Source organism: Algoriphagus persicinus, assembly GCF_035156415.1.
Taxonomy (GTDB): domain Bacteria; phylum Bacteroidota; class Bacteroidia; order Cytophagales; family Cyclobacteriaceae; genus Algoriphagus; species Algoriphagus persicinus.
In genome coordinates, this window is the sequence record NZ_JAYEEY010000002.1 from 1 (window position 1) to 57,671 (window position 57,671).

The following is a 57,671-nucleotide window of genomic DNA, read 5'->3' on the forward strand; positions in this document are numbered from 1 at the left end:
CGGGTTACAGCGGCACATACGATGCATTAGCTCATGGAGCGACAGGCACAGCCCTAGGCATTGAAGGGGAGACGTTGGCAGGACTTTCTCTTGGCGCAAGCTTCACCAACGTACCTGGAGGTATAGCAAACTGGACCTTCATAGATGAAACAGGCAACTACAATGACGATGCGGGATCTGTACCTATCGTGATCGGTAAGGCAGCCACCACCATCACAGTCCAAAACTCTCTTGCTGACTGCGAGGGAGATAATGTTACTTTGACTGCGACTGTAAGCTCAAGTACTCAACTTGAAGTAAATGGAACTGGCGGTACAGTCACCTTCAAAAACGGTGGTACTACAATCGGAACTGTCAGTGCTTTATCTGTTACTGATGGGATATTCTCTAATTCCTTCTCCATTAGCTTACCGCTTGGTGCAGCCTATTCTATTACAGCTGAGTTTGTTCCGAACTCAGGAAATCTTACCGGTTCTCAAACTACTACAGCAGCTCAATTGACTATCTTACAGGCGTCTATTAGTTCAAGTATTGCTAAAAATGCAAATGGCAATGTGGTCATATTTGATGGAGCATCAAGTTCCTTAGGGTTGCCTTCCAGTACTACATTGACAGCAACTTATCAGCCTTCATCCTATTCTGGTGTATCTTACAAATGGTACTGGAAAAATGAAGGTGGTTCATTCTCTATAATTTCAGGAGCCAACAATTCAACTTACCAGGTTGTTGCAAATGGTGACTTTGTGAAAGAATACAAGGTAGAGTTGATTGTAAATGAACAGTGTGTGGGAAATGAAACCTTCACTAAGGTAATTTCAGTTGAAGCCTCTTGTGGCAAGGCAGGACAAGATAAAGTTCAGGTCTGCCATGTTTTGCCTAATGGTAAGAGAAACAACATATGTGTCAGTGCCAATGCGGTGAATGCCTTGCTTGCAGGAAGTCCAGGATCCTTTATCGGTAACTGTAACGTTGTTTACAGAATGGAAGAGGAGCCAGAATTGATCACCGTTCCTTGGAATACTCCAGTGGAAGTAATCAACGACAAAATTGTATCTCAGAGCGAAAACTGGTTTGAGCGTAAGAAAATCAAATTGACTATCAATGCTGAATCGTACAATCCACTTGCAGCAGGGTTCTATAGAATGAAAGTTGATGTGCAAGCGAACGAGTGGTTTGCTCTTGAAGAGCCAATTAATGTAAATGTACTCGTAGAGGGTAAGCCTCTGGCTTCGGATATTAAATTGAGTAACTCTATCCTACTTAGAAATATCCATAACGGTAGCGTAATAGGTGATCTGAACACTATTGATCCTGTTGATGATCAGCATACCTATTCCATTGCTGAACAAGCTGATTTTGCACTAGTAGGTAAGTCACTGGTATGGATGGGAACTGAAATTCCAGCAACAGCCAGAATAACAGTCTTTAGTACTGATAGAGCAGGGCAGACGATCGAAAGAGCAATTGAGCTGAGTCGTGAACCTAGATTCGGAGATTTCAATATGTTCCCTAATCCAGCAGATTCTGATGTGAATCTTGAAGTGGAATTAGACCAAAGCACCACGGTGGGAATCAGGATTTTTGATGCAGTTGGAAGATTAGTTTATGAGGAAGAAGGAGTTCAAAGTGGAAGCTCTACCTACCAAATAACTATTGATCACTTGAGTCCGGGACTTTATACTGTTCAGGTCCAAACTGGAAAGCTTGTTATGAACAAGAGATTGATTAAAAAGTAAAATATTAGTTCTAATACACCAAAGCCTCTCCTCGAAAACAGGAGAGGCTTTTTTCTGACAGATATTTTTATACAAGGAGGGCATCCTTGGAGATCATTTCGGGATGATATTCTTTTATGTTACCACACTTTATTTTGAGGCAGCAAATGAAGATGCTTATATAGCCGGGTATAGCAAAGATGGGAAGCACAGCAACCCTCAATTAGTATGGGGTTGCTGGTTGCTGAAAACGGCTGTCCATTGGACTATGAAGCTTTTCAAGGGTACAGGTTTCAAGGGCATACCATGTTGCCGGTGATTGGGCGATTTTAGGCAAAGTATCAGTAAGAGGATTTGAGCGTAGTAGCCGATGCCGTCCTCATGTCTAACAGCAAAATCGCTTTACTTCAGGAAAACGGCTATAGTTTTATTTTCGGCGGTCGGATAAAGAATGAGAGTGAAGCCCTGATGAAATCGAGCATGTCGAAGAACGACACACAGCCGGATGATTATTTACCTTGCGAGATTCCATCCCGTTTCCTTCGTCACGGGACAGGTTATGACCAATAAAAATCAATTATCCCGGACTATGCATTAGGATTCGTAACGAGGGTTCAAACTGGAAGAAAATCAGTCACTTTGGAGATCGAGTCGTAGCACCGCTACGGTGAGAGCGAAAAGTGAAGCATAGCGACTGATTTTGAGTCGGTTTGAAGCCGTAGTAGATTTGCTAATGCATAATGCGGGATTATAATATATCCCTCATGACCTACCATATATATTTTGATTTTCAAGGATCTTTACCATCTTGGGATTCTCATGCTAAACTTAACTTACTAATGTTTAAGAAGTTTATTCCGATTGCTGGGCTCATGCTCGTCTTTTTTCATGCTTTTGCCCAATCCCCTGCCCAACCCAACATTGTTTTTATACTGGTGGATGATCTGGGTTATCATGATCTGAGCGCAACGGGAAGTTCATTTTACGAGACACCAAATATCGATGCCATAGCCGCTAGGTCATATCAGTTTTCTCATGGGTATTCTGCTTCGCCTGTTTGCAGTCCTGCAAGAGCCAGTATTATGACAGGAGTCACACCTGCTATTCATTCTATCACAGATTGGATTGGAGCTCCTGAGGGTGAAGCATGGAGGGAATATGGGCGACATACCAAGCTCTTGCCTCCGAAATATGACCATGCGCTTAAAGCCTCTTATGTGACGCTTCCTGAGGCTCTGAGAGATGCTGGTTACGAGACTTTTTTCGCAGGGAAATGGCATTTGGGTGGAGAAGGTTCACATCCCCAAGATCATGGTTTTGATACTAATATTGGCGGTTATTCAGCTGGGAGTCCTAAGGGTGGATATTTTGCACCCTATGACAATCCCCAAATGGAACAAGGCCCAGATGGAGAGAATCTAAGTATGCGCTTGGCAAATGAGACGGCTAGTTTTATTTCCCAAGTTCATCGAAAGCCATTCTTTGCTATGTTGTCTTTTTATGCTGTGCATTCTCCTATACAGACTACGGAGGAAAAGTGGTCAAAATACAGAGCAAAGGCTGAAAAGAGGGGGATAGCAGATCATGGATTCGAAATGGAGAGAAGACTTCCGATCAGGCAGTATCAGGACAATCCAGTATATGCAGGGCTTGTAGAGGCGATGGATGATGCGGTAGGAGTGGTGACGGCAGCTCTGGAAAAGGCCGGCTTGGATGAAAATACCATTATCGTATTTACCTCAGATCATGGGGGAGTGGCCTCTGGGGATGCTTTTTCTACCTCTAATTTACCTCTAAGAGGTGGCAAAGGTTATCAGTGGGAAGGTGGACTTAGGGTTCCATACTTTATCAAAGTCCCAGGACAGAAAAAATCGATTACCCTGGATGTGCTTGCAAGTGGCATAGACTTTTATCCGACACTGTTGGAATTGGCGGGTCTGCAGATGCCTGAAGGTGTAAGTATTGAGGGCGTAAGTTTGGCTTCTGCTATGCACGATATGAAACTGGCTGATCGCTCGCTTTACTGGCATTACCCACACTATGGCAATCAGGGTGGAGATCCCAGTTCCATTGTTCGAGAGGGGGATTGGAAACTGATTTACTATTGGGAGGATAAGCAGGTGGAATTGTATAATCTGAAAAATGATCCAAGCGAACAGACTAATGTTGCTATTAGCAATCCCAAGGAGACTAAAAGGCTAACTTCTAAATTGTTAGAATGGTTAGCGGATACTCATGCTAATCAGCCTGCAGTCGATCCTGAGTACAATGAAAATTTGCATCTGGAAGTATTGGATAGATTTAGAAATGTACGGATGCCAGCTTTGGAAGCGGAACGTAAACAAATGCTTAGTCCAGGATGGACTCCTAATGCGGACTGGTGGGGAAGTAAAGTGACAAAGGATTAGCATCAAAGTGTATAAGTCACAGAAAGAGTTTATAAAGACTTAAATCAGGAGTCAATTTAGAAAAGTAAACTTTCACCAAGGACCGTTTGAATTTTTTTGCGCCTCGGATCGTGTTCCAAAGACCGACAAAGCAAAACAACCGAATTTGTGTGCCACACTGCTCATTGTAGCTGTGTTAAAACTACAAAAGCCATCCTGAGATGGCTTTTGTATTGCTTATGGAAGGTATATATCAGATCACGGATTCGAAGTAGGCAATAGTTTTAACCAAACCTTCTCGAAGTTGTACAGTGGGTTCCCAGTCCAGTTCTTTTTTCGCAAGGTCGATCACTGGCCTTCTCTGCATAGGATCGTCCTGAGGCAATGGCATAAAGATCATTTTACTCTTGCTATTGGTCAATTCAATGATCTGCTGGGCAAGTTCAAGCATAGTGAATTCACCCGGGTTTCCGATGTTTACCGGTCCGGTAAATCCATCACGACTGTTCATCAGTCTGTACATTCCTTCGATATTATCGTCCACATAGCAGAAAGAACGCGTTTGCATTCCATCTCCGTACATGGTGATGTCCTTTCCTTGTAGTGCTTGTACGATGAAATTACTTACTACCCGTCCATCGTTAGGATGCATTCTTGGTCCATAAGTATTGAAAATACGCATGACCTTGATCGCAACCTTGTGCTGACGGTAATAATCGAAAAAGAGCGTTTCAGCACATCTCTTTCCTTCATCGTAGCAAGCTCGTGGTCCAAGTGTGTTTACACTTCCCTTGTAGCTTTCCGGTTGGGGATGTACTTCCGGATCTCCGTAAATCTCTGAAGTACTAGCCTGAAGGATTTTGATTTTCAATCGCTTTGCCAGGCCCAGCATATTCATAGCACCTATCACAGATGTTTTGGTAGTCTGGACCGGATCAAACTGGTAATGCACAGGGGAAGCAGGACATGCCAGATTATAAATTTCATCTACCTCCACATAAAGTGGATGGGTGACATCGTGGCGGAGCAATTCAAAATTCTTATTGTCGAGCAGGTGGTGAATATTTCTCCTATTACCTGTGAAAAAATTATCTACGCAAAGAACCTCATTTCCTTCCTTTAGAAGGCGATCACAAAGGTGGCTACCAAGAAATCCGCCGCCACCACTTACTAATACTCGTTTCATTCAGTTTAAACAAAAGGGTTAAAAACACTGGTGGCCAAAAATAAGCAAATGTTTTTCAATACAAAGGAAAAGAAATCAGGGAATGGGATTTGGATGCTGCTTACACAAGATGCTTAATCACTTGAGCGGGATTTCCGCCGATCACCACATCTGATGGAAAATCTTTCGTCACTACAGCACCAGCGGCAATAACAGTTCGCTCACCAATGCTGACACCAGGGCAGATCACCGCTGAACCGCCGATCCATACATCATCCCCAATAGTGATAGGCTTGCCATATTCCCACATTTCACCCCGTGTTTGGTGATCTAAGGGGTGAGTGGCAGCATAAAACTGCACATTGGGAGCTACCATCACCCGGTTTCCCAAGGTCACTTTGCAGACATCGAGCACTACGCAATTGAAGTTGAAGAATACATCATCCCCAACTTCAATATTTGAGCCGTAATCGCAGTAAAATGGAGGTTCCACCCAGAAATTTGCACCGGCTTTCCCGAAGATTTTTCTCACCAGCGAAACCCTTAACTCACTATCCTCAGGATCTGAATCATTTAGGGTTTTTACCAGTTTTCGGGCTTTCAAGCGCTCTGCTGCCAATTCAGGATCGCTGGCTTGGTAGAATTCGCCAGCAAGCATTTTTTCCTTTTCGGTCATTTATTTTGACTGTAAATCAGGGCTGCTTCCACACCCCGGATTTCCGCAAGGCCTTTCAATCTTCCGATGGCAGAGTAGCCAGGATTCGTCTTTTTCTTCAAATCATCCAACATCAAATGCCCATGATCCGGTCGCATGGGTAGGCTTTTGCCTCGCTTCTGCTGAACTTGTATGAGTTCATCAATCACCGCAACCATTGGTACATTTCCATCCAAATGATTGTCTTCAAAGAAATTGCCTTTTTCATCTCTTCTTGTACTACGCAAATGGATGAAGTGAATGTGATCACCGAACTCCTTGACCATAGCTGGAAGATCATTATCTGCTCTCACTCCAAAAGAACCAGTACAAAACGTTAGTCCATTATAAGGGCTAGGTTGATCCCTAAGGATCCTTCTAGCATCTTCTGCTGTACTCATGATACGAGGAAGCCCGAACAATGAAAACGGAGGATCGTCTGGATGGATAGCTACACTCACGCCATTTTCTTCAGCCACTGGTACGATTGCGTCCAGAAATAGCCTGAGGTGCTCGGCAAGTTTGGCGGCATCGATTCCATCATAGGTGGCCAGCATGGTTTTGAATTCTTCTAAGGTATAGCCTATCTCAGAACCAGGAAGTCCTTTCAGCATATTATCGAAGATCATTTTATACTTGGCAGGACTGAGAGCTTCATAGTAAGCTTTGACTTCAGCATATTCTTCCTTAGAATATTCAGCTTCCGCACCTGCTCTTTTTAGGATAAAAAGGTCGAATGCCTGAACAGCTTTCTTCTCATACAGTAGGGCTTTTGCTCCGTTGGGAAGCTCGTACTCTAGGTCTGTTCGGGTCCAGTCGAGTATAGGCATGAAGTTGTAGCATACCGTATAGATACCTTCTGAGGCAAGATTTCGAATGGTTTCTTTATAGTTTTCGATTACCTCTAGGTAGTTTCCCGAGCGTGTTTTTATTACTTCATGCACGGGAACGGACTCTACTACCGACCAAGTCAAGCCAGCAGCTTCGATGATATTTTTTCGTTCTTTAATTTCTTCCCGTGACCAGGTTTCTCCATTGGGAATATGGTGAAGAGCTGTTACGATTCCTGTTGCTCCTGACTGGAGTATATCTCTTAGACTAACGGGGTCATTTGGGCCATACCAGCGCATGGTTTGCTCCATTTTATAGGTCATAGTATTTTGAGTTTAATATTAACCAATTTGAAATTTGAGATTTCAAATATTAAATTTTTTACACTCCGGAATAGGCTCCAAACCCACCATCTACAGCGACGATAGTTCCTGTCACAAATTCTGAGGCATCAGCGCATAGCCAATGTAGCGCACCATTTAGATCTTCAGGTTTTCCAAATCTATCCATTGGAGTGTGGCTGATTATCTGATTTCCCCTTTGGGTAAGGCTTCCGTCAGCTTCGGTAAGAAGTGCTCTGTTTTGCTCGGTGAGGAAAAATCCTGGCGCTAGGGCATTGACTCTAAAGCCAGGGCCGTGTTTGGAGCAAAGCTCCACAGCTAAGAATTTGGTGAGATTGTCGATTGCAGCTTTGGCTGAGGCGTAGCCCATCACACGGGTCATAGGCCTTGATGCCGCCATTGAGCTGATGTTTATGATATTTCCTTTGCCATTTTTTAGCATAAGCGGAAAAAGAATCTTGGAAGGAATGGCTGTTCCCAAATAGTTCAGATCCATGACTTTCCGTAAGGCATCCAGTTCTAAGTCCTTTAAAGTTTTGTCAGGAGTGATGACCGCCCCAGGCATATTTCCACCTGCGGCATTAATCAGAATATCGATGTAGCCATGCTCTTTTTCTATTTCTGTACAGGCATCTTGGACGCTGTCCTCATCAGTGATATCACAGATATAACCAAACACTTTTCCTCCGGCATCTTTTATTTGCTTTACCAAACCTTCCACCTTCACAGGTGTGCGTCCCAGGATCAAGACTTCTGCACCTTCTTTAGCAAGGTATAAACTCATGGAACTACCCAATACTCCGGTGGCTCCTGAAAAGGCTATTTTTTTCCTTTCAAGGGAGAATAGTGATTTACTCATAATTAAACCTGAATGTTTTTTGGACTAAAGTCGAAATATTGTTTTGCATTGTGGTAGCAGATATCAGAAATGATACCTCCCAGCCACTTTTCATCCCAAGGAAGTTCGCCATTGGCTACATCTTGTCCAAATAGATTGCAAAGAACACGGCGGAAATATTCATGGCGTGGAAAGGAAAGGAAGCTGCGGGAATCTGTCAACATTCCTATAAAACAACTAACCAGACCCATATTAGACAGTGTGTTGATCTGTTTCTCCATCCCATCTTTTTGATCCAAATACCACCAGCCTGAACCAAATTGGATTTTGCCTTTTACAGATCCGTCATTGTAGTTGCCGATCATTGTAGCAAAAACCTCATTGTCCCGAGGATTGAGGTTGTAGATTACAGTTTTAGTAAGTTGATCATCTGAGTTTAACTCATTGAAAAAACCAGCCATAGCCGTCGCCTGATCAAAATCACCTATAGAATCATAACCTGTATCTGGCCCTAGAATTCTGAGAGAGCGTTCATTGGTGTTTCTGAGAGCCCCAAGGTGAAATTGCTGCACCCATCCTTTGGCATGGTACATTTTGCAAAGTGCCAGGACAGTGGTGTACTTAAAGAAATTCACTTCTTGTGTTGAAGGTGTTTTTCCTGCCAGTACTTTTGCGAAAATAGAGTCTATGGAATACTCACCTTTGCCAAAAAAGTACAATTGCTCCAGTCCATGATCAGCTAGTCTGCAGCCACGCTGGTGGAAGTATTCTATTCGTTTGCTCATTGCTTCCAAAAGTGTCTCGTATGAGCTGATTTCAAAGCCTGCACTTTCCCCAAGATTTGAAATATAAGCTTTGTATGTGGAGGGGTTTTCTACGGCGTAGGATTTATCAGGTCGGAATGCAGGATACATGCCGAGCTCTTTGCCCTTTTTATGAAAAGAAACATGCTGATCCAAGGAATCTACGGGATCATCTGTGGAGCATACTACTTCCACTTTCATTTGTGCCAAAAGACCCTGAGTAGAGTAAGATTCTTGCTCCAAGACAGTGTTGCAATGCTTGTAAACTTCAGCGGCATTTGCATCGGAAAGCAACTCGTCGAAACCAAAATATCTTTTCAGCTCCAGATGGGACCAGTGGTATAGGGGGTTTCGAAGTGTATAGGGCAAGGTTTTCGCCCAGCTGGTAAATTTCTCTTCGTCCGAACCATCTCCGGTTATAAATTTCTCATCGATACCAAAGGTTCGCATCGCTCTCCATTTGTAATGGTCACCTGCAAGCCAGATTTTGGAGATGTTTTCAAATTTTTTATTTGCGTTGATTTCAGCAGGGGGAAGATGATTGTGATAATCAATGATGGGTAAGTCCTTAGCATACTGATGATAAAGCGTTTTGGCAAAATCATTTTGCAAAAGAAAATCGTCTGATAGGAATGACGATTTCGTTGTTGAATAGGGCATTGGTTATTTAGGCTAAATTTCTACAACATTTTATTATTCTAAAAATACCCTGAATCAGCTTCATTTGTGGAATAAAATGCGGAAACGATTTCGAAATTATGTAGGTGGTATAGGCTTAATACGCACAATGATTTGTAAATTGTTGGCAACAATTAACCCAGTTTACACTTAAGTATCATGGCTTCAGGAATTAGTTTAAAAGAGTTGGCCGCAGAATTAAAGCTCGCGCCTTCCACCGTATCTAGAGCTTTAAATGATAGTTACGAAATCTCAGATGCGACAAAGAAAAAGGTGATCAGCATGGCTGAGAAGCTGAATTATCATGCTAATCCATTTGCACGGAGTTTGCGCGAAAATAAGAGCAAAACTATCGCTGTAATCATCCCTGAGCGGATAAACAGCTTTTTTGCGCAAGTAATGGATGGGATAGAAGAAGTAGCTCAAGATCAGGGCTACCATCTCTTAATTTACAATACGCATGAGGACATAGAGCGGGAGCGCAAAATCGTGAATTTGCTCCTAAATGGAAGAGCTGATGCCATCGTCATGTCGGTTACCAGCCAAACAAGTGATATTTCGCATTTGCAAAAATTACATGATCGGGGGCTGCCTGTTGTATTTTTTGATAGGATAAGGTCGGAAATCCCAACAACCAAATTCATCACGAATGATTACGAAAGTGCTTATGAAGGCACTAAGCATCTGATCCAGCAAGGATGCAAAAAAATCGCATTGCTTACGCTTGGTAAAGATTTATCGATTAGCGAACACAGGCAACGTGGCTATAATGATGCTATCAAAAGTGAAGGATGGGAATTGGATCCGGCTATGACACTTTATTGCTCTCATGATGAAGAGTGTAATGTGAAATTGGTAGAGGAATTGCTGATGTCACCAAACAGACCCGATGGGGTATTGGCATCCGCCGAGAAATTGGCATTTGCTACGTATCATGCTGTAAAAAGGACCAAATTGAGGATGCCCTCTGACTTGAAATTGATTAGTTTTTCCAATTCATCGATTGCAGGCCTGCTGAACCCATCACTTACGACGATCACTCAGCCGACGTTGGCAATTGGAAATGAATGTGCCAAATTGCTAATCAAGAAATTGACCAAACCGAAGCACAATGAGCTGCTAGATCAGGTGATCACTATTCCTTCTAAGATGACAATCAGAGAATCGACTTTGGGAGAATAGCCTATTCATAGAATAGCCTTTGCATTAGTGGTAAACAAAATAAAAAAGAGCTGTTCCGAATATCGGAACAGCTCTTTTTTATTTTTTAGTTCAGTAATTAACCTAGTATCCTGGGTTTTGTGGGAAGGCACTGGCATTGCCCTCTGCCCGGTCAATCTGATTTTGTGGAATTGGTCGCAGCGTGTGAAAATCTTGAATATTTGGAGCTCCTTGTGGGTTGTAAGCTTTCACCCGCTCAACAAGAATTCCCCATCTTATTAGATCCAACCATCTAGTTTGCTCACCAATAAGTTCTCTCGCTCTTTCTTCAGTAATGAATTCGAAAGTCAATTCAGATTCAGAGATTTCCATATCGGCTTCCTTGCCAGGAAATGCAGCTCTTCTCCTTACCACATTGATATTCTCAGTAGCTAAATCGATTTTTCCTTGTCTAAATTGAGCCTCAGCAAGTAACAAGTAAGTGTCTGCAAGACGCATGGCAATGTAGTCTCTACCACCTGCAAATTGCGTACGATCTGCACGTCCTGGATCCTTTTGCTTCTTCATAGGAGGGAACAATCTTTCGGTGTAGAGCTCTGGAGTCAGGACCTGATAAGGATATTTTGCTCTTTCAGCCTCAGTCATATTATACCCTGGAAGCCATATAGTGGTATCTCCCCTAGCATAAGTCACAGAAGCTTTTGATTTATCGAAAGTGGTATTATAAGTACCAGGTTTGTTAGATAAGAAATGATCTACATAGGTGTTTTTGTACCGTGAGTCATTTACCCGATCAGCAAAGATAGTATTCAGTGTATAATCAGTGGATCTAAAGCGTTTATATGGCCGCCCATTCTCTACATCTCGTTGCATACCTGGCTGCACGTCATATTCCATCAAGAAAAATACGTGCGCGTTGTTACCTCCACCTGTTGTAAGTGGATCATAGGTATACTGAGTTGACCAGATTACTTCATTATTGATTTCATTGCCAAAACCGTGAACATCTCCGAAATCAGGAAGTAGGGAGAATCCGTAATTGTCAATGACGCTTTTTAATAAAGTCTCTGCCTTTCCGTAGTCTGCTGCTTCGCCAGCCTCAGAAGTACCTTTGGTAAGATATACTCTTCCTAATAAATGCTCTGCCGCAGGACGAGTTGCTCTACCGTAATCACTTGATTTAGCCTTTGCCTCCAAATTTGGAATAGCTTCCTGCAAATCTTTAATTATTGCTGCATAAATAGCGGCTACTGGAGTTCTTGTAACTTCTTTTGTAGGACCGGTTGTTTCAGATAGCTGTAAATCAATTGCTCCAAATAATTGCACCATAATAAAGTAATGGTGAGCACGGATAAATTTGGCTTCAGAAATTCTTTGCAAAACCACTGCTTCAGAGACCCCCGTAACATTTGCGGATCTGTCTATTACCGCATTGCAAGTATTTATTCCTTGATAGAATTGATCCCAAAGTTCACGAACATGTCCATTTTGGGAATCGAACTGATTCGTGTACGTATTCATGAATTTCCAAGAACCATCTGCACCATTGGTAAAGAGATCTGTTCCAAAAGTAGTGAAATTATTACCTCGCTCTGTGCCATACCAGGTTCTCATAGTACTGTAAGCGGCATTAACGCCATCATTAAGGCCTTTAGGAGTATTGAGGTAATTATTGCCGATTTGAGAAACTACTTCCTCCTCAAGAAATCCGCTGCAGGATACCATTGCTGATACACCTAGTAGAAGGGCTGTTGATTTAGCCCATAAGTTCATTTTTATTGCTAATTTTTTCATTGCTGATTAGAATTTTGCATTAATACCAAATGTGAAAGAAGTAACTGCAGGTGAAACATTAGAATTGACAATTCCGCCACCTACACCTTGCTCTCCATCTATGAAGACTTCTGGATCTATACCCTTATGTTCTGATCTGTAATTAGCAAAAATAAAGGGCTGCTGAATACTGGTGTAAATTCTCAAGCTCGTAAATCCAATTTTCTTAACTGCTTCTGGTGTGAAATTGTACCCAAAGTTGATGTTTCTAACCTTAAGAAAGGTTCCGTCAAAGTACTGCATAGAACTAGCATATTTAGCGCTCTCTTGGTTTACATTAGGTCTTGGATAAGCATTCGTAGGATTGGTTGTTGTCCAGTAATCTATATCCAAGTTGTTATATCTACCAGCCAAAGAGTTGTTGCTAGTGTGGAACTGAGATCTAAGCATGGATCCAAATCTACCATATAGGAAGAAGGACAAATCGAATCCTTTGTAGCTAAATCTGTTAGTGAATCCCAACGCAAAATCAGCTACAGCAGATCCTAAGAATTGTCTATCTTCAGCATTGATTTTACCATCACCATTGAAATCTTCAATTTTGATTTCACCAGGTACACTCCCAAAAGATTTTGCCTCATCAAGTTCACTTGTTTGCCAAATTCCAATTTTCTTCAAGTCATAGAAAATAGTCAAAGGCTGTCCAATAAATCTTCCTGCTGAGATATCATCACCATTCGGTAGGGAAATAATTTCCTCCGTGTTTTTAGTGAAAATCAAATCAGAAGTCCATGTGAAATCACCTTTCTCCATATTCAATGTAGATAGTGTCAATTCAATACCACGGTTTTGAGTCTCACCAATGTTGGTCGTAAATCCTCCAAATCCAATTGAATTAGGAAGAGGCTGTGGTGCAAGTAGATCTGATGTATTTGTAATGTAGTATTCTACGGAACCGAATACTCTGCTATTCCATAGTGCAAAGTCTAAACCTGCATTGAATGTGGTAGAAGTCTCCCAACGTAAATCAGGGTTACCAATCGTATTTGGTCTGTATCCAAATGCTGCAGAATTATCAAAAGCATAGCTAGTTCTACCCAGTAATGCCTGAGTCTGGTATGGATTAATTGCTTGGTTACCTATGGATCCATAGGAAACTCTAAACTTCAATTGATCTACAGTTGAAGAATTTTGCAAAAAGCTTTCGGAATGAACATTCCATCCCACAGCTACAGAAGGGAAGTAACCAAATCGATTGTTCTCACCAAATCTGGAGCTACCATCAGCTCTCAGGGTAGCAGTTAACAAATACTTATTTTTGAAATCATAATTGATTCTTCCCATGAATGACATTAATGCCCATTCTCTCAAGTTAGTGTTGGCACCTGTTATTTGAGAAGCATCTCCTAATCTATGGTAAAACTGCGACTCGGCAGGAATACCAGATACACTTACTGCCGTTTGCTCGTAGCGATCTTGCTGAATGGACTGAAGTGCAGTAATATTAAGATTATGAATTTCTTTGAAAGTTTTATTATAAGATAAGATATTCTCTAACGTAAAGTTAAATGAGAATTCGTCATTTACGCTACCTGTAGCATCACCACCACGTCTTGAATTGGTTTGAGATCCTGTAAACCTTCCATTTCTGCTAATTGTGATATCTGGACCAAAAACCATTCTATAGTTAAGGCCAGGTAAGATGTCATACTGAGCAAAAATACTATTGAAAATTCTATAGTTTTTTGTCAGATCTTCTTGGGCTCCTTCTACGATTTCAGCAAAAGGGTTGGTTCTCAAGCCATCAGAAGTAGGCAAGAAGATGATATTTCCATCTTCATCAAATGGCTTACCCAAAGGGTTTTCTGCTAAAGCTCCACCCAGAGGATTGAAGTTTGCTCCATTTCTCTCACTAAATGAAACTAGAGTAGATGTTCCAAATTTGATCTTTTTATTAATTTGATGATCAAGGTTTGCTCTAAATGTATAACGAGTATAATCCTGCTTTTTGATTACGCCTTTATCATTGAAGTAGTTAGCTGATACGAAGAATGTGGTTTTGTCAGATCCACCACTTACACCAACTTGATGACTTTGTATCGCGCCATTTCTTAATAAACCGCCTACATAATCAGTACTTCTGCCTAAGGCTATTCCCTCAAGTTCAACGGGCTCAAAAAGTGATTCATCTGCTGCTGGAGTTGCCGGTCCTTCAGGATATTCTCCACTTGCACGTCTAGACTCTCTTTTATATTCAGCGAATTCTGGTCCATTGAATACATCAATTCTTCCAAGTTCTCTATTCAAACCATAATATGAATCAACTGAAACGATTGTCTTGCCTTTGGTACCTCTTTTGGTAGTAATCAATACTACCCCATTAGATCCTCTAGAACCATAAATTGCAGTTGCAGAGGCATCCTTCAATACTTCCATAGAAGTGATATCCTGTGGATTGATATCGTTTAGTCCACCTACTACTGGAATACCATCAATAACATAAAGTGGTTCGTTGGATGCATTAAATGATCTTCTACCTCTGATTCGGACTTGAGGAGCAGATCCTGGCTTTGATCCAGGTTGTGTGACATCAACACCTGCTGCACGTCCTTGGAGTGCTTGTCTGGCGTCAGTGATGGGAAGTTCGGAGATTTCCTTGGATCCTACTGAGGAAATTGCACCGGTTAATTGACTCTTTTTGGCAGTACCGTATCCGATGACAACTACTTCTTCTAGGTCTGAGAGATCAGGAGTAAGGTTAACATCAAGGACGGTTTGATTTCCGACTACTTTTTCTATTGGATTGTATCCAATAAAAGAGAAAACCAGAGTTCCGTTAGCTGGAGTTGAAATGGAATACTTTCCATCCAAATCTGTGGTGGTACCAGTGGTGGTACCTTTGACCAGGATAGTGGCACCTGGTAAGGGCTGGCCTGTTTCGTCATAGACTGATCCTGTTACCTGTACTTGCTGAGCCCAGCTGTATGAGACAGTGAGCAACAGAAAGAACACCACCCGGAGGCAAGTGTAAAATTTTGCGTGCATAGTAAAATGGGTTTGTTATTAAATATAATTTACCATCAAAACGAATTGAAAACCAATCTTTCTATATAATAGCAGACAGAGTCCAATGTAATGATGAGGTCAAGTTAACTTGTTTAACCCCTAATTTCAACAGGATAAACGGTGGAGTTACGCAATCGATTGCGTTAATTTTGCACAAGTGAACATTCTTGCTACAATTCACTAGTAATTCTTCTTAGCGTAGTTCGTAGTGGATATAGTACACAGCTAAATAAAGGGCATTGAAAAATATTTCTTTTGACTTATGAGTAAAAAAAACACCTGCTCAATTTGTAAGCAGGTGTAGTATAGTGGTGGATGGTTTTTATATAAATTATACTTTTGGCGGTTCCCAGCCTTTTTCATATGATCTAGTCCAGAGAGCAGAAGCTTTCTTGGAATTTTTGATATGACCGTTGCTTGGATCGCAGATCAGACTTTCGCCAGTCCTGTAGCTGATATTTGCCAAATGACATAATAGGGTACTTACTGCCCCCTCTTCTATATTGGAATTTTGCTTTTCCAATCCTCGTATTGCATTAAAGAAGTTAACCACATGGGTAGTACTCATATCACCTCCGCCTCCAAGTGCAGTACCGGCTTCATTACTTGATGACATGCTGTTTTTAACTTCTTTGCCTGCTCTGTCAAATTGCTTGTAGCCACCACGATCAACATAGACTGATCCTTCGGTGCCGTAAATGATGGTCCCACGGTCTGTGCCATAGGTTTTGTAGCTATTTCTGCTTTTCCCATCCCACTGAATTACGGAACCGTTTCCGAATTTGAATGTAGCATCCATTGTATCATACATTACCCAGCCATCGTCTGCAAAGTGCCTTTTGTCTGCTGTTACCTGTACCTCACTTGGATAGTCCACCTGTAGGGCCCAGCGTGCCACATCCAATTCGTGAGTTGCGTTATTTCCAGTTTCTGCAGTACCATATTCCCATCCATACCAGTGCCAGTTGTAATCCCAGGTGTCATGGGTGTAGGCTCTTCTTGGTGCCGGTCCTTGGAACATCTCCCAGTCCAATCCTGTAGGGGCCGGAGCGGCAACTGGATTTGGTACAGCTCCACGGTTATTGCTGTAAAAGGCCTTTGCCATAAATGCCTTGCCTATTGCACCATTATGAATGGCTGTAATAATTTCACGGCTTTCGGGAGCAGAGCGCTGCTGATTCCCCATTTGCACTACTTTATTGTACTTCTTTTGCAAAGCAATCAGCAACTCGCCTTCGTGAGGGTTATGCGAACATGGTTTTTCTACATAGACATGTTTACCTCTATCCAAAGCCAGCCAAGTTCCCGGAGCATGCCAGTGATCAGGCGTTGCGATGATGATGGTGTCAAGATCTTTGTCATCCATCACTTTCATCACATTCTGCTCTAGTTTGGGAGCATAGTCTATATACTTCTCAAAATTCTTCGCAGCCTTTGGCATCTGAGACTCCATGGCATCGCAGAGATACAGGAGGTTAACATTGCTGGATTTCAGACTAATTGGTTCGTAATAAGCACCAAGACGTCTTCCCAGTCCTGCAATGGCAACATTTAATCGTTCGTTTGCTCCGACAATCCTTCCGTAAGATTGTGCAGAAAAAGCAGCTGAACCCAAAGCAGAAAAACCTAATGTGGCAGCAGTTGATTTTTTGATAAAGTCTCTTCTGTTGTTATTTTTCATGTGATTATAATTTGTTTTTCAATGGTCATAACCTGTCCCGTGATGAAGGAAACGGGATAGCCTGTCCCGTCCGCCGCGGCGGCTCGGGAGAATCTCACATAGTTGATAATCATCCCTCTCTGTGACGCTTTCGTCATGCTCGATTTCTTCTGTTTTTGGGCTTGGCCCAAAAGAACCAAAAAGCCAAGTCGCAGCAAAGCTTCCGCCCACAGACCAGCCGCCTGGCCCGCTGCTGCGACAGCCCAACGCGCCCTAACAACAAGCATATCTGCTGTTGCGGTGTATGCTGGGATATAATCATCCCCCTGTGTGTCGTCCGCTCGTCATGGGTATTTCATATGATTATAATTTTTTTTTCAATGGTCATAACCTGTCCCGTGACGAAGGAAACGGGATGGAATCTTGCATATTTGATAATCAGCCCTCTGTGTGAGGCTTGAGTCATGCTCGATTTCATGGTTGATCTTGGGTAGTTATTTTAACGTCTTGATTTTGATGTTTTTGAAACTTACTTCATTGCCATGATCCTGAAGAAGAATATGGCCTTCTGGAGCTTCACCGAAATTGTCCCATTTCGCATACTTACTGATAGCTACCAAATCTCGGAATTCCTGAGATCCACGTACATATTCTAGGACTTTTACTCCATTTAAGTAATGCGATACCTTGTTGTCTGGTGTTACCACCACTCTGCCTTTGTTCCATTCTCCTATTGGGTGGATGAATCTGGCATTTTTATCAGCCTTGATCAGGTCATAAAGTGAAGCGAGCGTACGGTTTCCTTCTATTCCCATTTTGGCATCTGGATGCTTTTCGTCGTCTAGTATTTGATATTCCAAACCAATTGCCGAACCTTTATTACCCTCAGACAGGGTAACGAAATACTTCAGTCCGCTATTTGCACCTTCTGAAAGTTTGAATTCGAAGGCCAGATCAAATGCGGAATAAAGCTCTTTGGATACGATATCACCTGCATTTGTTGACTCGCCACCGTCAGATGCTGCTATAGTCAAAATGCCATCATTGACAGACCAGCCTGACTCCGGGAATGTTTCCTTGTAAGCACCTTTCCATCCGTCTGAATTCTGACCGTTGAAGAGTAGTTTCCAGCCATTGTTTTTTTCGTATTCTGTCAGTGAGTTCAGGCTATTGTTAACAACGAAAACATCCTTGTTAAATGATTTAGGCTCAAGATTTTCTGTTTGGATCTTTACATTTTTAAATGAAGTTTTTCTTCCTGCGTCTTCCGGCTTCCGAATACTATGCACTTGCAAGCCGATGAAACCTGTTTTGTCCATATCATCGACTACATAGGCCACTTCCTGACCGTTTACCCATGTTTTGATTTCATTGCCGATTGCTTCTATTCTGTAATGATTGAATTCTCCCATCTTAAAAGCAGATCCTGCTTCAGGATTAAGGTCGAGTGGATATAACCAGCCTCTCCTTGCTTCATCATATAGCCCACCGGACCAAGCTCTTTCAGAAGGGTCTGCTTCTATTTGATAGCCATATACTAGGCCTTTACCATCTCTGGCAGCTGGGTCAAACTGGCCGCGTACCATCACCCCGGAATTGCTGGAAAGATGTTCGATTTTAAGATCAAGTTCCATAATATAATCTCCGTAAGTCTCCTCAGTGATCAAGAATGTATTTGGTGATCCTGCTACGGCTGATCCTACTATGGTGCCATCGACTACTTCAAATGTGGCTGTACCTGCTACAGGTTTCCATCCACTGAGGTCTTTACCATTAAATAAATTTGTCCAGCCATCTTCTGCCTTTTGCTGAGATGAACAGCTTAGTAATGTGATCGAAGTGATCAGAACCGCGAATAGATTACGGGTGTATTTCATAGTTTTGAGGTATTATTGTTCAATAAAATTCAAGATTTAGCGCCATTGCAGCAAACGCAATTCTGTTAAGTTACGCAATCGTTTGCGAGTTTATCCCTAAAATACGCAAGAATAGCACTGCCTGCAGGATGTGCAGAAAAGAATCCGTCGATCTTTATTACTTTTGCGCATGCTTGATTTTAACCTCAAAGGAAAAGTTTTTATTACCTGTAAGGATCGCTCGGTTTCTTACTTGGAAAAGGAAGTTCGTGAACTTGGTTTCGTACCTGAGTCTGTCTCACGGACGGGTATAGAATTGAGAGCCACGATGGAGGAGTGCATGGATCTTAACCTCCATTTACGTACAGCCTCGCAAGTGCTCTATGAAATCAAGTCTTTTTACCTGAGAAATGCAGACGATATCTACCGGAGATTCAAGGCTATCCCTTGGGAAGATTACTTGGATGTGGATGGGTATTTCTCGGTCAACTCCGTGGCAGAGAACGAAAGTATCACCACGCCCTTGATCGTAAATGTAAAGGTCAAAGATGCCATCGTTGATCGCTTTCGGGAACTGAAAGGAAGAAGACCCGATTCTGGATCTGATTTCAATGGTTTGGTTTTTCAGGTTTATTGGAAAGAAACCCAATGCATAGTTTACATCAATACCTCTGGTGATACACTTGCCAAGCATGGCTACCGGAAGATTCCGGGCAAAGCTCCAATGATGGAGGCTTTGGCAGCAGCGACGATTTATGCTACAGAGTGGAATACTCGAGTTCCTTTCATCAATCCTATGTGTGGCTCGGGTACGCTGGCGATTGAAGCGGCTCTGATGGCCACTAAGCGTTACCCTGGACTTTATAGAGACCATTATTCCTTCCAGCATATTTTGGGGTATGACGAGCAGGCTTTCTTGGCGAAGAAGAAGAAGCTAGAAAGCAAAATTATGGAGCTGCCTGATCTTAAGATTACTGCTTCAGATATTTCCCTTCAGGCCATTTCTTTCGCTCAGGAAAATGCAATTACGGCTGGAGTGGATCATATGATAGAATTCCAGGTCTGTGATTTTGCGGAGACAGAAATCCCAGAAAAGCCCCGTGGCGTGATCATGTTCAACCCGGAATATGGCGAAAGGCTAGGGGAGAATGAGGAATTGGAAAGTACCTACAAGAGAATGGGGGACTTCCTGAAGCAGAAATGTGCAGGATACAGAGGATATATCTTTACTGGAAATCTTGAGTTAGCTAAAAAGATCGGCTTAAAAGCGAATCGTAGAATAGAGTTTTGGAATGGTACGATTGATTGCCGTTTATTGAAGTACGACTTGTACGAAGGGAAAAAGGAGGAATAGATTCAGAAAGCTAAAGTCAGAAGTCTGAAATTTTCAAACTTCTGATTTTAGGTTTTATAATTCTATTGGTGTTCGTCTCTCAAGAGATCATTCACTGTTTTCACTGGATTGAAAGTTATCAGTGGGACTTCCACAAAGATAGTATTCCAACCTGCCATAGAGCCATTCCATAGTCCTGGTAATTCCAGCGCTTTGAGGTCTTTGCCACTTTTTGATTTCTCAGTGATAAATCCTGTCATCATATCACGGTACTTGAGCAAATCAAATGACTCACCTTTAAAGTTTCTGGTAGCGCAAACCAAATCAACTGGATTGAAGTGGGTGGATGCATTGAAATGTTCTTTTGATGCAGGATTATTCAAATCTATCTGGGCAGTTTCCAAGATCTGAAGCGATTGAGAACCATCATCTTCTTGTACCCAAAAAGGGCCACCACCAGGTTCTCCGGTATTTTTCACCATTCCACAAACTCTTAGTGGGCGGTTGAGTTTCATTTTTAAAAAAGCTCCTTTTGCTTCTATAGACAGCGAAGAGAAATTCTCTGGGAGTTTTGCTCCTAAATCATTTGTTGCTACCTCCTCAGCCTTTGCTACAGTGGTTTCATTCTCCTCCTTCTCCAAATCCCTTAGAGCCCTGAATACTTTTTCTTTTGTTTCCAAAAGTAAGCCTCCAATTGCCATTTTGTAATTCTTAGTATCAGGCTTCAAACGATCAGGAACCACATTGTCCACGTTTTTGATAAAGATCAGATCGGCAGATACATCATTCAGGTTTTCCAGCAAGGCCCCATGACCAGCAGGTCGGAACAGGATGCTTTCGTCTTCTTCGGTAAATGGGGTGTTATCAGTATTTACTGCTATGGTGTCTGTAGATTTCTTCTGCTGAGAATAGCTAATCTCGAATTCAACCCCAAACTCTTGCTCTATTGCAGGCAGTATCTTTTCTATTTCTTTTTTGAATTTATCGGTATGCTCAGGGGAAACCGTGAAATGTATTTTCACGAGAGATCCAGTGCCCACCGCATATTGCACCCCTTCGATCAGGTGCTCATAGGCAGGCGTTCTGCGCCCGTCTTTATAGCGGTGAAACTTCAGTAATCCCTTAGGCAAGTTGCCGTAGCCCAGTCCCTCATCCAAGAGTAATGCTGCCAAAATACTTTTATAATCCTTGCTGTCCAGAGCTTGATAGATGCTGCTTCCCTGACTTTCCAATACTTCATCCAGATCCTCGTAAAAGGCGAATTTCTCAATATTGTTCATGAATTTCTGCACAAAAGCTGATTTGCTGATGTCTCCATCACCTTCCAGAAAAGCAAATAGATCTTTGAACATCCGAGATGCCGCCCCACTGGCAGGCACAAATTTCAATACTTCTAAATTGGCGGCCTTTTCAGGATAAGTCAATAAGAAATGCCGTAACTCCTTATCGCTTAGAACTTTTATCCCATCCCCTGGTGTAGCAGGAGCAGTGATAGTTAGAAAAGGAAATCCATTGGTAAAGTGGTCAATTTGTTGACTTACGGTGTCCGGGTCCATGCCCTGAGACAAAATTTGATCTTTTAAGCTAGTATCCATAAGGTATTGGGTTCAGTGTAAAAGTGCAAGATAATAGGGTTTGTGCCTTTCCTCAAAGGTAGAAAGTACAATTTTTTGAATTGTTTTTCAAATACAAGGAATTGCGGATTAGGAGAATTTCTTCAATCGAAAGCTGATTTTTTGGTGAGGTTTCTTTTGGGCTAAAATAGAAAGCCCTTCCTGGGAAACTTGAAGAATCCGCGCATAGCCGCCTGTGACCTGAGCATCTTTCATGAGGATAATTAATTTGCCTCCGGATGTCAGCTGTACGGTACCCGGAAAGACGGGTGCAGTGGGCATTTCCGGCAAAGAATTTGGAAGCAACTCTGTCATTTGGATTGCCATTCTATTTTTGAGATCAGCTACCGTAAAATCCATTGATTCAATGAGCTCCTGACTTTTTACATCTACTAATTCCCATTCAGGCCCATAATAGACATCTATGATCTTTTTTTGCGCCCAACTGAATTCCCATTTCACTTTTGAAGCAGTGTTTATAGGAAGTTCTTGAGTCGTAAAATAAGGGATTTGATCTCCTTTTTTAGCAAAGTCATTCGAGGTTATTCCAGCATACCAACTTCTGGAATCCATGATTTTTTGGGATTGAAAGCCATCTTTGATCCCCAAATAAAGTACAGAACCCTGGTGAAAAACACCAATTTCCAGCTGATCATTTTCCCGTATTTTTAGTATTCCATGGCTTGCAATCGCTTTTCCGTTGAGATGGATAGCAGCATTTGCTCCAGCTAGGCAAATTAGCGTCGGTGCATCGGCTATGATGCTTAATCCAGGCTGACATATCTCTAGCACTGCATCAGATTCTTTGTTTTTCAATAAGTGATTTACCCACATAAATGATCGCACATCTAGGGCACCTGAAAGTGGAACGCCATAGTGAGCAAATCCCATTCTTGCACCAGCTTGAATAGAAGTTCCCGGGCCTGTTTTTAGGATTTTCAAATAGCCAATATCCCGGATCATTTGGATTTTGGATTTTGTGGATGCTTTTTCAAATGCTCAAACTCCTGATTTGAAATCGGGATGAATTCTATCCGTTCGCCTGCTGAGGCAAAAATAGGATTGGCTTGTCTCGGATCAAAAAGTGAAATAGGAGTTTGCCCTATCAAATGCCAGCCACCTGGGCTAACCGATGGATAAATGCCAGTTTGGGATCCGCCAATCGCAACAGAACCGGCTGGAACCACACGATCGGGCACACTTTTCCTTGCAGTATGTAATGTTTCATTGAGCCCATTCAAATACATAAAACCAGGTAAAAACCCATAGAAATGAATCCGGTAAAGAGGTTGTGAATGCATTGTGATTAGTTCTTTTTGGCTTATCTTTTTATGAGTTGCTAAAGCTTCCAGATCCCGACCTGTCTCCAGCGAATAGCACACTGGGATTTGCCAGATCTTTTCTGGAAGAGGTTTTAAATCTGCTGCCGCCTTGAAGTAGCTCATCCAATTTTCTATTTCTCCTGCTACTAAGTGACTTGAAAGTATCAGAGCAAGGGTCTTGAAACCCATTCGTAGCTCGACAATTCCTGAGCTAAAGTCCTTCTCAAGGTTAGATTTGAAGCCTAATTGCTGCTGTAGCAGCTCATCAGTGATAGGTAAATCCCATTCAAATTCACAAATCAGCGGAGTGATTTGCCTGAAAATAGGTTTCATGTCCAGAATCTTTTTCGGATGAAAGGTAAAAAGTAAGCTATTCCGGGATTGTCGCCATGGAAACAAATAGTGTCGGCCTTTATTTGAAGTTTTTTCCCGGAATCAGAAAGTAAATAATTATTCTCCAGCAAGGTTTTCAGATGCGGAGTAATCTCACTTTCTGAAATCATGTGTGATCCAAATACTGACCTAGGCACCAGTTGGTAATCATCCAAATACCTTCGATCTCCAAAAACTTCGGTTCTGTTTTTCAATCCTTTCTGGCGAATATACTTTTCCAGTTGAGAATGTGGAGGAGCAAATATAGGAGTGTTGTGAAAGTGGCAGGCAATAAAATCAGTGAGTCTGTCTGCCATCTCTGAATTCGCCACAGCATCATTATAAAGTGCTCCATGGAATTTGATGTGATCCATGGGCAGTCCTGCTTTTTCAGCCAGTTGCTCAAATTTCAGGATTTGGATCAAAATTGACTTTATGAGATCCTTGTCCGATAGCTTCATTGTCTTCCTGCCAAAATTCTTCTGATCTGGATAGGAGGGGTGAGCACCGGCTTTTTTCTTGTATTTCAAAGCCAGGTTTAAGCTTTCGTTTATCGAGTTTTCATTCCCAAAGTGGCCTCCGCATGCGATGCTGGCAGTATCGATGTGAGGAAAGATTTGTACTTCGTTTGGCATGCCTTCACCTAAATCACAGTTTATTTCTGGCAGTTTCTTCATTAGAGGGGGAATTGTATTATCTCTAAAATACAAAATGTCATCTAAGACGTCGAATAATTGCTATAACTTATTGTAATACTTGATCAACTCATTGAGTTGCTTGTAGTCCAATTTCCCTTTAGCCAGCTTGAGATGATGAATAATAGCTAAAGCTTTCTTCATTCTGCTTTCCGGATTCTTGACTTTGGTGACGGTATAGACCATCATACGCTGCTTGCCAGGAGTCAGCTTTTCAAAATAGTCAGCACCTTCTTTATCTTGATCCATCAGGACTTGAAGTTCCTCTGGCATTTCATGACCATATTCGCTATGATCACGGTCAATTTTTATTAGAAATACGCTATTCTCAACTAAGTGAAAACGAGTTCGTAGGTCCTGATTGACCAGGATATACCAATATTCCTTGGATTTCATCAGTGCCATGTGGAATGGCCCACCGTCTTTTATCCAAACCAAAACCCTGCGATGTTTATCATCCATCATCTGGGCTGAGATTTCATCTGAAATTGGAATGTGATATTGCCAATGATTAAACTCGAATGCAGCCAATTTTCCTTGAAATTCTATCATTCTTGTGCTGGCAAAGGAGTGATTTTCAATGCAATCTCACCATTAGTCAAGGTAACCGGAATCGTTAATTCAGAATTCTTAGTTTCGTAATTACCCAAGTGTTTTGTCTCGCCAGTCAGCGTATTAATGGATTTTACTAGGTAAGTCCACTCTCTTGAAGACTTCATAACAAGTTGCGTAGTTGACTCTCCAGCCTCAATCAAATACGCCAGCCAACCTTCATGTCCATCACTTAAGGCATATGCTATCATCCCAGGTGCTCCAATTACATCTGATTCAGTGGGATGTGCTTTTTTCAAATCCATAGCATGGAGTGTTTCAGAGAGGATTTTCAGCTCTTTTCTCAATGCAGTACTTCCTCCTCCAGGAGCTTCATTTACGCCAGTTCCGTCTTCTTTTCCCACAAAAAAGGAATAATCTAGGTTATTGAAAAGCCCGCCTCCCGAAAGCATAAATACCCACGCTTGTCTGCGATAGACCATATCCTCTGAGCCTGCAAACCCAGACTCATCAAAACCAATGACTCTATTCCAATGATAATTCCAGGTAGCGGATTCTGGCCAATTGTAATGGAAATTCAGAATGGAAATATGTTCGGATACAGAAGCAATGGGTGCCTTGAAGTTCGAATAGTTTTGTGCGATCAAGTGTTTTTTCGGAAGTGAAGCTTCTGTGCTGGCTATAGTTTCAGCGATGGCTTCTTGCCATTCCAGTGATTTGTCATCTGCTAGGTCAACTTTGACTTGCCAGTTTGGTCCATCTAGCGCATACGTGTTGGCAATGTTTAAGGCAGTGATTGGTCTATCTGACCAGGGTTCATTTTGAATCTCAAAGAAGAAATTATCAAAGGCATTTAGCTCGGTGACAAGCTTGGTGACATAGGATTTTTGAAGCTTGAGCAGCGCGCCATTGTCTGTAGTATGGGCTAGTTTTCGATCCAATGTACCTGATTCCTCCATACGATTCTTGGGGTTTTGGGGGTTCATCTCCCAGTGATCGTCATTATAGATGGAAGAGAAAAGCGTCACTTCTACGATGATATCAAGATCCTGCGCTAGCTGCATAAACTTGGCTAATCGCTCGAAATAAGCCGGATTATACGAATTCCAGTTGAATTTCATTGCGTCATTTTCGATTTTTGTGATCCAAGGAACAATCACATTGCTCGCTTCAGGTGCCAGCGTATTGTGTTTTATAGAAAAGCTTTTCGAAGGGATCTCGAAATAACTTCCCATAAAGATTCTGGTGTAGTTCATTCCTTCCTGATGCAGTGTATGGAGGTATTTTTCGAAGTCAAAACCCTGATTCAAAATAGCCCCATAATGCTCTGCTGAGGTGATCAAAGCCAAAGGTTTACCCTTGTATTCAAAGTAATGAGGGTTTTCCGGGAGTAATTTTATTGGTTGATTTTGTGAAAAGCTTATCGAGTAATTGGAAAAGGCGAAGATGAAAAACAAGAGAATTTTGGCGCAGTTCATTGGGAAGGAGTTTTGGGTTAGTATGGGACTAAAGTAAAAAATCCCTTCAACTTTAGCATTTGAAGGGGTTTGGAATTAGTTTAATAAATCACTTAACCTGGATTGTTGAAGGTAATCAGGAATGAGGTTCCTTTACCTACATCACTTTTTACCCGTATGGAACCTCCGTGACTTAAGATAATATTTTGAGTGTTGGTAAGTCCTAGTCCAGAGCCTGTAGCTTTGCTGGTAAAAAAAGGCTCGAATAATCGCTCTACATTTTCTTGAGGGATTCCTTCACCATTATCTCTAATCTCAATTCTACACTGGCTATTTTTTATCGTTGTTTTCAGAATTAGCTTTCCTGCCTTTTCGGTCATTGCTTCTATCGCATTCACGATTAGGTTGATCAGTGCAATTTTTACTTTTTCGCCATCTACCTGAATATCACAGATATCGGTTTGATAATGTTTGATGATACTGATTCCTTTGAGTTCAATTCTATCTTGGACATGCTCCAGGGCTTCATTTAAAAGGGTATTGATCGAGTGACTTTTTGCGTCCAATTCAGTAAACCGGGTGCTGTCCAGTAGCTGCGTGACTAGGTGGTTGATTCGGTCACAATTCCTGCGGATCACGTCTATCAAATCACCACTTTCAGCAAGGACAGAGGCAGGGAGCTCCATCTGCAGCTGGTCTGCAGATAAAAGGATAGTGGTAAGGGGGTTTTTCACTTCATGTGCCAAAAGCCGAGCTATTCTACCGGTAGAGGAGAATTTCTTGAGGTTTAGGTCTTCTTCTTCTTTAGCTTTGATCGCACTGAGATCTTTGATCAAAACCTGAAAAATGTTTTCGTCCTGCTTTACTATACTAATTAGACTGTTGATGGAGTGACCTTTGTCTATGGTCAATAGTGCTTCCATATCATAAAGCTCTAGACTTTTGAAAAACAAATCATCCAGTTCCTGCCTTGAGGATTCTTCTGGCAGTAGCTCTTTGAAGAAAAAGCTTTCTTCAGAATTGGGATCGAAGGCTTGACTTCCGAATTTTTTGAGAAATGCAGGATTAGCTTCCATAATCTCACCTGCACCATTGATCAAAAGGAATGGATCACTTGCTAGCTCAAAGATTGATCGAAACTTGCGTGCAGCATCTGCCAACGATTCAATCAAATGCGCGTCACGGATGGCATACCTGAGGATTCTATCTAGGGAATTTGCATCAAATTCGCCTTTGACAAGGTAGTCGGAGGCTCCAAGGGAGAGGGCTTCTCTATCAATGTCTCCTGTACTCATCCCAGTGAGCATGATTACAGGGGTATGTTTTCTACGTGATTTGATTTCACGAATCAGCTCCAGTCCGGTATCTTTTCCCAGTCTGTAATCCACCAAGAAGACATCGAAGCTTTGATTCAGCTTAGAAATTGCCTCGTCTAGACTAGATGCACCTTCTAATTCATAGCTCGTATCCGTAATTCTTTTCAATAGAGAGGATACCAGTAAGAAGTCATCCGGGTCATCATCTACATATAGTATTCTAATTTCTTCTGCGATAATCATACTTTGGTATATGCCGGCAACAGGACTGTTTTCGACCAGTAATTTTCTATTTCTTTGGTTACGTTGATTAATTCCTCAAAAGATCCAGGTTTGGTAATATAGCTACTCGATCCCATTTTGTAGGTAATCTTTATATCATCTATACTATTGGAAGTAGTGAAAATAATAACTGGAATGGATTTTAGTTTGTCGCAGCTTTTAATTTCAGCCAGCGCAGCGATTCCATCTTTGCGAGGCATATTGAGATCCAGGAGAATGATGTCTGGCATAGGATATTTTTCTAGATCATCGTAAGGTTTGGCACGCTTCAAATATTTCAGAAGTGCCTCACCATCCTCCACGCAAGTGACTTTCTCCTTAGGCAGAGTTCTTTCAAATGCTTTTAGGATTAATAATTTATCGTCTTCATCGTCTTCTGCAACTAGAATATGTATTGGTTTCTCGAAGGACATGATCATAAAATCTTTGAAGAACTAGGGTTGAATTCAGCTGAAATGATAAGCACGATTTTGCGAATTAGATACTGCACTAATTATTTGGGGCAACAGCATTTATGTGCTTGCAACTGGCAAGATAATGTCAAAGGTAGCACCTTTTCCCGGACTACTTTCTGCAAATATGACTCCTCCATTTTTCTCAATGATTTTACGGGTGATGGAGAGGCCTATTCCGGTACCTTCATATTCCTTCTTGGCATGCAATCTCTGAAAAATCGAGAAAATTTTATCTGCATGTTCTTTTTCAAAGCCTATTCCATTATCACTCACTTTGATCAAGTAGTAGTTTTTGCTAGGGTTTAGAGATGGATGCTTACTAATGAGCTCTTGGCTGGCTTGATCAGCAGTGATGGTGATTTCAGGATTTACATCCTGTTTGGAGAATTTGAGTGAGTTAGAAAGTAGGTTTTGAAATACCTGTCGATACTCTGTTTCGGAGCCTTCTACTTTCGGTAAATTCCCATAAGTTATTTTGGCGGCTTTATCTTGGATAGCTATTTCGAAGTCTTCAAGCATCTCAGAGATGATTTTAGACAATTTCACTGATTTCACTTTTTCAGGATCTTTTTTACCAACTCTGCTATATTCTAGCAGGTCAGTGATCAAACGTCTCATCCTCACTGCCGCCGCTGTGATCCTGCTCAGGTAGAGTCCTCCTTCTCCTTTTAATTTGTCTGCGTATTGCTCATTCAGTAGATCGGAAAAGGCAGTGATTTTACGAAGTGGTTCCTGCAAATCATGAGAGGCGACATAGGCAAATTGCTCTAATTCTTTATTCGAGTCATCAAGGAGTTTGATCTGATCTTTTAATTTTTGCTGAAAGGTGCCGATTTCCTTATTTGCTGTCAGCTGAGATTTGTTATACTGATAGATAGAAAAGAAAGTGACCAATCCAATGGTAATCGAGAAGATAGAGATAAGTCCTACAATTAATGGCAGGGCATTAATGTTGTTAATCAAGCTTTGATTTTTTTGTATAAAAAGATTGTTTTCCACATCGTTAATGCGGAGTACTACATCTTTGATCAGTTTATAGCCGATCAGTGCATTACTTGTTTTGGTAGGGTCAAGGAAGCCGACTAATTTTCCATGCTCGCTCATATAGTTAATAGTAGTATCAAAAGTCCTGACTCTAGCAGAGATCAGTCCTCTGAGTTCTTCTATGTTATTCTGCTGTTGCCCATTGTCACTAGTCAATTGTTGCAACTGTGTTAGAAGCAACTCAGCATTAATATTGGACTGCTCATAATTGGTCAAAAATTCTTCATTCCCTGTCAGAACATACCCTCGGATATTTGTTTCTCTTTCCAGAATGCTGGAGTATAATTCACCTGTTCTCTGTAGGACATGTGAAGTGTGCATGACTCCATAGGTGTAGTATTCTATTCGGCCGGCTGTCCAATAAGATATGGCACTACCTATAACAATCAGGATAAGTGTCACGATCGAGTAGATTTTAACTTGGCGAATAGATGGTTTTGGCTGGTTCTTCATTTTTTTATTTCCCATAATTGGGGAATTTATTACTCAATAAGAATAAAGTGCTGTTCTCATACTTGATCTTTTACTGCTATTTTTGGGCTATTTCATGCTTTTAGCCTTGTTTTTACAGTTTTAATCTAAATGAGGCATGCCAGTTGAATCACATGATATAAATAAATCTATCAATCTAAACACTAAAACTATGAGTTCTTTATTGTATTTCATCGCAGTAATTCTTCTGATCGGCTGGCTTGTCGGAGTATTTGCCTACAGCGCAGGAGGATTAATCCATGTATTATTAGTTCTTGCAGTTATCGCGGTACTGTTCCGATTGATTTCAGGTCGATCCATCTAGCTAGCGTAAGCAGAAGAGCACCTGCGATATTGACTCATCAAAGAAATTTGAAACACTTAACCAACGCAATGATTTTTTTTACAGAAATAAAAGGAATCTGGAATGTATTCAAAGGTAACCTTAAACAGCAATATGCAGAGCTTTCTGATGAGGATTTGACATTTGTGGAAGGAAAGGAAGATGAACTTTGAGGTTGATCGCAGCAAAAAACTGGTAAAACCAAAGAAGAAATTATCAGCTCAATTAAATAAATAAGAAACTCAACTCTAATTTAAATCAAAATTTAAATCACTATGAACAGATCAACAATAAACAAGACTCTTTGGCTAAGCGGACTTTTAACCGGAGCTGTAGTAGGTGTATATCTCTACAAAAATAGGGAAGAATTTGGGCCTCAAAAAGAAAAATTAAATAGCTTATTAGGTGATTTTCAATCAATTATTGGCGATTTGAAAACAAAACTTTTGGAAGCCAAAACGGATGGTTTGGAAGCAACGAAGTCAGCGCTCAAATCTGCCAAAGACAAAGTAGAGAAAGTGAAATGAAATAGGTTTAGAATTTGAAAAGGTGTGGCTTATAGCTGCACCTTTTCTTTACTCTTTTCCTGACTGAGACACCCTACCCAATTACCAAGATGAATGTTCCTATGGTTGAATAGCGTAGAAGATTATGTGATGAATAATAAACTAATACTAGTAATAGATGATGAGCTGGAAATAAGATCTCTTTTATCGAGATTTTTAGGTAGAAGGGGTTTTTCGGTTTTATCCGCGGGTACACTCAAAGAAGGAAGGAAATTGTTTATTCAATCAAAACCTGAATTAGTTTTCATGGACGTCAACCTCCCTGATGGGAGTGGTTTGAATGAATTAAAGTATATTAATTCTGGTAAAGTCCTATCCAAGGTGATTATGATGAGTGCCTTTGATCATAATGAAATAAAAATGGAAGCAATTCACTATGGTGCCCTAGACTTTCTCAGTAAACCGTTCAACATAGCGCGATTGGACCAGGTAGTTCAGAGCCAGTTAATAAACACATCCAACACACAATAAACCATGGCTAAGATTCTCGTAATTGACGATAATATAGATATATGTCAACTTTTGGAGCGATTTCTCACTAAGAAGGGCTACGAAGTAGAAACTACCATATCAGGAAAAAATGGTCTTGACATGATCAAAAAGACTTTTTTTGATCTTATTTTCTGTGATTTCAAATTGCGGGATATGGATGGAAGAGATGTGCTGATGAAAGTAAGAGAGATATCACCAGGCACTCAAGTGGCAATTATTACCGGGTATGCCGATGTGAAAATCGCTGTGGAAGTGATCAAAAATGGAGCATTTGACTATGTGACCAAACCATTGATCCCAGATGAGATCATCAATTTAATAGAGCGGGCTCTGGCAGCAACCAAATCAAGTAAATCAAACACCCAAACTTTCTCAAATGCCTCACAGCTAACGAAGGAATCTGATTCTAAACCTAATAAATCTGACTCTAAATATCTGAGAGGTACAGGTGCTGAATCAAAGAAATTGTACAAAGAAGTAGCTCTGGTAGCCCCCACTAGCCTGAGTGTAGTAATCTATGGCGAAAGTGGAGCCGGTAAGGAAAATATAGCGCGTATGATTCACCATCAAAGTGAGCGTGCCGGTAAGCCGTTTATAGCAGTAGATTGTGGAGCCTTGACCAAAGAACTTGCAGGAAGTGAACTTTGGGGGCATGAAAAAGGATCATTTACAGGGGCGTTGGCTGAGAAACCCGGGCAATTCGAACTGGCTGATGGAGGGACCATCTTTTTGGATGAGGTAGGTAATCTGTCTTATGAAACCCAAGTTGGCTTACTTAGATTGGTACAGGAGCGTAAGCTTAGAAGAATTGGTGGTACCAAAGACAAGTCTATTGATGTAAGAATCCTCGTAGCTTCTAATGAAGACCTTCGAAAGGCTGTTTCTGCAGGGAAATTTAGAGAAGATCTTTATTTTAGATTCAATGAGTTTAGTATCACTGTGCCTCCTTTGAGAAATAGAAAAGCAGATATTGAAGCATTTGCCTACCATTTCTTAGAGCTTTCTAACGCGGAATTGAATAAAAAAGTCTTTGGCTTTGACGAGCAAGTGATGGATGTCTTGATGGAGTATCCATGGCCAGGTAACCTCCGTGAGATGCTCAATGTCATCCGTCGGGCTACGCTGTTGACTGATGGAGGGCAGATGTTTGTATCTGCGCTGCCTCCAGAAATCGTTTATTCTCAAAAATTCAATTTTTCGGATTCAGATTCAAGCAGAGCGGAGAATAAAGCAAGTAAAATGCCACTGAATCTTAAGGATGCTGCTGCTGAAGCTGAGGCCGAGGTATTGAAGAAAGTTCTTGAAGAGGTCAAATACAATAGAACTCAAGCGGCAAAGCAACTGGGAATTGACCGCAAGACGCTCTTCAATAAAATGAAGCAATACGATTTGTAGAGAAAATTGATCACTTGGTCCGGACATAATTCCGGGCTTTTTTTTGCGCCAATTTATCAACGAATTGGGGAATTTTTTTCATGAATTTCTAAAAGTCCATAAGTCTTGAAATTACACTTTCCAGCTTTTATTTTCTTTAAATAAGCTTGTTTAAAATAGTATTGGTCTGAGGGTTTTATTCGCAGTTTTTGATTTTGAAGCCAGTAGAATGGCATGCCCATTGAAAGTACAGTAGTATAATTTTAAATAATAAAATACACTACCTATGACTACTACTAAAGCAACGCTTGGAAATCATTTGAAATTAGACAATAAGGCTATGAGAAATGTATCGGACAAGCTAAATGACCTGCTTTCTGATTACCATATTTTCTATCAAAATGTAAGAGGGTTTCATTGGAATGTAAAGGGTGAAAATTTCTTTGATCTTCATGTCAAATTTGAAGAGCTATATGCCAAACTTTATGAAAACATAGATGAAATGGCAGAAAGAATTGTAACCATTGGCTTCAATCCTTTACATGCATATTCCGACTATTTGAAAAACACGATTCACAAGGAAATTACTGATGTTTCCAATGGAGATGAATGCGTGAAGCATGTAATAGATGGATTAGGCAGTCTGGCACAATCCCATAGAATAGCAGCTAAGATTGCAGAAGAAGCAGATGATATAGCTACAGCAGATATGCTCACCAGATTTGTAGGTGATATCGAGAAGAGAATGTGGATGTTTACTATGTTCTCTAAGTAATTCCGAAAAAAAACTAAACCAAAAAACCGCAGATAAGACTCTGCGGTTTTTTTTGAATCAGGCATGAATCCCCGTATGGCGTAGCTCCTCCTATAATTAAGGTTTAGCGTACAAAGTTGAAAACTGCCTAAAAGCAGTCAATGAGCTATAACCTGCCTTTTGTACGCTTAATTTTTAAACCATCCAGCGATACTTTTTCTTTCCCGAGTGAGTGAAGGTTGGACTTCATGCTCCATTTCATCACTTCGAAAAAATACCAATCGACCGCCTACTGGATAAATATCTTTCTGTGCGCCTGCTGCGGGATATAATGAAAGCATGCCACCATCTTCAACTGTCCAATCCTGATTGAGGTATAGAATAATGGAAAACTTTCTACCCTTTTCACTTTTGAACTGATCTATATGCCGCTTATAAAAGCTATTTTTTTCGTAATTAGAATAGTGACTTTCAAAACTCTTGATAGAAGTGAAGCAGGTTTTATTCAAATGCGCAATAAACTTCCCGACTTTTTTTAAATAGATTATTTCAAATGGATTTACGCTATGATCCTGAATCCAATTTATTTTATCGCCTCTAATACCTTTGTCCTGCTTGATATCAATTGAATTGCCTATACCTGCCAGCCTAAGGTTGCCAGATGCAGACAGACTTTGAATCGTGTCTCTTAGTCCCGTCACGGTACTGGGTAGTATGAAGTCATTGACGCAACCATATTTATTGTCAATAAGCCCCTGAATTAGCTCCTCAAATTGATTTTGCTCTCGAATCTCTTCGTCTTCCATGTTGCACCAGTTAATTTTTAGCCAAGCACATTGTGTCACAAAATGAGCTGTCAGAAAGATCGTTATTTTTCGAGTTCATTCCTGCTTCTTATCTGCTAATTAATTGTGCAGGAAGATCAGGTTTTTGAGAATTTTTGTTTCCGTTACGATTCACGAGTTCCTTGAGGTGTCTTTATTGATCCTGAGTGAATAGACCGTCTTTATTTCTGGTATTGGCATATTATAATACTCCCCATTGCTTGGGCCAAAGATTGGTATTGATAAGTTTTTAGGATATGTAGGATACAAATGAAAAGGGAACTACTATAAAACCTATAATTCCTATAAATTTGGTAGGAAATAAAAATTTTGTGAATTAATTTTGCTCCTCATACATCTGTTTTCTTAAAGTGCCACTATGCAACGAATCCTACTCAAACTAAGGAATGAGCCATTTTGGGCTATGTTTTTTGGTTTTTCTTTAATGATGTTTGGGTTGATAGTTACACAGACATTTTCGCAGGCTATTGACAGTTGGGAGCTAGACGTAGAGGCTTTCCTATGGTTTTTGCTGGTAGGATTTGTGGCGCAGAGTATCGACGGAGCACTTGGGATGGCTTATGGAGTCAGCTGCAATTCAATTTTGCTGGGAATAGGTATTCCTCCAGCTACTGCATCTGCTTGGGTACATTTCGCGCAGGTTTTCACGAGTTTGGCCTCGGGAATTTCTCACTGGAAAATGGGGAATGTAGATTGGAAACTAGCCAAGAAACTTCTCATACCAGGAGTATTAGGCTCCATAGTTGGAGCTTTTTTGCTATCAAATATTGACGGTGATCTGGTGAAACCTGTGATCGCAATCTATCTTTTTGTGATGGGGCTAGTGATATTGAGCAAGGTGTTCAAGAAGAAAAAGCCTAAGTTTGACCCGAACAGTAGAAGTCTTCCTATCCTGGCTACTACCGGAGGTTTTGCCGATGCCATAGGTGGTGGAGGATGGGGTCCTATCGTAAATAGTACGTTGCTCAGTAAGGGTAAAATTCCGAGATATGCCATCGGCACGGGTAATTTTGTGGAGTTTTTTGTGTCGCTGGCAAGTGCAAGTACCTTCCTGTATTTTGTGAAAGAACTGAGTTTAGCGCCTGTACTTGGTTTGATATTGGGTGGTGTAGTAGCCGCTCCCTTTGCTGCGTATATCTGCAAATTAATCAAACCAAAGTACCTAATGATAATGGTGGGGTTATTGATCATTTTCTTAAGTATTAGGACGATATATCTCATACTTACCTAAACAAACCTTCGCTTTTGGAGGATTTTTGTAATTTGAGTTAATCAAATTCTTCAGATGCTATCCAAACGCGCTAAGTACGCTATCAAGACTATTCTTTATCTTCAAGATCACGTGGAAGACAAACCTCTTTCGGCGAAGTTGATCTCGATCAATGAAAATATCCCCTATAAGTTTTTGGAGAATATTCTGCGTGACCTAAAAACGCATCAGCTGGTGAAGAGTGTACGTGGGGCAGAAGGTGGTTATACACTGGCAATGGATCCAAGTGATATCACTATTGCGCAGATTATGCGAGTGGTGGACGGACCCATAGCCTTGATTCCTTGTGTGTCTGAGCGTTTTTACGAGTCCTGTGGAGAGTGCACAGATGAAGATACGTGTAGAATCAGAAAACTTTTTTCTGAGCTTCGTAATGAAATGCTTCCAATTCTGGAGCGATCGATTACCACCTTAGCCAGATAAGAACAGGCGGGTAGATATTATCCATTCTCTTACATCAGCCCTATGCTCGATTTCAAAGCATTTTAAAAACGAAAAGCGGCAGTTTTTCGACTGCCGCTTCAAAATAGTTTGAAAAACTTAGTATGGAAAACAGAATTTCATTACTAAGCTAGTGCTTTTTTGCAAAATTCAACGCACTTCTGTACCTCTTTTACAGCATCCGAACCCTCAGGTACTTGATACTCTAACTCAATGGTTGCCGGGAACTTATACTTATTTTTTGATATCAACTTCAGTAGCTCTTGGATAGGTGTGTCACCAGTACCCCAAATCAAGTTGCCTTTTCCATTTGCAGGTGTTTGGCGGTCCTTGGTGTGCATGCTTAGGATGCGGCTATGCTGCTTCTCTATCAGTGGGATAAGGTCAGTATTGCCAGCAGCAATGTAATGACCTGCATCCAGGTTTAATGCATTTCTCTTACTTTGCTCCAGAGCAGTATCCCAAAAGGTAAAGGTTTCCTGCTCGTGTCCATGATAGCCTACTGACATCTTATGCTTTTCACCCAACTTGCCTAATCTAAGCGTGTGGGCATCATTTGATGGGTGCTCCAGTGTGACATGTGTAGCACCAAGGGCCTTTGCTGCTGTCATTCCATAGGCAATTTCCTCGTCAGTCGCATTCATCCCAAAAGCATTTGGCTTGAAAGCATAAATACTTACTCCGGCATCATTATACATTTTTCGCATTTTCTCAAAGGGAGCAGTTCCTACTTTATTTCTCCATTCTGCAGCCACTTTTGCATAGGATTCAGCTTGCGCACTCATATCAGCTAGTTTTGCTTTCTCCTCAGTACTGAGTTCTTCACCCTTTCTTTGTTTGGACATAAGCGGATACATTTCCCGCATATTGACTGGATTTGTCGGCTTTCCGGCAAAAGACTCGGCTGGATCGCCCATGAGTTCTATAGCAGAAAGTCCAGAGTCTAGCACATATTGAAGTGTGGCTTCGGCACTCTGATCGGGCATGGATCTGAATGAGTAGGTAATGCATCCTATTTGTACACCATTGATGTATGAGTTTGGCTTATTGAGGGATGTGATGATAGCCGGAGCACCTTGCAGCCAGGAAGGAGCCAAAGCAAGTCCGCTCATACCAAGGGCTGATTTTATGAGAAATTCTCTTCTATTTTTCATGTGTTTATAATTTGTTTTTCAAATGCCATAACCTGTCCCGTGACGAAGGAAGCGGGATGGAATCTCGCATGGTTGATAATCATGCCACTGTGTGACGCTTTAGTCATGCTCGATTTCATGTGTTCTTTTGGGTTTGAGTTTAGTGAGTGACTTCAAATTAGTATTTACTTTCTCTTTTTTGCAAAAAAGTTTACTCATAATTTTATTTTGGGGCTGATTGGTCATATACTCGTTTGAAAATGAGTACAGAATTAAAAATACCACACAATGAATTATGCAGAGAGAAATATTGAAGCTAGAATATGCGGGGGAGACTTTCTCAGGGAACTCCAATTTATTACCTCCAGAAGTGGAGGGGCTGGTGGACAAAACGTCAACAAAGTGGAAACCAAGGTTCAGTTGAAATTTGATATCCCGAAATCCCGCAAGCTGAATGAGGGGGAAAAGACCTTGCTACTGGATAAGCTGAAATCAAAAACCGATCAGGAAGGAGTATTGCAGCTTCAGTCTCAGGAAAAGCGCTCACAGACTCAAAATAAGGAGTTGGTTATTCGAAAGTTTGAGGATTTGATGCGGAAAGCTTTTCATAAAAAACGCATTCGAAAAGCTACTAAGCCCAAGAAAGGAGCAATAGAAAAGCGGCTGAAAGCAAAGAAAAATCAGGCGGAAAAGAAAGCTAATCGAAGCTGGAAGGAATAGGGTTTAGTAAACAGTTTCAGTTTTTGGTCACAGTAGTCAGAATTTAAAATTCTTTTATAAGAAGCGTGTACTTTTTCGTAGAGTCAGGTTTGTAAATCTGAATGGGATAATTGCCACTTGGCTTCATTATTCTCAGAGAATATGTAGGCTTTGGATTTACGATAATATGAACATTATCTTGGTTTTGAAAAAGATTGGTTTCACCTAATTCAAGATCTAGAAACTCATCAAGATTATCGAATTTTTTGAAGTAAATCGTGTCATTCTGATGCCCTTTTATTGAGAAAGTGTCTTGAAAAGTATTAAGCCCTTGACTGCTGTCATAGGAGGGGAGACTCAAGTTAAAGTCATACTTTTTGGAACTTATATCCTGCGAAAATAATGACAAACTTGCCACACTGTTGATTAGGAAAAGAAAAATAAGTGCCTTCATCTCGAATGATATTTTAGTAAAAATTGATCTGATTGTGTGATTTAAGTGCTTTGTGATAGGTAACGGGAAATTTTAATCGTAAGTTTTTAGCATAGCATTTTTTAGACTAATGGGACACTCTTGTGTTCATCTTATGGGATATGTCTTTCAGCGCTTCGTCAAGTTCTTCTCCGGATGTTTTGAGGTGAGTGATCAATTCGATCTTTTCTGCAGATTCCAGATCCACGCCTTGCATTAACTCAATGATCCCAAGAATCCTTGCTAGTGGAGCTCTGACTAAGTGAGACTGGTCTGTGGCCAGTTCCCGAAGTTGCCTGTTTTTAGCTTCCAAAGAGTTTAAAAATGTTTCTTGATCTGTGATATTTTGAAACGCAGCTAAATAGCCAATCACTTCACCTTCTTTATTTTTAAGGGCAATTCCATATAACTTAACAATGATGGTATTTCCTTGTTTATCCTGTAGATATTTGTTGAAGATGAATCCTTTTTTTGCCCCGTTTTCGGCTATTTTTTCTAATTTCTCTCGATCCTGAACTACAAATTCTTGAGGGGTGAGGTCGATGATTTTTTTACCTATAATCTCTTTATCAGTATAGCCTATAATCTCTAAAATATTCGGACTGGTATAGGTGAAATAACCATTTTTATCAATTTTAAGAATTCCCAAATTAGGATTCGTAAATAGCAGCTCCAGTTCTTGTTTTCCTCCGTTGACCTTGTCATACAGTCTCTTGATCAAAAAGTATAGCAACCAACCCGTGACTAACACATAGAGGAAACCTTTGATCATCTGGAAACGGGACATCTCACTGATATCGTCGCTGAAAATGCTCGAGAGTAGTATATCACTGAAAAATATCCAGTTGATCCCCACTATTAGGTATATGACTGTGATCGCCCATGGTTTATTAATGGAAAAGCTTTTGGGTTTGTTCATGCTATATGCTTAGAGGCCATCCCTTTAAAAAAAAGATCGTCGCTTTTTTTTTACTAAGATTTATTAAGTTAAAAATTAATCCCTGTTAGTCAGTGTTTTTACAGAAGTCAACTGACTTTTTCATCAAGAATAGTTTGTGTGGTGTTACCTTCTCCAACTATAATGACATCAGCTAAGCCTATGAATAAACCGTGACAAACAATTCCGACTAGTTCATTTAGAGATTTCGAGAGGTAGTGAGGATCTTGTATGTGACCAAAGTCTGCATCGAGAATCCAATTGCCCTGATCAGTTACAAAAGCTTTGCCTTCTTTTTTACGAACAATACAAATTCCTCCTAACTCCTTGATCTGATTGCTCACAGAATTAGATGCAAATGGGATTACTTCTATAGGCAAGCTGAACGCTAGTCCAAGCTGTGTCACCTGTTTGCTGGAATCAGCGATAATTATCAGCTTTCGGCTCATGGAAGCCACGATCTTTTCCCTGAGTAATGCACCTCCGCCTCCTTTGATCAGTACCATGTCCTCCGTGAACTCATCCGCTCCATCTATGGTGACATCGATGTAATCCACGCTATTACTGTCGATGAGGGGGATATTGAGTGACTCAGCAAGTAGTTGCGTTTTAATGGAAGTTGGGATTGCTTTTATCTGTAAACCACGCTTTACAAGCTTGCCAATTTCATGGACAGCATAGTAAGTTGTGGAGCCGGTGCCAAGTCCAATCACTTGCTGATCCTGAATATAGGATACCGCTGCTATTGCGGCCAATTGCTTTTCATTTTCTACTATCAATTCGACAGGCAACATAATGGGTTTAAGATAGTTGTTGGTTCGTAATTTTGATCTTTTTATGTATTACTTCATACTCTCCAACCTCACCACCTCATTTTCCTGATCCACATAGATCATATTAGTTCCAGCTCCGGTATGGGAGAAGGCTGTTTTAGGTGCAGCTGGGATATCTTTTTGATCATAGTTCAAGAAGTAATTCATAAAGCCATAACCCGGATTGACAGGGGTAGAGGTTTTGGATTTTTCTATCCAGGAAGTAGGGATAAGTTGTTCGCCGTTCCACTTGCCACTATTCATCGTCAGGTAGCCGAATCTCGCCTGATCATAAGCAGAAAGCATCATTCCTCCTCCCCAGTGTGAACTGCCGCTGACCGATAATAATCATACCCTTTGTGTGTCACCTTTGACATGCCCGATTTCATAGTTTGATTTTAGTGAAAAAAATTGATTTAGTTGCCAAGGATTAAATTGATTATTAAAAGTAAGCTATATGATGAAAATGGATTTTCTGTTATTCTCACAAATCTCAATTTATTTACACGACTAAGTCGGTGGCAAAGTCCTGATACTGTGATAATGAAATATATCTCGCTAGTATTTGTCTTCGTCAGTTTGGGAAAAACCCAAACAATGCATTCAAGAATGGGTTAGCTTTTTAAGCGCTGTCAAAATTCATTCTTGTAGGCTTTTGAATATAGATTCTCAATACATGACATGAAAGATCAAAATATATATATTATCGGTGCTGGTGTGGCAGGTTTAGTAGCTGCTTTGGAACTTGAAAAATCCGGGTTTTCTCCGGTGATATTGGAATCCAGCAATGGGATAGGAGGCAGAATTAAAACTGATGAAGTGGATGGTTTCTTGATGGATCATGGCTTTCAGGTGTTATTGACAGCTTATCCTGAAGTAAAAAAATACCTGGATTTGGGTGCATTGAATCTTAAATATTTAGAACCGGGGGCAGTGATATTTGGAGCCAAGGATACCTTTATTATCGCTGATCCTCTTCGTAATCCGCTTAAAGTAGTGAGTATGGCATTTTCCCATGTAGGGAGTTTTTTGGATAAGGTCAAAATGTTCAACCTGACTCAAATGCTAAGGAATAAATCGATCGAAGACATCTTCAATGAGCCGTCCATTCCCACGCACATGTATTTGAATGAGTATGGATTTTCAGATCGAATTATCTCTAATTTTTTCAAGCCGTTTTTCCGGGGAATATTTTTGGAAAAAGACCTGAATACCTCTTCAAGAATGTTTGAGTTTGTCTTTAAAATGTTTTCCCAAGGAATGGGAGCTATACCAGAGAAAGGCATGATCGAGGTTCCGAATATGCTTAGAGGAAAATTGAGAAAAACACTATTTCTATTCAATACTAGGGTAGCTGAAGTACAGGGAAAGGAGATTGTTTTAGATAATGGGGAGACTTTACAAGCTGACCGTATCATTATAGCGACTCAGCCAGATAAGTTCATGAAGCAGTTGCAGGGACAATTTGCGCCATCCAGATCAGTGATTACTCTATATTTTTCCCTTCACAAATCGTTTATGAGCAGAGCCATGCTGGGTTTGATACCGGGAGAAAATCACCTGATAAACAACCTGGTCTTTATGACTGATGTGTCTTCAGCTTATTCTCAAAATGGAAGAGCGTTACTATGCGTTTCAATCCTAGATACTGACCTAAAAGAGAAGGAGTTGATTAAGACTGTACAAAGTGAATTGGAGTCAATATCACGTATCAATGCAGAGTACTTCAAATTTGTAAAATCCTATTACATCAGCTATGCGATCCCAACAGTAGAAGATGTGAAAAACAGTATCCCATTTACTGAATGTAAGATCGCCGATCATGTGTTCTTGGCGGGAGATTACTTGCTAAATGGCTCAATCAATGCTGCTATGACCTCTGGTAGAACAGCAGCTGAAGCAGTCGTGCATAGCTATCAGCCCATGTATTGAGGTTTTTTGGCCAGATAGTTCAATTTTCAAGTCTTGTTTCTCAGTGGAATTGATAAAAGTCATATTCTCCATCTTGCCGTATTTCCCTAACTTTGCGCCATGGAAAATACACCTCTTTGCCCTGCCTGTAATTCACCGTTTGGCTATGAATTGGACGATAAATTAATCTGTCCGGAATGCAGTTTTGAATGGAAAATAGGGGAAGTTATGGAAGAAGTAGCCGAAGGATTAGTGGTCAAAGATGCCAATGGAACTGTGTTGGCCGATGGTGATGCTGTGACAATCATAAAGGATTTGCAAGTGAAAGGAGCTCCCAAACCAATAAAGGCAGGGACGAAAGTAAAGAGTATTCGTCTGGTGGAAGGAGATCACAACATTGACTGTAAGATCGATAGTTTCGGATCAATGGCGCTGAAAAGCGAGTTTGTGAAGAAAGCTTAGGTATTTAATAGTTTGGATAGTTGATTTCAAACTATTGCTCGAAACCAGGTTCCGGAGCTGTATAATCATAGACAATTTCTCCGTCTTTGGAGCTAAAAACAAACTGGATATTTTTTTGCTGATATATTTCCGACCAATCCATATTTAGCTGATCACAAAAGGCGATAGAATCCAAGTGCAAGTTATTTATGGATTTCAAAATATCACCTTCTCTAATTCCAGCTAAGTATGCAGCAGAATTAGGCTTTATAAATGAGACTTCATGATTAATGGTTTGAAAATCCAATTTTCTTTTGAAATCAAGGTTTACATTTTCATACGGCTTAATATAAAATCTGTCTTTGACTAAGTCGATTACCACAACAGCTTTTTCGAGAAGTCCGGCACCTAAATTTGATACAAAATCAGTTTCAAACGTATTAACTGTCACATTTGAAAATATAGTTTCTCCTACGCGTAATCCCTCAGCCTCAAAAGAATAATTCTGCCTGTCCTGCTGTGAACCAAACAATCCTCTTGCTGTGAAAGAGTGGATTGTGTCAATGATAACATCTGGAGATAGCACATTGTCATCAATCATTTTCTCAAATGTCTTTTTACTCATATTGAAAAATCTATTTCCAGATCCAGTGTCAAACTGTACCAATTCTGCAGCTTTGGTACCGACGTGATATATTGGAATCAAAGGAGTTTTTTGTTGATCATGGTATTTTATTTCGACAAAATCGGGATAGTCATTTTCTAAAGAATTCAATGATTTAGCAATGGTCAATCCTTTATTTTTAAGATCGATTTCAATAACTTTTTTATCAAAAAATTCAAGACCTAAATATCCATCTAGATGAACATTACAGATCTCATACATATTACCAGGAGTTATTATAGATGTTTTAAGATTCCTGACTTTAATGTCTCCAACAGTTATTTCTGGAATAATGGTATGTGTCACAGAATCGGTATTGCCATAATAATCCATACCATGGTGCCAGCCGGTTGAGTCTAATCCTAGCCTTTTTGCTGCATTAGGTGAAATGACAGTAGTAGCTCCAGTATCAAATTGAAAAGTAAAGACTTCCCCATTGATTTCTACCGGGAGGAATATGGCATTTCTCACAACCTCAAATGGAACAACTACAGGTACATTCCTCACATATTTACTATAAAAAAACGCACTAACGAATAGTAAAACATTAGCTACAAAAAGTCTTTTTAGCATAGATTAGAAAAATCAGGAAGTAAATTTATGGTACTCATATCACGGCTTTAAATTAGCTGAATTTTTTTTCATTCCACGTTAGTAGAATCCGCAGCTGTGTAATCATATACAACTTCTCCTTCCTCTGATTCGAACACAAATTGGATGTTTTTTTGTAAATAGAATTCATGCCAATCGATTTTTAGCTGGTCACATTCTGACAAAGAGTCCAGTTTCAAATTATTCGCCGATTTCAAAACATGACCTAGTCTTACACCTGCTTGGTACGCATTCGATGAGTCAGCGAGCTGCACTACTTTATAATTTTGGAACTGGAAATCCAAACGATAGCTGTAATCCAAAACTGATTTTTCGTAGGGTTTGATATAAAAATCATCCTTTACCAAATCAAGAACTACCACTGCTTTGGCTAGAATTTTTGGGCCAATAATTGACTTTTTATTAGGAGAATCATACGTTTCCACAATCAAGTTTTTGAACTTTGTGTTTGATAAAGTTAATTCAGGTAAGTGGAATCTATAATTTATGGTGTCTCTTTGCTTTCCAAATGCTCCATACCCATAATTGATTGTTAATGTGTCTCTTATTGACTTATTGCTAATAGTACTGTCTTCGATCATTTTTAAAAATGAATTTTTTCCCATTCTCAAAAGGTCATTTATTGCTCCAGTATCGAAAAGGGCAATAACTGTTTCACTTGAATCAGAATAGGTGATCGGGATATAGGGCCGTTTGTTCCCACTGAAAAAAGTTATTTCTAATGGTCTTCCAAAATCTTCCTTTAAATAAGAAATATCACTTGCTACTGTTAACTCGTTATTTGCTAAATCAATTTTGACTACTTTTCCTTTAAAGAATTCCAGACCTAAAACACCATCGAGTTCTATTCCGCAGGAAATAAAGTTTTCAGGAAGAGTAATTATAGAAACTTCCAGATTTTGATTAGCTAGAGAAGCTAATTTTAGTTCTGATAATGTTGTCTTAGATACAATTGAACTGTTTCCGTAAAAATCGAACCCGTAATTGCTACCGGTTGCTTTAATATTCAATTTTTCTTTAAGCTTTGAAGAAATTACAGTTCCAGCTCCTGTGTCGAACAGAAAAGTGTATGTTTCACCTTCGATTTCTACTTTAAAAAGTATAGAATTTCTGATCACCTCAAATGGAATTACCACAGGTACATTTTTTACATATTTACTGTAAAAAAATGCACCAACTGCCAGTAAAATAATAGCTACAAAAAGTATTTTATTCATAAAAATATAATTTAAAAAAGCAGTGAAAAGTTACGATTGATTGAACTTCTCACAGCTTATTATTAGCTGAATGCTAATTACTTACCAATTGGTGTCTCATCTACTTTCACATCACCTGCTACATACTGAAGTGCATCCAGGAAGTAGGCAAGAATTGCCGAGTTCTCGAAGCTTTGCGCATTGTGTGAAGTGGAAATATACATCGCTCTTCCTTTGCCGTCTTTTCGGATCCAGGACACATAAGTTTTACCTGAAGTCTTCTCCTGACCTTTTCTCTGACCTTCGATTTCAGCATTGTTAAAGTAAGTCAATGGATGAAAATCCAATTCATCATAAGCATTCTTGAAGAAGTAAGGCTCGTCCACGTGATTATATCCCTCAGCAGGAAGTGACTGTACCAAAGGGTGCTTTGGATCCACCAATCTTACCTGAAATGCCTGCTGCTTGGTATGGTAGTCAAAGCTACCGCCGGTCAGTTTAGAGAATTCCATAGAGTTATTCAGCATGGTATTTCCTCCATGCACTATGAGAATTCCTCCTCCTTTTTTCACATACTGAATAATATTGTTTTCCAGTTTCTCTGCCTTTGCCCATACAGCGGCACTATCCATGGAAGTGTCCTCCCTGAAAACATCTACGAAGAGACTTCTATAGTCACCCTTGGCGTTGGTATTGTTGAATACCACAGCATCAAATTCCTTGAGATTATTCTTCTCCATCATCGCGATGTCAGTACTGGTAGTCACATCAAATGCGCCACTTTTATCAGCAAGAATGTTAATCATCGCTTGAGTATGTGGATTTACCCAATGCCAAAAGCCAGTGTGCAATGAAAATACGAGGATTTTCTTTTTTTTCTTGAATGGGAAATTAGTCTTTTCTGGTGCCAATTCGGTAATCTTATCTTTCCAAGCTTGATCCAAGGGAATCTCTTTTGGGTTTTGCGCAAGGGCAAAATTGACACTGACTAGGAAAACGATTCCGTAGATAATAATCTTGTTCATGAGGTAATTGGATGAATGGGATATTCGATAATTTAGAATTCTATATCTTTAGAATCCGATCCCAATAACCTGAATTTTATATGATATTCAAAAGAATTTTCTGTGTGCCAGTCATTTACTTGTGTTTTGTGGTGCTGGTATATGGGCAAAAAGTAGCGTTAAAAGAGACCGCCAGCGGAATTGATTTCGTAATTGATAATCAGCCTGTTTTGACATACCAAACGGTTGTGGAAGACGTACCGGAAGGCATCAAAAAAGATTTCGCAAAATCTGGATTTATTCATCCGCTAAGATCCCCATCAGGCCAAATTCTAACTAGAATTCAACCAAAAGATCATTATCATCATTATGGAATATGGGGTCCTTGGACCCGCGCAACCATCAGTGGGAGAGAGGTTGACTTTTGGAATCTGGGTGATCAAAAAGGTCGAGTGGATTTTTCACACGTTCTTTCTAAAAAGGAAGCTGGCGGTGCAGCCGAACTTAACGTTCGTCAAAATCATCTCGATTTAAAAGCTCCCCAATCTGAGCGAATTGCAATTGAAGAAGATCTACGCATCAAAGTAAAACCTGCGGATAAAGGCCGATATATGGTTGACTACACCACAACGATTGAGACAAAAATCCCAGGAGGGATCTTGTTGGACGACTACCGTTACGGTGGCGGAATAGGTTTTCGCGCTACTGAGAAATGGGGTTCAGACAATAGTACTATTCTGACTTCAGAAGGCGATGCAAGAAAAACTGCCGATGGTTCAAATGCCCGATGGATCATAGTGCAGGGAGAAACTGATGATGTGTCTGGTGAAAGTGGTATCTTATTCTTAAGTCATAATACAAATAAGTCACATCCTGAGCCCCTACGCGTATGGCCAGAGAACAACTACAATGGAATCGGTAATGTATTTATTGAATTCACACCGATCAGACATGATTCTTGGGAGCTCCAGCCCAACCAAAGATATACGCTTAAATACAGAATGATTGTCTTCGATGGTGAGATGACTGCTGATGAAGCGGACGCATATTGGAAGGCTTTTGTGAAATAAGCAATTAGTATCAGTTTTCAATATCAATTGGTTTAATTGGAACATTGATAAATTAATCACCTAATTGGATTTTATAAACCCACTGCTAAATAACCCTTATGAATATGAAAAGAAGAGAATTTATTAAAAATAGCGCCCTTGCCAGTGCTGCAATCGGATTTCCAACGATTGTGCCAGCTTCAGTTTTTGGGAAAAATGCCCCAAGTAATAAAATCAATATAGGTCAAATCGGCTGTGGTAGAATTGCTCGTGATCATGATTTGCCTGGTGTAATGCGCCATGATATAGCTCGAGTAATTGCAGTCTCAGATTTGGATAGCAATCGCATGGCTGATGGTAAAAAACTAGTTGAGGAATACTACACTAAGAAAATGGGTAAAGCATATCTAGACGTAACCCAATACGCTGACTATAAGGATATGCTTCAGAATAAAGACATTGATGCTATAGTAATAAGTACTCCTGATCACTGGCACTCTCAGCCCGCGATGGAAGCCTCTTTGGCTGGCAAGCACGTATATGTGCAAAAGCCAACTTCATTGACAATTCGCGAGGGGAGACAGTTAGTTGATGCAGTGAAAAAAGCAGGAACAGTACTTCAGCTTGGTACGCAGCAGAGATCCAGTGAGCAATTTAGAATTGCTGCCGAACTAGTGAGAAATGGTAGAATCGGTAAGCTTCACACCGTGAAAGTAGGTCTCCCAGGAGATCCCGCTGGTCCAGATGCTCCAGCGATGCCAGTTCCTTCCAGCTTGAATTATGACATGTGGTTGGGATCTACTCCTGAAGTTCCTTATACAGAAATAGGCGTGCATCCACAGCAAGGTTATGGCCGACCGGGATGGTTGAGGTTAGAACAGTATGGTGCAGGTATGATTACAGGCTGGGGCCAGCATCACTATGATTCTGCCGCTTGGGGAATGGATACTGAGTTGACAGGTCCTAGATATATACAAGCAGTGGCTGAGTTTCCTCAGTCAGGACTTTGGAATGTACATGGCGACTTCTACGCAAAAGCTGAATATGACAATGGTGTCATGATGTACACAGGTGGTGGCTATCCGAATGGCATACGCTATGAAGGTACAGAAGGATGGATTTGGGTATCTAGAGGCAGCTATGTAGCTTCTACTTCTGATCCGGTAGCCCAAGGCAATAGTGCTAAGGCATTGGATGCATCGGATCCTAAAATCTTGCAATCTGTAATAGGTCCTGATGAAATACAATTGATCAAAAGTGATGAGCATCATGGCAATTGGCTGGGAGCTATTCAAGGAAATAATGAATTACTTTCTCCGGTAGAAATCGGTCATCGTTCTTGCTCAGTTTGTCTTTTGACGCACATTTCTATGAAGCTTGGAAGAAAGCTAGAGTGGGATGCCAAAGCAGAGCAATTTATTAACGACCCAGAAGCTAACTCCATGTTGGAAAGACCACAGCGAGCCCCTTATGGTACTAATTATGTGAAAGTTTAATAAACTAATATTTTGAAAAATACTGCTCTAGTAGCTATTGCGGCGGGATTATTACTTTCCTGCGAAAATAAAGAACGTGTGAGTCAAGCACCTGAATCCAAGTCAGAGATTACGATAATGTCCCTGGATCCCGGGCATTTTCACGCAGGCCTGATTCACAAATCCATGTATCCTCAGGTGGATTCTACTGTCTATGTTTTTGCTCCGGAAGGAGCCGAACTGAAAGACTATATGAACCGTCTCTCTGGCTACAACAATCGAGATGATGATCCTACTACCTGGAATTTGCAGGTAAGTATAGGGGATGATTACTTGGAGAAAATGATTTCTACCAAGCCCGGCAATGTCATGATGGTTGCCGGAAAAAATGATCGCAAGATAGATTACATCACCACCGCTATTTCAAACGGAATAAACGTGTATGCAGATAAGCCTTTGGTGATCGATAAAGTTGGGTTTCAAAAACTTATTAAGGCTTTTGAAGAAGCTGGGCAAAAGGATCTCTTACTCTATGATATCATGACGGAGCGTTTTGAGATCAGTACGATTTTGCAAAAAGAGCTTTCTATGGTTCCCGCTGTTTTCGGTGAACTGGAGAAAGGAACGCTGGAAAATCCTGCTATTACCAAGGAGTCGGTACATCATTTCTTCAAGTACGTTTCCGGTAATCCTTTGATTAGACCGGACTGGTTTTTTGATACCGATATTGAAGGCACAGGTATTGTGGATGTGACTACTCACTTGGTTGATTTGATCCAGTGGGAAGCTTTTCCAGGTGTTACGCTAGATACAGCAGATGTGCAGATGCAGACGGCCAGGCTTTGGTCTACTGACTTGGATTTGGATCAGTTCAAGCTGGTTACTGGTCAAGCTGAGTTTCCTGATTTCCTAATGAAAAACGTTTCAAACAATAAGTTGAGCGTGAATAGCAACGGGGAAATGAATTATACTCTGAAAGGGGTGCATTCTAAAGTAAGTGTAATCTGGAATTATCAGGCGCCAGAAGGGGCTGCAGATACCCATTACAGCATGATGCGTGGCACCAAAGCTAACCTGATTATCCAGCAAGGTGAGGCTGAGAATTATGTAGCAACGCTATATGTAGAACTTCTGGATGGTCAGGATGAAACTTTAGTTTCTCAGATCAAAACGGATTTACAAGGACGTTTTCCTGGCTTGGATTTAGAGAAAATCAGCGATGGAAAGTATAAAGTCCTTATTCCTGATACATATCATAATGGCCACGAAGCTCACTTTGCCCAGGTCACAGAAAAGTATCTGGAGTATTTATCCCAAGGCAATATACCCTTATGGGAAGTTCCCAATATGATTGTAAAATACTTTACTACTACAGAGGCTTTGGTAAAAGCGGAAGAAAAGTAATGGAATGTTGAACAGGATCACCAATTAATAGGTTGGTTAGTTAATCTCTTACTTATGGAATTAACTGATCAGCCTATTTCTGTGTCCAAACCTACAGTAGCCATTGCTGGAGCAGGTGGCTATGTGGGAAGGTGGTTTATTTATCATTTCAGGCACAAATACAATATCATAGCGCTAAGTAGGAAGAAGGTGAAGGATAATCCCTATCCGGAAGTGACTTGGAAACAGGTAGAACTGTATTCCATTTCCAGCACGGTTGAAGTATTAAAAGGGGTAGATACTGCCATTTATTTAGTGCATTCCATGAATGCCTCCACCCGTTTGAATCAAGGGAGTTTCGAAGATACCGACTTGCTGTTAGCCGATAATTTTAGCCGGGCTGCACATTTAAATAAAGTAAAGCAGATCATATATTTGGGAGGATTACTTCCAAAGGAAACTGGCAAAACTTTATCCAGACATCTTAAAAGTCGTCTAGAAGTGGAGCAATCCTTAGGAGCAAGATCAGCAAAACTTACTGCCATTCGCGCCTCGATCATTGTTGGGCCTGGAGGCTCGTCTTTTGACATGATCAAGAATTTGGTGAAAAATCTGCCAGTGCTGATGTGTCCAAAATGGACTGAATCTTTAACCCAGCCTATTTCTTTACGGGATACCTTGAATATTATTGATACCTGCGTTGTTAATGAAAAGGTCTATGGGAAGGTGATAGAAATAGGAAATCCTGAAGTGATCTCTTATCGAAATATGCTAGAATTGACTGCCAAGGCTTTGGGGAAAAAGCGATTGGTTTTTTCAGTTCCGGTTTTTTCTCTTGGTCTATCCAAGCTTTGGGTTGGTTTTTTTGGCGAATCACCACCTCAATTGGTTTCTCCCTTGGTAGAGAGTCTAAAACATACCTTGACAGTTTCTGATGAATTGAAGTTTTCAGAAAAGCACATGGACTACCTTTCTTATGAGGAATCAGTTAGGGAAGCTCTGGATTCAACTATAGTTCCGCAGTTGCCTAGTTTTTATCTCTTAGATAAGGTGAAGAATACGGTTAGGAGTATACAACGTATGGAAAACCCTAATGGTCATTCTGCGAGTTGGGTGGCTCAGCGTTACAATATCTGGCTTCCTACTTTTTTTAAGTTTTGGATTAATGGAGAAATGCTAGACAGTGGCGAAATTGTTTTTTATATGCTTTGGAGCAAAAAACCAATGCTACAATTGACGATGATACCAGACCGAAGTGAGGAAAACCGGCAGTTATTTTACATCTCGGGTGGTTGGCTCGTTAAGAGATTTGATCATGGCTGGTTGGAGTTTCGGGGCGTATTGGAGAATAGATATATCATTTCTGCCATTCATGAGTTTGTGCCGAGATTGCCATGGCTTATCTACGTAAATACCCAAGCTAGAATTCACCTGTGGGTAATGAACAGATTTAAGAAATATTTAAAGAATCGACTGAATTAAGGCAAAGGATATTTACTTTTAACGTATTGCATACCGAAAATCTAAATTTTTAAAAAGATGAAAAACATAAGCTTCAAAAACGGGGATAAACTGCCAATTGTTGGATTAGGGACTTGGAAAAGTAAGCCAGGAGAAGTTTCTCAGGCTGTTTTTTGGGCCATAGAGGCGGGCTATAGACACATAGACTGTGCGGCAGTTTATCAGAATGAAAATGAAGTAGGAGAAGGGATTGCCAAAGCGATTGCTGAAGGAATGGTATCACGTGAAGAACTATTTGTGACTTCCAAGCTTTGGAACAATTCACATAAGAAAGAGCAGGTTCTTCCGGCATTGAAAAAATCACTTGTTGATTTGAAATTGGATTACGTGGATCTTTATTTGATGCATTGGCCAATTGCTTTTAAGGCTGAAGTGGGATTTCCGAAAGATAGAGAGGACTTCTATACCTATGAGGAAGTGTCTATTGGGGAAACTTGGAAAGCAATGCAAGAATTAAAAGAAATGAAACTTGCTAGGCATATAGGGGTATCTAATTTCAACCAGAATAAGTTAAATGAGCTGTTCGAAGTAGGCGGTCAAAAACCCGAAATGAATCAAGTGGAAATGCAGCCTTATTTGCCTCAGGAAAAGTTGGTGGATTTTTGCAAAGAGAATGGTATGCTCATGACAGCCTATTCACCCTTAGGCTCTCCCGACTCGAGAGCTGAAAAACACAGCGGTGATCCAAAGCTCCTCATTGATCCGATTATCCTAGAGATTGCTAATAAACACAATGTGTCAGCCGGACAAATCCTGATCGCCTGGTCAATTGCCAGAGATATAGCCGTAATCCCTAAATCGGTAAATCGAGGTAGAATTTCTGAGAACTTAGCTTCCACTAAAATCAATCTTGATGCTCATGATTTGATGGAGCTCAGAGATATAGGGATCAGTCACAGGTTTGTAGATGGCTCCTTATTCACAGGAGAAAATAGTCCTTATGAACCATCAGATTTATTTGACCAATTCTGATTTTCATATAAAATCCAATCAAAAAAGCTATCGGGTCGATCCCAATAGCCTTTTTGTATATACACTAGAGCCAATTAATCTTCTAATTCCAGAGCTTCTAGAATATCCGCTAGTTCTTCGAAGTCTTTGAGACCAGGTTTGATTTCCTTACCTCCAGTGAGAGAGATACCATATAGGTTTAGCTCTTCGGTTAGCTCGTGAACGTTGTCGGCTGTAATTCCTACTCCCAAGATAACCCTACAATTCTCACTTATCAGTTTGATGGCGTTTATGTCGTCTTCATCCAGTTCCTCGTGTGATGAGGTGATATGAAAAATGATTCTAGACTCATTTAGCTTTTCAGCTACTGGTATTTCAATGTGCCGAACTTCAGCTAAATCCATTTTATACATCAGTCCGTAGCCCTTTCCTTCTAGTTCGGTAAGTGTTTCAATTCTATCATGTTCTATCCATTTTACGGCAGGATATTCGGGCAGTGTTTCTAGGATCTCAAGTGAGTTATAGGAGGAGAATTCACCCACAAATTCAAGACCTGAAAGCCATCCGGTGATTTCATTGAATTGAGTAGGACTGATGAATTTTTCAGATTCTTTTTCGAGGGAGAAACCTAACAAATCCACATACATTCCGGCGCAATACCTGGCATCAGAGAGATTGGTGATACCGCTTATTTTTACAAAAGTGCTTAAAGACATGATCAAATTATGAATCTGCTAAGTTAAACAGGATGATCGGCTAGAAAAAAGTATTTCGAAACAGTATCAGCTTATCCTTACCTGATAATTGAGAAAATACTTGTAGTTTTAGTCATTGCAAGGTAATATGATTAGACGGCTGCCCTTTATTTTGATTTTAGCGCTTACGCTTTTTTCTTCTTGTGATCGAGAAATAGAAGAAGGGCAAGTTGATCTTGCTTACACTTTTCAGCCTTTGGAAATCGGGTTATTTTGGATCTACGAAGTAGATCAAACCACCTATTTTGGAGAAAATGATGCTGAGCAGGGGCTATTTTATTACAAAGACCGTATCAGGAGTTTTTATACAAATGCGGAAGGCGAGCAGGTTTTTATCGTGCAGCGTACCAAATCCTCAGATCAGACAGCCTGGAACACCATCTTAGAATATACACTTATACAGCGCAAGCAGTCCCTTGTAAGAACTATTGGAAATCAAGCATTAGTGATCTTGGTTTTCCCTCCTAGAGATGGGCAGATTTGGGATGGAAATGCATACAGAGCTGAATTGGAAGATGATTTTGAGTTAACCTATTCCGGGAATTCCATTCGTGTCAATCAGGAGGAAAGTGACGATGAGGTGACTTTTAGAGATATTCGTTATGAAGTGTATGAAAAGGAAGTAGGAATGGTTGAAAAGTACGATGAAGTTTTGACTTATTGTTCAAGAAATGATTGCCTTGGTGATATGCTGATTGATTCTGGTTTTAAGGTTCACATGAAGTTGACAGACTATGGGAAGGATTAAGGTGCTGGCTTGCCTACTTATTGGCCTACTAGCTTTCTCCGCTAATGTATCAGCACAGGATCGCTATGCTGTGTTTTATAAATATAAGCCTCAAGAAAGTTTATCGCTTGAGCAACCGACTGAATTTTTAAGTCAAAAAGCACTGGATCGTAGAATCAGAGAAGGTGTGTCACCTGATAGTTTAGACTTTCCTGTTTCACAGAAATATGTGGATGAGGTTAATGAGAAGTCGGATTATATATTGTATTCCAGCAAATGGTTTAATGCTAGCTTACTGGTATCTGACGAGACTCGTGTCAAAGAATTAGAAGCTTTGCCTTTTGTAGAGCGTGTAGTGCTCGTTGGTAGAGGCTTTATTCCAAATCCAAATTCCAGATTTGGTAAAAGGGCCTATGTTTCTGTAACTAATAAGCTACGCTCTCCCACTAGTGACAACAGTCGTGTTTTAGCCACAAATGAAGAAACGTACGATTTCCAGAATTCCTTACTCGGCCTAGATAAAATGCATGAAGAAGGCTATACCGGAAAAGGTGTGACCATCGCAGTTTTCGATGCTGGCTTTCCCGGAGCCGATGTAGCCAGTTCTTTGGCTCATCTACAAAGCAATGGACAGATCATCGGTACAAGAGATTTTGTAAGGCCTTGGAATCAAAATGTATATTCAGACAATCAACATGGCACAAATGTACTTTCACTGATCGCTTCTAATGAGCCAGGAAAAATGGTCGCAGGTGCCCCTGATGCAGCCTATATCCTTGCAATGACCGAAGAAATCGCTACTGAATACTGGGTAGAAGAATATAACTGGGTTCGTGCAGCCGAATATGCAGACAGCCTAGGCACAGACATCATTAGCAGTTCTGTTGGATATTGGGATTTTGACGACCCTACCATGAACTATACCGTAGCGGATTTGGATGGGGAAACCACCATTATTGCCCGAGGAGCAAGTATTGCCGCCAGTAAGGGGATTCTAGTAGTTAACAGTGCCGGCAATTATGGTCCAGCCGCATCAACTCTTACTTCACCTGCCGATGCTCAAGGTATCCTTGCTATAGGATCTGTCACTAGAGAATTGACTGTTTCTGGCTTTAGTTCACGTGGTCCAACTGGAGATGGTAGACTAAAGCCAGATTTAGCAGCATTTGGCGAGGGGACAGCCTTGATTCGATCCAATGGAGAGGTAGGTTATGCTAATGGTACTTCATTTTCCGCCCCACAGATAGCGGCTTTAGCGGCGGGACTCTGGGAAGCCAAACCGGAATGGACAAAAGATAAATTAATAGAAAGCCTTCTGAATAGTGGATCTCAAGCTGATGAACCTGATAATCTATTAGGCTATGGTGTTCCTAATTTCTTTGACGCATTTTATGGAGAAATACTAGCCGTAGAAGATAATACTGAAGTATTTGCTTGGAAAGTTTACCCTAACCCTATTCTTGGCGATGAATTGAATATTTACTTTGGAAATAGCCTGAGTGCAGAATTTTCACTTATTGACTTCAGTGGGCGATTATTGGAAATGGCAACACTCAAAAGAGCCACAGTCAAAGATCCTTTCCGAATTCTTTTGCAGGGAATAAAGCCCGGCTATTATCTGATTCAAATGCAAGACCAAGCATTGATCAAGCAAAGCAAATTAATAAGGCAGTAAGGATTAGCTGGCTGATTATTAGTTTAGCTTTTCACAATATTTAAAAAACGCACATGTCTCCATTAATAGCACCTTCCATACTATCAGCTGATTTTGCAAATCTCCAAAGAGAAGTAGAAACGCTCAACTCCTCAGCTGCAGATTATATTCACGTGGATATAATGGACGGCGTATTTGTTCCGAATATTTCCTTTGGCATTCCGGTGACTGAGGCTATACAGCGATACGCAAAAAAGCCCCTGGACGTACACTTGATGATAGTGAATCCTGATAATTACTTGGATGCTTTTAGAAATGCAGGAGCAGAGGTGATCTCAGTTCATTACGAGGCATGTACTCATTTGCACCGAACCTTGCAGGCTATTCACAATCTTGGAGCCACAGCAGGTGTCGCGATCAATCCTCATACACCTGTAGAACTGTTGTCGGATGTAATACAGGATATAGATATGGTGTGTGTGATGTCTGTGAATCCAGGATTTGGAGGGCAGAAGTTTATAGAAAACACCTATTCCAAGGTGTCTCGATTGAAGGATTTGATTCTTGCTAAGGGAGCCAAAACAAAAATTGAAATTGATGGGGGAGTGAATCTTGAAAATGCCCCAAAACTGTTGGCTGCAGGTGCGGATGTATTCGTAGCGGGTAGTTTTGTGTTCAATTCCGCAGATCCTATTCATACGATCCATGAACTAAAATCCATTAGGATGGTTTAACCTATTACCTTACCATTTATCATAAAATACCTTAAAATGGGCAGTTATTTCTTGATTTATTGGCTTTAGGGTTCTTTATTGGAGATTATACAGAAATTAAAATCAGATAGAATATGAAAAAAGTATTGCTTTTCGGATCGTTATTCGCGTTCCTAGGGCTTGCTGCTTACGCACAAGATGAGGAGAAAGTCACAGATGAAGACTTGGCTAAATATGCTAATGTAGAGGTGACATTTGATAATTACGTAAATGCAAAAACGGAAGAATTGAAGGCTATGATCTTGGAAAATGAGATTTTTCAAGGTGGTGGAAGATATAATGAAATCAAGGCTGCATGGGGAGATGAGGCTAAAATGACAGAAGCCAAAGTGACAGAGGAAGAAATAGCTGCCTTCGAAGAAGTAAAGGAATTTCAAGGCTCTCTACAGGGAGTTTTGAAAGAATATAAAACGGGTTTGATCATGGATGAGGAGATATTAGGAGCGGGTACTTACAATAAAGTATTGGCAGCTACTAAAGAAGATCCAGCTGTAAAAGAGAAACTAGACAGTATGATTGCTGAAATGAAAGCTAAGCAAGAAGCTGAGAAAGAAGATGTTCCTGAGCCTACAGACGGAAATTAGGATTTAATTCAAGTTATTATGAAAATGCCTCCCAATTGGGGGGCATTTTTTTTTAATTTCACACCAAGAGTTTCAAGCCTTCGTTTATATAAGTATGAATTTCAAAAAGCTACCCCTTTCCATTATTCTGTGTTTTGTTCTCACAGCTGTGTTTGCACAGGATGACGATATTTTTGGGATATCCCAGAAAGCCAAAAGCCCTAAAAGTGAGTCTGGCCTAGGCAATGTTGCTAGGAACGTATTGGAAATGTTCAGTGTAGAGCTTTCTGGAGGTGGTGCCTATCAGCAATTTGGTACTAGCTTTTATTCAGAAACACCAGCTCTTTACCCTTTTTCTCGCTATCAAAATTTAGAAGGGGATCCTTTGGATATTTCTGAAGAAAATCCGCTTGATATGACAGGTGGAGATTGGGTATTTCCAAACTGGAACGGTGGAATGAGAATTAACCTTTTCAATCTTTTGACTATTGGTGGAGGTTTTGGTCAGGAATGGGGGAACCTAGCTCCGATGCAAGGCGGAGATTATCAGTTTGATTTTGAAGGTGCCACTTACCAGGTGAACAAACTCTACGGTACTGTGGGACTCGTGCTTTATGATGCCAATAGAAGACGTGCCTTTCTCAATTGGAGGTATAGAAATTACTCTTCTTCCAATCTTTACATGATGTCGGAACTTAAGCAGAGAGCAAGACAGAATTATCCATGGAGATTTGTGTTTGAAGCAGAATTTGGAAAACTGACACTGAAGAATGCTTATGATGCAGCATTAGACGATGGACCAGATGCTTATGTACCGAGACTAGCAGTGTCAGATAAGAATTATTACGGCTTAGGTCTGAGAATAGAGCGTGACTTCTCTGAGTACACCAAGATGTTTGTCAAAGGAGGAGCGGATTTCCGTAAATTCACCTATGCAGCATCGGATTTTTCGGAGGTTCAGGATTTGGATCAAA

The 57,671-nt window shown here is 40.6% G+C and carries 57 protein-coding genes (1 of these 57 running past the window's edge); 26 read left to right on the top strand and 31 right to left on the bottom strand.

Translation table 11 applies throughout. From position 1 onward, the window contains the following. From U3A58_RS01670 to U3A58_RS01680, 3 genes are all read left to right on the top strand, one after another. On the top strand, positions 1 to 1,736 hold a 1,736-nt coding region (locus U3A58_RS01670), incomplete at its 5' end, for a T9SS type A sorting domain-containing protein (RefSeq protein ID WP_323821643.1). 360 nt (positions 1,737 to 2,096) lie between these two features. Then, positions 2,097 to 2,285 (top strand): hypothetical protein, encoded by a 189-nt coding sequence (locus tag U3A58_RS01675; RefSeq protein WP_323821644.1) that lies wholly within the window; start codon positions 2,097 to 2,099, stop codon positions 2,283 to 2,285. A gap of 269 nt (positions 2,286 to 2,554) precedes the next feature. After that, complete coding sequence (locus U3A58_RS01680; RefSeq protein ID WP_323821645.1) at positions 2,555 to 4,123, top strand: sulfatase; 1,569 nt, start codon at positions 2,555 to 2,557, stop codon at positions 4,121 to 4,123. 232 nt (positions 4,124 to 4,355) lie between these two features. On the opposite strand, the gene U3A58_RS01685 is transcribed toward U3A58_RS01680, so the two are convergent. The 5 genes from U3A58_RS01685 to uxaC form a co-directional block, all read right to left on the bottom strand. Beyond that, positions 4,356 to 5,288: a UDP-glucuronic acid decarboxylase family protein gene (locus U3A58_RS01685; RefSeq protein ID WP_323821646.1), complete on the bottom strand. Its 933-nt coding sequence runs from the start codon at positions 5,286 to 5,288 to the stop codon at positions 4,356 to 4,358. 100 nt (positions 5,289 to 5,388) lie between these two features. After that, complete coding sequence (locus U3A58_RS01690) at positions 5,389 to 5,943, bottom strand: sugar O-acetyltransferase (RefSeq protein WP_323821647.1); 555 nt, start codon at positions 5,941 to 5,943, stop codon at positions 5,389 to 5,391. Next, entirely contained in the window at positions 5,940 to 7,115 is a 1,176-nt protein-coding gene (uxuA, locus tag U3A58_RS01695) for a mannonate dehydratase (protein WP_323821648.1), read from the bottom strand. The genes U3A58_RS01690 and uxuA overlap by 4 nt, the downstream gene beginning before the upstream one ends. Before the next feature lie 58 nt (positions 7,116 to 7,173). Next, positions 7,174 to 7,992: an SDR family oxidoreductase gene (locus U3A58_RS01700; protein ID WP_323821649.1), complete on the bottom strand. Its 819-nt coding sequence runs from the start codon at positions 7,990 to 7,992 to the stop codon at positions 7,174 to 7,176. Positions 7,993 to 7,994: 2 nt separating this feature from the next. Beyond that, entirely contained in the window at positions 7,995 to 9,434 is a 1,440-nt protein-coding gene (gene uxaC, locus U3A58_RS01705; protein ID WP_323821650.1) for a glucuronate isomerase, read from the bottom strand. Positions 9,435 to 9,611: 177 nt separating this feature from the next. Here uxaC and U3A58_RS01710 point away from each other — a divergent pair, with 177 nt between their 5' ends. Then, a complete protein-coding gene (locus U3A58_RS01710) occupies positions 9,612 to 10,634 on the top strand; it encodes a LacI family DNA-binding transcriptional regulator (RefSeq protein WP_323821651.1) in 1,023 nt (340 codons plus the stop codon). A 102-nt stretch (positions 10,635 to 10,736) separates the two neighbouring features. Here U3A58_RS01710 and U3A58_RS01715 read toward each other — a convergent pair whose 3' ends face one another. The 6 genes from U3A58_RS01715 to U3A58_RS01740 all read right to left on the bottom strand — a co-directional run bounded on the left by U3A58_RS01715 (position 10,737) and on the right by U3A58_RS01740 (position 18,989). Beyond that, positions 10,737 to 12,407 (bottom strand): RagB/SusD family nutrient uptake outer membrane protein, encoded by a 1,671-nt coding sequence (locus U3A58_RS01715; RefSeq protein ID WP_323821652.1) that lies wholly within the window; start codon positions 12,405 to 12,407, stop codon positions 10,737 to 10,739. Between the two features lie 6 nt (positions 12,408 to 12,413). Continuing rightward, positions 12,414 to 15,431: a SusC/RagA family TonB-linked outer membrane protein gene (locus U3A58_RS01720; protein WP_323821653.1), complete on the bottom strand. Its 3,018-nt coding sequence runs from the start codon at positions 15,429 to 15,431 to the stop codon at positions 12,414 to 12,416. 352 nt (positions 15,432 to 15,783) lie between these two features. Further along, the gene (locus U3A58_RS01725; protein ID WP_323821654.1) at positions 15,784 to 17,133 is read right to left on the bottom strand and encodes a Gfo/Idh/MocA family protein; all 1,350 of its coding nucleotides are present in this window, start codon (positions 17,131 to 17,133) and stop codon (positions 15,784 to 15,786) included. Next, positions 17,130 to 17,399, bottom strand: a complete 270-nt coding sequence (locus U3A58_RS01730) for a hypothetical protein (protein WP_323821655.1) — start codon at positions 17,397 to 17,399, stop codon at positions 17,130 to 17,132. Before U3A58_RS01730 ends, U3A58_RS01725 begins: the two co-directional genes overlap by 4 nt. A 68-nt stretch (positions 17,400 to 17,467) precedes the next feature. Continuing rightward, on the bottom strand, positions 17,468 to 17,590 hold the full coding sequence (locus tag U3A58_RS01735; protein ID WP_323821656.1) for a hypothetical protein: 123 nt from the start codon (positions 17,588 to 17,590) through the stop codon (positions 17,468 to 17,470). Positions 17,591 to 17,606: 16 nt separating this feature from the next. Continuing rightward, positions 17,607 to 18,989, bottom strand: a complete 1,383-nt coding sequence (locus U3A58_RS01740) for a 3-keto-disaccharide hydrolase (RefSeq protein WP_323821657.1) — start codon at positions 18,987 to 18,989, stop codon at positions 17,607 to 17,609. A 169-nt stretch (positions 18,990 to 19,158) separates the two neighbouring features. Here U3A58_RS01740 and U3A58_RS01745 point away from each other — a divergent pair, with 169 nt between their 5' ends. Beyond that, positions 19,159 to 20,322, top strand: coding sequence for a THUMP domain-containing class I SAM-dependent RNA methyltransferase (locus U3A58_RS01745; protein WP_323821658.1), 1,164 nt, complete (start codon positions 19,159 to 19,161; stop codon positions 20,320 to 20,322). A 62-nt stretch (positions 20,323 to 20,384) separates the two neighbouring features. Here U3A58_RS01745 and U3A58_RS01750 read toward each other — a convergent pair whose 3' ends face one another. From U3A58_RS01750 to U3A58_RS01790, 9 genes are all read right to left on the bottom strand, one after another. Next, on the bottom strand, positions 20,385 to 21,896 hold the full coding sequence (locus U3A58_RS01750; RefSeq protein WP_323821659.1) for a DUF4301 family protein: 1,512 nt from the start codon (positions 21,894 to 21,896) through the stop codon (positions 20,385 to 20,387). A 108-nt stretch (positions 21,897 to 22,004) separates the two neighbouring features. Then, entirely contained in the window at positions 22,005 to 22,877 is an 873-nt protein-coding gene (locus tag U3A58_RS01755; protein ID WP_323821660.1) for a 5-oxoprolinase subunit C family protein, read from the bottom strand. Next, the gene (pxpB, locus tag U3A58_RS01760) at positions 22,874 to 23,569 is read right to left on the bottom strand and encodes a 5-oxoprolinase subunit PxpB (protein WP_323821661.1); all 696 of its coding nucleotides are present in this window, start codon (positions 23,567 to 23,569) and stop codon (positions 22,874 to 22,876) included. Before pxpB ends, U3A58_RS01755 begins: the two co-directional genes overlap by 4 nt. Further along, a complete protein-coding gene (locus tag U3A58_RS01765; protein WP_323821662.1) occupies positions 23,566 to 24,285 on the bottom strand; it encodes a LamB/YcsF family protein in 720 nt (239 codons plus the stop codon). Before U3A58_RS01765 ends, pxpB begins: the two co-directional genes overlap by 4 nt. A gap of 60 nt (positions 24,286 to 24,345) precedes the next feature. Beyond that, positions 24,346 to 24,855, bottom strand: coding sequence for a YdeI/OmpD-associated family protein (locus U3A58_RS01770; RefSeq protein WP_323821663.1), 510 nt, complete (start codon positions 24,853 to 24,855; stop codon positions 24,346 to 24,348). After that, positions 24,852 to 26,333: a hypothetical protein gene (locus tag U3A58_RS01775; RefSeq protein WP_323821664.1), complete on the bottom strand. Its 1,482-nt coding sequence runs from the start codon at positions 26,331 to 26,333 to the stop codon at positions 24,852 to 24,854. The genes U3A58_RS01770 and U3A58_RS01775 overlap by 4 nt, the downstream gene beginning before the upstream one ends. Positions 26,334 to 26,425: 92 nt before the next feature. Beyond that, the gene (locus U3A58_RS01780; RefSeq protein ID WP_323821665.1) at positions 26,426 to 27,871 is read right to left on the bottom strand and encodes a hybrid sensor histidine kinase/response regulator; all 1,446 of its coding nucleotides are present in this window, start codon (positions 27,869 to 27,871) and stop codon (positions 26,426 to 26,428) included. After that, positions 27,868 to 28,323 carry a response regulator gene (locus U3A58_RS01785; RefSeq protein WP_323821666.1) on the bottom strand — a complete coding sequence of 152 codons (456 nt, stop codon included), beginning with the start codon at positions 28,321 to 28,323 and terminating at the stop codon, positions 27,868 to 27,870. Before U3A58_RS01785 ends, U3A58_RS01780 begins: the two co-directional genes overlap by 4 nt. A 99-nt stretch (positions 28,324 to 28,422) precedes the next feature. Next, positions 28,423 to 29,877 carry a sensor histidine kinase gene (locus U3A58_RS01790; protein ID WP_323821667.1) on the bottom strand — a complete coding sequence of 485 codons (1,455 nt, stop codon included), beginning with the start codon at positions 29,875 to 29,877 and terminating at the stop codon, positions 28,423 to 28,425. Positions 29,878 to 30,052: 175 nt separating this feature from the next. On the opposite strand from U3A58_RS01790, the gene U3A58_RS01795 reads away from it, so the two are divergent. The 6 genes from U3A58_RS01795 (at position 30,053) to U3A58_RS01820 (ending at position 33,430) form a co-directional block, all read left to right on the top strand. After that, positions 30,053 to 30,205 carry a lmo0937 family membrane protein gene (locus tag U3A58_RS01795; protein ID WP_323821668.1) on the top strand — a complete coding sequence of 51 codons (153 nt, stop codon included), beginning with the start codon at positions 30,053 to 30,055 and terminating at the stop codon, positions 30,203 to 30,205. A 68-nt stretch (positions 30,206 to 30,273) separates the two neighbouring features. Next, entirely contained in the window at positions 30,274 to 30,396 is a 123-nt protein-coding gene (locus tag U3A58_RS01800; RefSeq protein ID WP_416377273.1) for a CsbD family protein, read from the top strand. A 102-nt stretch (positions 30,397 to 30,498) separates the two neighbouring features. After that, positions 30,499 to 30,750: a hypothetical protein gene (locus tag U3A58_RS01805; protein ID WP_323821669.1), complete on the top strand. Its 252-nt coding sequence runs from the start codon at positions 30,499 to 30,501 to the stop codon at positions 30,748 to 30,750. A 93-nt stretch (positions 30,751 to 30,843) separates the two neighbouring features. Then, complete coding sequence (locus U3A58_RS01810) at positions 30,844 to 31,260, top strand: response regulator (RefSeq protein ID WP_323821670.1); 417 nt, start codon at positions 30,844 to 30,846, stop codon at positions 31,258 to 31,260. A gap of 3 nt (positions 31,261 to 31,263) precedes the next feature. Beyond that, complete coding sequence (locus U3A58_RS01815) at positions 31,264 to 32,676, top strand: sigma-54-dependent transcriptional regulator (RefSeq protein WP_323821671.1); 1,413 nt, start codon at positions 31,264 to 31,266, stop codon at positions 32,674 to 32,676. 265 nt (positions 32,677 to 32,941) lie between these two features. Then, positions 32,942 to 33,430 carry a Dps family protein gene (locus U3A58_RS01820; protein ID WP_323821672.1) on the top strand — a complete coding sequence of 163 codons (489 nt, stop codon included), beginning with the start codon at positions 32,942 to 32,944 and terminating at the stop codon, positions 33,428 to 33,430. Between the two features lie 167 nt (positions 33,431 to 33,597). Here the strand turns inward: U3A58_RS01820 and U3A58_RS01825 are convergent, their stop codons facing one another. Continuing rightward, entirely contained in the window at positions 33,598 to 34,215 is a 618-nt protein-coding gene (locus tag U3A58_RS01825) for a 2OG-Fe(II) oxygenase (RefSeq protein ID WP_323821673.1), read from the bottom strand. Positions 34,216 to 34,612: 397 nt separating this feature from the next. On the opposite strand from U3A58_RS01825, the gene U3A58_RS01830 reads away from it, so the two are divergent. Both U3A58_RS01830 and U3A58_RS01835 read left to right on the top strand, forming a co-directional pair. Further along, a complete protein-coding gene (locus U3A58_RS01830; protein WP_323821674.1) occupies positions 34,613 to 35,485 on the top strand; it encodes a sulfite exporter TauE/SafE family protein in 873 nt (290 codons plus the stop codon). Between the two features lie 54 nt (positions 35,486 to 35,539). Then, entirely contained in the window at positions 35,540 to 35,947 is a 408-nt protein-coding gene (locus U3A58_RS01835; RefSeq protein ID WP_323821675.1) for an RrF2 family transcriptional regulator, read from the top strand. 143 nt (positions 35,948 to 36,090) lie between these two features. On the opposite strand, the gene U3A58_RS01840 is transcribed toward U3A58_RS01835, so the two are convergent. Then, positions 36,091 to 37,119 (bottom strand): sugar phosphate isomerase/epimerase family protein, encoded by a 1,029-nt coding sequence (locus U3A58_RS01840; protein WP_323821676.1) that lies wholly within the window; start codon positions 37,117 to 37,119, stop codon positions 36,091 to 36,093. Next, positions 37,116 to 37,238, bottom strand: coding sequence for a hypothetical protein (locus U3A58_RS01845; protein WP_323821677.1), 123 nt, complete (start codon positions 37,236 to 37,238; stop codon positions 37,116 to 37,118). Before U3A58_RS01845 ends, U3A58_RS01840 begins: the two co-directional genes overlap by 4 nt. Positions 37,239 to 37,386: 148 nt before the next feature. Between U3A58_RS01845 and arfB the strand changes: the two genes are divergently transcribed. After that, complete coding sequence (arfB, locus tag U3A58_RS01850; protein WP_323821678.1) at positions 37,387 to 37,818, top strand: alternative ribosome rescue aminoacyl-tRNA hydrolase ArfB; 432 nt, start codon at positions 37,387 to 37,389, stop codon at positions 37,816 to 37,818. A gap of 43 nt (positions 37,819 to 37,861) precedes the next feature. On the opposite strand, the gene U3A58_RS01855 is transcribed toward arfB, so the two are convergent. The 4 genes from U3A58_RS01855 to U3A58_RS01870 all read right to left on the bottom strand — a co-directional run bounded on the left by U3A58_RS01855 (position 37,862) and on the right by U3A58_RS01870 (position 40,327). Next, entirely contained in the window at positions 37,862 to 38,251 is a 390-nt protein-coding gene (locus U3A58_RS01855; RefSeq protein ID WP_323821679.1) for a hypothetical protein, read from the bottom strand. Between the two features lie 106 nt (positions 38,252 to 38,357). Continuing rightward, positions 38,358 to 39,188 carry a PAS domain S-box protein gene (locus U3A58_RS01860; protein WP_323821680.1) on the bottom strand — a complete coding sequence of 277 codons (831 nt, stop codon included), beginning with the start codon at positions 39,186 to 39,188 and terminating at the stop codon, positions 38,358 to 38,360. 107 nt (positions 39,189 to 39,295) lie between these two features. Beyond that, a complete protein-coding gene (gene rpiA / locus U3A58_RS01865; RefSeq protein ID WP_323821681.1) occupies positions 39,296 to 40,000 on the bottom strand; it encodes a ribose-5-phosphate isomerase RpiA in 705 nt (234 codons plus the stop codon). A gap of 48 nt (positions 40,001 to 40,048) precedes the next feature. Beyond that, positions 40,049 to 40,327, bottom strand: a complete 279-nt coding sequence (locus U3A58_RS01870; RefSeq protein ID WP_323821682.1) for a serine hydrolase domain-containing protein — start codon at positions 40,325 to 40,327, stop codon at positions 40,049 to 40,051. 372 nt (positions 40,328 to 40,699) lie between these two features. Here U3A58_RS01870 and U3A58_RS01875 point away from each other — a divergent pair, with 372 nt between their 5' ends. Together U3A58_RS01875 and U3A58_RS01880 are read left to right on the top strand one after the other, a co-directional pair. Continuing rightward, entirely contained in the window at positions 40,700 to 41,950 is a 1,251-nt protein-coding gene (locus U3A58_RS01875) for a protoporphyrinogen/coproporphyrinogen oxidase (protein ID WP_323821683.1), read from the top strand. Between the two features lie 99 nt (positions 41,951 to 42,049). Then, entirely contained in the window at positions 42,050 to 42,391 is a 342-nt protein-coding gene (locus U3A58_RS01880; RefSeq protein ID WP_323821684.1) for a zinc ribbon domain-containing protein YjdM, read from the top strand. 31 nt (positions 42,392 to 42,422) lie between these two features. Here the strand turns inward: U3A58_RS01880 and U3A58_RS01885 are convergent, their stop codons facing one another. The 3 genes from U3A58_RS01885 to U3A58_RS01895 all read right to left on the bottom strand — a co-directional run bounded on the left by U3A58_RS01885 (position 42,423) and on the right by U3A58_RS01895 (position 45,867). Next, entirely contained in the window at positions 42,423 to 43,607 is a 1,185-nt protein-coding gene (locus U3A58_RS01885) for an aspartyl protease family protein (protein WP_323821685.1), read from the bottom strand. Between the two features lie 68 nt (positions 43,608 to 43,675). Then, positions 43,676 to 44,863: a retropepsin-like aspartic protease gene (locus tag U3A58_RS01890; RefSeq protein WP_323821686.1), complete on the bottom strand. Its 1,188-nt coding sequence runs from the start codon at positions 44,861 to 44,863 to the stop codon at positions 43,676 to 43,678. Positions 44,864 to 44,940: 77 nt separating this feature from the next. Further along, entirely contained in the window at positions 44,941 to 45,867 is a 927-nt protein-coding gene (locus U3A58_RS01895) for a ThuA domain-containing protein (protein ID WP_323821687.1), read from the bottom strand. A gap of 80 nt (positions 45,868 to 45,947) precedes the next feature. On the opposite strand from U3A58_RS01895, the gene U3A58_RS01900 reads away from it, so the two are divergent. The 5 genes from U3A58_RS01900 (at position 45,948) to U3A58_RS01920 (ending at position 52,246) form a co-directional block, all read left to right on the top strand. Continuing rightward, positions 45,948 to 46,916, top strand: coding sequence for a DUF6807 domain-containing protein (locus U3A58_RS01900; RefSeq protein WP_323821688.1), 969 nt, complete (start codon positions 45,948 to 45,950; stop codon positions 46,914 to 46,916). A gap of 104 nt (positions 46,917 to 47,020) precedes the next feature. Then, complete coding sequence (locus tag U3A58_RS01905; RefSeq protein WP_323821689.1) at positions 47,021 to 48,391, top strand: Gfo/Idh/MocA family protein; 1,371 nt, start codon at positions 47,021 to 47,023, stop codon at positions 48,389 to 48,391. A 9-nt stretch (positions 48,392 to 48,400) separates the two neighbouring features. Further along, complete coding sequence (locus U3A58_RS01910; RefSeq protein ID WP_416377274.1) at positions 48,401 to 49,774, top strand: putative oxidoreductase C-terminal domain-containing protein; 1,374 nt, start codon at positions 48,401 to 48,403, stop codon at positions 49,772 to 49,774. Positions 49,775 to 49,828: 54 nt separating this feature from the next. Beyond that, positions 49,829 to 51,235, top strand: coding sequence for a Rossmann-fold NAD(P)-binding domain-containing protein (locus U3A58_RS01915; protein ID WP_323821691.1), 1,407 nt, complete (start codon positions 49,829 to 49,831; stop codon positions 51,233 to 51,235). 57 nt (positions 51,236 to 51,292) lie between these two features. Beyond that, positions 51,293 to 52,246, top strand: coding sequence for an aldo/keto reductase (locus U3A58_RS01920; protein ID WP_323821692.1), 954 nt, complete (start codon positions 51,293 to 51,295; stop codon positions 52,244 to 52,246). 74 nt (positions 52,247 to 52,320) lie between these two features. Here the strand turns inward: U3A58_RS01920 and trpF are convergent, their stop codons facing one another. Beyond that, positions 52,321 to 52,941, bottom strand: a complete 621-nt coding sequence (gene trpF / locus U3A58_RS01925) for a phosphoribosylanthranilate isomerase (RefSeq protein WP_323821693.1) — start codon at positions 52,939 to 52,941, stop codon at positions 52,321 to 52,323. A 127-nt stretch (positions 52,942 to 53,068) separates the two neighbouring features. On the opposite strand from trpF, the gene U3A58_RS01930 reads away from it, so the two are divergent. The 5 genes from U3A58_RS01930 to U3A58_RS01950 form a co-directional block, all read left to right on the top strand. After that, positions 53,069 to 53,728, top strand: coding sequence for a hypothetical protein (locus U3A58_RS01930; protein ID WP_323821694.1), 660 nt, complete (start codon positions 53,069 to 53,071; stop codon positions 53,726 to 53,728). Continuing rightward, positions 53,715 to 55,382 carry a S8 family serine peptidase gene (locus U3A58_RS01935; RefSeq protein ID WP_323821695.1) on the top strand — a complete coding sequence of 556 codons (1,668 nt, stop codon included), beginning with the start codon at positions 53,715 to 53,717 and terminating at the stop codon, positions 55,380 to 55,382. The genes U3A58_RS01930 and U3A58_RS01935 overlap by 14 nt, the downstream gene beginning before the upstream one ends. 53 nt (positions 55,383 to 55,435) lie before the next feature. Continuing rightward, entirely contained in the window at positions 55,436 to 56,095 is a 660-nt protein-coding gene (gene rpe, locus U3A58_RS01940; protein WP_323821696.1) for a ribulose-phosphate 3-epimerase, read from the top strand. 113 nt (positions 56,096 to 56,208) lie between these two features. Next, on the top strand, positions 56,209 to 56,718 hold the full coding sequence (locus tag U3A58_RS01945; RefSeq protein ID WP_323821697.1) for a hypothetical protein: 510 nt from the start codon (positions 56,209 to 56,211) through the stop codon (positions 56,716 to 56,718). A 94-nt stretch (positions 56,719 to 56,812) separates the two neighbouring features. Continuing rightward, positions 56,813 to 57,671: the 5' portion of a hypothetical protein gene (locus U3A58_RS01950; RefSeq protein ID WP_323821698.1), read on the top strand. It continues 164 nt past the right edge of the window; only the first 859 of its 1,023 coding nucleotides appear in the window; its start codon is at positions 56,813 to 56,815; its stop codon lies beyond the right edge, outside the window.

Coding starts and splice junctions, on each gene's coding strand:
- U3A58_RS01675 (WP_323821644.1), top strand. CDS start 2,097: ATGTCTAACAGCAAAATCGCTTTACTTCAGGAAAACGGCTATAGTTTT.
- U3A58_RS01680 (WP_323821645.1), top strand. CDS start 2,555: ATGTTTAAGAAGTTTATTCCGATTGCTGGGCTCATGCTCGTCTTTTTT.
- U3A58_RS01685 (WP_323821646.1), bottom strand. CDS start 5,288: ATGAAACGAGTATTAGTAAGTGGTGGCGGCGGATTTCTTGGTAGCCAC.
- U3A58_RS01690 (WP_323821647.1), bottom strand. CDS start 5,943: ATGACCGAAAAGGAAAAAATGCTTGCTGGCGAATTCTACCAAGCCAGC.
- uxuA (WP_323821648.1), bottom strand. CDS start 7,115: ATGACCTATAAAATGGAGCAAACCATGCGCTGGTATGGCCCAAATGAC.
- U3A58_RS01700 (WP_323821649.1), bottom strand. CDS start 7,992: ATGAGTAAATCACTATTCTCCCTTGAAAGGAAAAAAATAGCCTTTTCA.
- uxaC (WP_323821650.1), bottom strand. CDS start 9,434: ATGCCCTATTCAACAACGAAATCGTCATTCCTATCAGACGATTTTCTT.
- U3A58_RS01710 (WP_323821651.1), top strand. CDS start 9,612: ATGGCTTCAGGAATTAGTTTAAAAGAGTTGGCCGCAGAATTAAAGCTC.
- U3A58_RS01715 (WP_323821652.1), bottom strand. CDS start 12,407: ATGAAAAAATTAGCAATAAAAATGAACTTATGGGCTAAATCAACAGCC.
- U3A58_RS01720 (WP_323821653.1), bottom strand. CDS start 15,431: ATGCACGCAAAATTTTACACTTGCCTCCGGGTGGTGTTCTTTCTGTTG.
- U3A58_RS01725 (WP_323821654.1), bottom strand. CDS start 17,133: ATGAAAAATAACAACAGAAGAGACTTTATCAAAAAATCAACTGCTGCC.
- U3A58_RS01730 (WP_323821655.1), bottom strand. CDS start 17,399: ATGCTTGTTGTTAGGGCGCGTTGGGCTGTCGCAGCAGCGGGCCAGGCG.
- U3A58_RS01735 (WP_323821656.1), bottom strand. CDS start 17,590: ATGAAATCGAGCATGACTCAAGCCTCACACAGAGGGCTGATTATCAAA.
- U3A58_RS01740 (WP_323821657.1), bottom strand. CDS start 18,989: ATGAAATACACCCGTAATCTATTCGCGGTTCTGATCACTTCGATCACA.
- U3A58_RS01745 (WP_323821658.1), top strand. CDS start 19,159: ATGCTTGATTTTAACCTCAAAGGAAAAGTTTTTATTACCTGTAAGGAT.
- U3A58_RS01750 (WP_323821659.1), bottom strand. CDS start 21,896: ATGGATACTAGCTTAAAAGATCAAATTTTGTCTCAGGGCATGGACCCG.
- U3A58_RS01755 (WP_323821660.1), bottom strand. CDS start 22,877: ATGATCCGGGATATTGGCTATTTGAAAATCCTAAAAACAGGCCCGGGA.
- pxpB (WP_323821661.1), bottom strand. CDS start 23,569: ATGAAACCTATTTTCAGGCAAATCACTCCGCTGATTTGTGAATTTGAA.
- U3A58_RS01765 (WP_323821662.1), bottom strand. CDS start 24,285: ATGAAGAAACTGCCAGAAATAAACTGTGATTTAGGTGAAGGCATGCCA.
- U3A58_RS01770 (WP_323821663.1), bottom strand. CDS start 24,855: ATGATAGAATTTCAAGGAAAATTGGCTGCATTCGAGTTTAATCATTGG.
- U3A58_RS01775 (WP_323821664.1), bottom strand. CDS start 26,333: ATGAACTGCGCCAAAATTCTCTTGTTTTTCATCTTCGCCTTTTCCAAT.
- U3A58_RS01780 (WP_323821665.1), bottom strand. CDS start 27,871: ATGATTATCGCAGAAGAAATTAGAATACTATATGTAGATGATGACCCG.
- U3A58_RS01785 (WP_323821666.1), bottom strand. CDS start 28,323: ATGTCCTTCGAGAAACCAATACATATTCTAGTTGCAGAAGACGATGAA.
- U3A58_RS01790 (WP_323821667.1), bottom strand. CDS start 29,877: ATGGGAAATAAAAAAATGAAGAACCAGCCAAAACCATCTATTCGCCAA.
- U3A58_RS01795 (WP_323821668.1), top strand. CDS start 30,053: ATGAGTTCTTTATTGTATTTCATCGCAGTAATTCTTCTGATCGGCTGG.
- U3A58_RS01800 (WP_416377273.1), top strand. CDS start 30,274: ATGATTTTTTTTACAGAAATAAAAGGAATCTGGAATGTATTCAAAGGT.
- U3A58_RS01805 (WP_323821669.1), top strand. CDS start 30,499: ATGAACAGATCAACAATAAACAAGACTCTTTGGCTAAGCGGACTTTTA.
- U3A58_RS01810 (WP_323821670.1), top strand. CDS start 30,844: ATGTTCCTATGGTTGAATAGCGTAGAAGATTATGTGATGAATAATAAA.
- U3A58_RS01815 (WP_323821671.1), top strand. CDS start 31,264: ATGGCTAAGATTCTCGTAATTGACGATAATATAGATATATGTCAACTT.
- U3A58_RS01820 (WP_323821672.1), top strand. CDS start 32,942: ATGACTACTACTAAAGCAACGCTTGGAAATCATTTGAAATTAGACAAT.
- U3A58_RS01825 (WP_323821673.1), bottom strand. CDS start 34,215: ATGGAAGACGAAGAGATTCGAGAGCAAAATCAATTTGAGGAGCTAATT.
- U3A58_RS01830 (WP_323821674.1), top strand. CDS start 34,613: ATGCAACGAATCCTACTCAAACTAAGGAATGAGCCATTTTGGGCTATG.
- U3A58_RS01835 (WP_323821675.1), top strand. CDS start 35,540: ATGCTATCCAAACGCGCTAAGTACGCTATCAAGACTATTCTTTATCTT.
- U3A58_RS01840 (WP_323821676.1), bottom strand. CDS start 37,119: ATGAAAAATAGAAGAGAATTTCTCATAAAATCAGCCCTTGGTATGAGC.
- U3A58_RS01845 (WP_323821677.1), bottom strand. CDS start 37,238: ATGAAATCGAGCATGACTAAAGCGTCACACAGTGGCATGATTATCAAC.
- arfB (WP_323821678.1), top strand. CDS start 37,387: ATGAATTATGCAGAGAGAAATATTGAAGCTAGAATATGCGGGGGAGAC.
- U3A58_RS01855 (WP_323821679.1), bottom strand. CDS start 38,251: ATGAAGGCACTTATTTTTCTTTTCCTAATCAACAGTGTGGCAAGTTTG.
- U3A58_RS01860 (WP_323821680.1), bottom strand. CDS start 39,188: ATGAACAAACCCAAAAGCTTTTCCATTAATAAACCATGGGCGATCACA.
- rpiA (WP_323821681.1), bottom strand. CDS start 40,000: ATGTTGCCTGTCGAATTGATAGTAGAAAATGAAAAGCAATTGGCCGCA.
- U3A58_RS01870 (WP_323821682.1), bottom strand. CDS start 40,327: ATGATGCTTTCTGCTTATGATCAGGCGAGATTCGGCTACCTGACGATG.
- U3A58_RS01875 (WP_323821683.1), top strand. CDS start 40,700: ATGAAAGATCAAAATATATATATTATCGGTGCTGGTGTGGCAGGTTTA.
- U3A58_RS01880 (WP_323821684.1), top strand. CDS start 42,050: ATGGAAAATACACCTCTTTGCCCTGCCTGTAATTCACCGTTTGGCTAT.
- U3A58_RS01885 (WP_323821685.1), bottom strand. CDS start 43,607: ATGCTAAAAAGACTTTTTGTAGCTAATGTTTTACTATTCGTTAGTGCG.
- U3A58_RS01890 (WP_323821686.1), bottom strand. CDS start 44,863: ATGAATAAAATACTTTTTGTAGCTATTATTTTACTGGCAGTTGGTGCA.
- U3A58_RS01895 (WP_323821687.1), bottom strand. CDS start 45,867: ATGAACAAGATTATTATCTACGGAATCGTTTTCCTAGTCAGTGTCAAT.
- U3A58_RS01900 (WP_323821688.1), top strand. CDS start 45,948: ATGATATTCAAAAGAATTTTCTGTGTGCCAGTCATTTACTTGTGTTTT.
- U3A58_RS01905 (WP_323821689.1), top strand. CDS start 47,021: ATGAAAAGAAGAGAATTTATTAAAAATAGCGCCCTTGCCAGTGCTGCA.
- U3A58_RS01915 (WP_323821691.1), top strand. CDS start 49,829: ATGGAATTAACTGATCAGCCTATTTCTGTGTCCAAACCTACAGTAGCC.
- U3A58_RS01920 (WP_323821692.1), top strand. CDS start 51,293: ATGAAAAACATAAGCTTCAAAAACGGGGATAAACTGCCAATTGTTGGA.
- trpF (WP_323821693.1), bottom strand. CDS start 52,941: ATGTCTTTAAGCACTTTTGTAAAAATAAGCGGTATCACCAATCTCTCT.
- U3A58_RS01930 (WP_323821694.1), top strand. CDS start 53,069: ATGATTAGACGGCTGCCCTTTATTTTGATTTTAGCGCTTACGCTTTTT.
- U3A58_RS01935 (WP_323821695.1), top strand. CDS start 53,715: ATGGGAAGGATTAAGGTGCTGGCTTGCCTACTTATTGGCCTACTAGCT.
- rpe (WP_323821696.1), top strand. CDS start 55,436: ATGTCTCCATTAATAGCACCTTCCATACTATCAGCTGATTTTGCAAAT.
- U3A58_RS01945 (WP_323821697.1), top strand. CDS start 56,209: ATGAAAAAAGTATTGCTTTTCGGATCGTTATTCGCGTTCCTAGGGCTT.